The 55,306-nt window shown below is 68.4% G+C and carries 52 protein-coding genes (1 of these 52 running past the window's edge); 34 read left to right on the top strand and 18 right to left on the bottom strand.

Translation table 11 applies throughout. From position 1 onward, the window contains the following. On the top strand, window positions 1-512 hold the 3' portion of the coding sequence (locus P9849_RS16015) for an FMN reductase (RefSeq protein WP_278267690.1). Its footprint begins 130 nt before the window's first position; the window shows 512 of its 642 coding nt (coding positions 131-642); the start codon falls outside the window, past its left edge; it ends in the stop codon at window positions 510-512. A gap of 9 nt (window positions 513-521) precedes the next feature. Here P9849_RS16015 and P9849_RS16010 read toward each other — a convergent pair whose 3' ends face one another. After that, complete coding sequence (locus P9849_RS16010) at window positions 522-1,070, bottom strand: hypothetical protein (protein ID WP_278267689.1); 549 nt, start codon at window positions 1,068-1,070, stop codon at window positions 522-524. 568 nt (window positions 1,071-1,638) lie between these two features. Between P9849_RS16010 and dnaB the strand changes: the two genes are divergently transcribed. The 5 genes from dnaB (at window position 1,639) to P9849_RS15985 (ending at window position 6,538) form a co-directional block, all read left to right on the top strand. Beyond that, window positions 1,639-3,015 (top strand): replicative DNA helicase, encoded by a 1,377-nt coding sequence (gene dnaB / locus P9849_RS16005; protein ID WP_066213631.1) that lies wholly within the window; start codon window positions 1,639-1,641, stop codon window positions 3,013-3,015. Continuing rightward, the gene (locus P9849_RS16000; RefSeq protein WP_278267688.1) at window positions 3,015-4,343 is read left to right on the top strand and encodes an MATE family efflux transporter; all 1,329 of its coding nucleotides are present in this window, start codon (window positions 3,015-3,017) and stop codon (window positions 4,341-4,343) included. The genes dnaB and P9849_RS16000 overlap by 1 nt, the downstream gene beginning before the upstream one ends. A 69-nt stretch (window positions 4,344-4,412) precedes the next feature. After that, on the top strand, window positions 4,413-5,021 hold the full coding sequence (locus P9849_RS15995; protein ID WP_347567926.1) for a hypothetical protein: 609 nt from the start codon (window positions 4,413-4,415) through the stop codon (window positions 5,019-5,021). Window positions 5,022-5,188: 167 nt separating this feature from the next. Then, entirely contained in the window at window positions 5,189-5,464 is a 276-nt protein-coding gene (locus P9849_RS15990) for a hypothetical protein (protein WP_278269178.1), read from the top strand. A gap of 180 nt (window positions 5,465-5,644) precedes the next feature. After that, entirely contained in the window at window positions 5,645-6,538 is an 894-nt protein-coding gene (locus tag P9849_RS15985) for a cytochrome b/b6 domain-containing protein (RefSeq protein ID WP_278269177.1), read from the top strand. A gap of 109 nt (window positions 6,539-6,647) precedes the next feature. On the opposite strand, the gene P9849_RS15980 is transcribed toward P9849_RS15985, so the two are convergent. Beyond that, window positions 6,648-7,187 (bottom strand): CGNR zinc finger domain-containing protein, encoded by a 540-nt coding sequence (locus P9849_RS15980; RefSeq protein WP_278267686.1) that lies wholly within the window; start codon window positions 7,185-7,187, stop codon window positions 6,648-6,650. Window positions 7,188-7,257: 70 nt separating this feature from the next. Between P9849_RS15980 and P9849_RS15975 the strand changes: the two genes are divergently transcribed. Continuing rightward, window positions 7,258-8,265: a DMT family transporter gene (locus P9849_RS15975; protein ID WP_278267685.1), complete on the top strand. Its 1,008-nt coding sequence runs from the start codon at window positions 7,258-7,260 to the stop codon at window positions 8,263-8,265. 120 nt (window positions 8,266-8,385) lie between these two features. Here the strand turns inward: P9849_RS15975 and P9849_RS15970 are convergent, their stop codons facing one another. Further along, window positions 8,386-8,628 carry a heavy-metal-associated domain-containing protein gene (locus P9849_RS15970; RefSeq protein ID WP_278267684.1) on the bottom strand — a complete coding sequence of 81 codons (243 nt, stop codon included), beginning with the start codon at window positions 8,626-8,628 and terminating at the stop codon, window positions 8,386-8,388. 43 nt (window positions 8,629-8,671) lie between these two features. After that, window positions 8,672-8,998: a metal-sensitive transcriptional regulator gene (locus P9849_RS15965; RefSeq protein ID WP_278267683.1), complete on the bottom strand. Its 327-nt coding sequence runs from the start codon at window positions 8,996-8,998 to the stop codon at window positions 8,672-8,674. Between the two features lie 312 nt (window positions 8,999-9,310). Here P9849_RS15965 and P9849_RS15960 point away from each other — a divergent pair, with 312 nt between their 5' ends. Next, window positions 9,311-10,447, top strand: coding sequence for an exo-alpha-sialidase (locus P9849_RS15960; RefSeq protein WP_278267682.1), 1,137 nt, complete (start codon window positions 9,311-9,313; stop codon window positions 10,445-10,447). Further along, entirely contained in the window at window positions 10,448-10,744 is a 297-nt protein-coding gene (locus tag P9849_RS15955; protein WP_278267681.1) for a MoaD/ThiS family protein, read from the top strand. A gap of 12 nt (window positions 10,745-10,756) precedes the next feature. Here the strand turns inward: P9849_RS15955 and P9849_RS15950 are convergent, their stop codons facing one another. From P9849_RS15950 to purB, 3 genes are all read right to left on the bottom strand, one after another. After that, the gene (locus P9849_RS15950) at window positions 10,757-10,975 is read right to left on the bottom strand and encodes a hypothetical protein (protein WP_066213663.1); all 219 of its coding nucleotides are present in this window, start codon (window positions 10,973-10,975) and stop codon (window positions 10,757-10,759) included. Window positions 10,976-11,112: 137 nt separating this feature from the next. Beyond that, window positions 11,113-11,703, bottom strand: coding sequence for a histidine phosphatase family protein (locus P9849_RS15945; protein WP_278267680.1), 591 nt, complete (start codon window positions 11,701-11,703; stop codon window positions 11,113-11,115). Window positions 11,704-11,711: 8 nt separating this feature from the next. Further along, the gene (gene purB, locus P9849_RS15940) at window positions 11,712-13,142 is read right to left on the bottom strand and encodes an adenylosuccinate lyase (protein ID WP_278267679.1); all 1,431 of its coding nucleotides are present in this window, start codon (window positions 13,140-13,142) and stop codon (window positions 11,712-11,714) included. A 162-nt stretch (window positions 13,143-13,304) separates the two neighbouring features. Between purB and P9849_RS15935 the strand changes: the two genes are divergently transcribed. Further along, complete coding sequence (locus tag P9849_RS15935; RefSeq protein WP_278267678.1) at window positions 13,305-13,679, top strand: hypothetical protein; 375 nt, start codon at window positions 13,305-13,307, stop codon at window positions 13,677-13,679. Continuing rightward, window positions 13,676-15,136: a hypothetical protein gene (locus P9849_RS15930; protein ID WP_278267677.1), complete on the top strand. Its 1,461-nt coding sequence runs from the start codon at window positions 13,676-13,678 to the stop codon at window positions 15,134-15,136. The genes P9849_RS15935 and P9849_RS15930 overlap by 4 nt, the downstream gene beginning before the upstream one ends. 111 nt (window positions 15,137-15,247) lie before the next feature. On the opposite strand, the gene P9849_RS15925 is transcribed toward P9849_RS15930, so the two are convergent. Then, entirely contained in the window at window positions 15,248-15,679 is a 432-nt protein-coding gene (locus tag P9849_RS15925) for a phage holin family protein (RefSeq protein WP_278267676.1), read from the bottom strand. A 54-nt stretch (window positions 15,680-15,733) separates the two neighbouring features. Between P9849_RS15925 and P9849_RS15920 the strand changes: the two genes are divergently transcribed. The 5 genes from P9849_RS15920 (at window position 15,734) to P9849_RS15900 (ending at window position 21,351) form a co-directional block, all read left to right on the top strand. Continuing rightward, on the top strand, window positions 15,734-16,864 hold the full coding sequence (locus P9849_RS15920; protein WP_278267675.1) for a histidinol-phosphate transaminase: 1,131 nt from the start codon (window positions 15,734-15,736) through the stop codon (window positions 16,862-16,864). A gap of 165 nt (window positions 16,865-17,029) precedes the next feature. Then, complete coding sequence (gene pdhA / locus P9849_RS15915) at window positions 17,030-18,241, top strand: pyruvate dehydrogenase (acetyl-transferring) E1 component subunit alpha (protein WP_278267674.1); 1,212 nt, start codon at window positions 17,030-17,032, stop codon at window positions 18,239-18,241. A gap of 3 nt (window positions 18,242-18,244) precedes the next feature. Further along, window positions 18,245-19,225, top strand: a complete 981-nt coding sequence (locus tag P9849_RS15910) for an alpha-ketoacid dehydrogenase subunit beta (RefSeq protein WP_278267673.1) — start codon at window positions 18,245-18,247, stop codon at window positions 19,223-19,225. A gap of 22 nt (window positions 19,226-19,247) precedes the next feature. Continuing rightward, window positions 19,248-20,774, top strand: a complete 1,527-nt coding sequence (locus P9849_RS15905) for a dihydrolipoamide acetyltransferase family protein (RefSeq protein ID WP_278267672.1) — start codon at window positions 19,248-19,250, stop codon at window positions 20,772-20,774. A 121-nt stretch (window positions 20,775-20,895) separates the two neighbouring features. Beyond that, window positions 20,896-21,351, top strand: coding sequence for a GNAT family N-acetyltransferase (locus P9849_RS15900; RefSeq protein WP_278267671.1), 456 nt, complete (start codon window positions 20,896-20,898; stop codon window positions 21,349-21,351). 126 nt (window positions 21,352-21,477) lie between these two features. On the opposite strand, the gene P9849_RS15895 is transcribed toward P9849_RS15900, so the two are convergent. Continuing rightward, the gene (locus tag P9849_RS15895) at window positions 21,478-21,897 is read right to left on the bottom strand and encodes a universal stress protein (RefSeq protein ID WP_278267670.1); all 420 of its coding nucleotides are present in this window, start codon (window positions 21,895-21,897) and stop codon (window positions 21,478-21,480) included. A 393-nt stretch (window positions 21,898-22,290) separates the two neighbouring features. On the opposite strand from P9849_RS15895, the gene P9849_RS15890 reads away from it, so the two are divergent. The 5 genes from P9849_RS15890 (at window position 22,291) to P9849_RS15870 (ending at window position 29,525) form a co-directional block, all read left to right on the top strand. Beyond that, the gene (locus P9849_RS15890; RefSeq protein ID WP_278267669.1) at window positions 22,291-23,274 is read left to right on the top strand and encodes an ABC transporter permease; all 984 of its coding nucleotides are present in this window, start codon (window positions 22,291-22,293) and stop codon (window positions 23,272-23,274) included. Further along, window positions 23,274-24,260: an ABC transporter permease gene (locus P9849_RS15885; RefSeq protein WP_278267668.1), complete on the top strand. Its 987-nt coding sequence runs from the start codon at window positions 23,274-23,276 to the stop codon at window positions 24,258-24,260. Before P9849_RS15890 ends, P9849_RS15885 begins: the two co-directional genes overlap by 1 nt. Then, window positions 24,257-26,467: an ABC transporter ATP-binding protein gene (locus tag P9849_RS15880; RefSeq protein WP_278267667.1), complete on the top strand. Its 2,211-nt coding sequence runs from the start codon at window positions 24,257-24,259 to the stop codon at window positions 26,465-26,467. The genes P9849_RS15885 and P9849_RS15880 overlap by 4 nt, the downstream gene beginning before the upstream one ends. Window positions 26,468-26,520: 53 nt before the next feature. Further along, a complete protein-coding gene (locus P9849_RS15875; protein ID WP_278267666.1) occupies window positions 26,521-28,248 on the top strand; it encodes an ABC transporter substrate-binding protein in 1,728 nt (575 codons plus the stop codon). Between the two features lie 215 nt (window positions 28,249-28,463). Next, entirely contained in the window at window positions 28,464-29,525 is a 1,062-nt protein-coding gene (locus tag P9849_RS15870; protein ID WP_278267665.1) for a Gfo/Idh/MocA family oxidoreductase, read from the top strand. Window positions 29,526-29,601: 76 nt separating this feature from the next. Here the strand turns inward: P9849_RS15870 and P9849_RS15865 are convergent, their stop codons facing one another. Next, a complete protein-coding gene (locus P9849_RS15865) occupies window positions 29,602-31,284 on the bottom strand; it encodes an ATP-binding cassette domain-containing protein (protein ID WP_107003255.1) in 1,683 nt (560 codons plus the stop codon). A 493-nt stretch (window positions 31,285-31,777) separates the two neighbouring features. Next, window positions 31,778-32,887, bottom strand: coding sequence for an alanine dehydrogenase (gene ald / locus P9849_RS15860; RefSeq protein ID WP_278267664.1), 1,110 nt, complete (start codon window positions 32,885-32,887; stop codon window positions 31,778-31,780). 237 nt (window positions 32,888-33,124) lie between these two features. Here ald and P9849_RS15855 point away from each other — a divergent pair, with 237 nt between their 5' ends. Then, complete coding sequence (locus P9849_RS15855) at window positions 33,125-34,345, top strand: helix-turn-helix domain-containing protein (RefSeq protein WP_278267663.1); 1,221 nt, start codon at window positions 33,125-33,127, stop codon at window positions 34,343-34,345. A gap of 20 nt (window positions 34,346-34,365) precedes the next feature. Here P9849_RS15855 and P9849_RS15850 read toward each other — a convergent pair whose 3' ends face one another. From P9849_RS15850 to cycA, 5 genes are all read right to left on the bottom strand, one after another. Further along, on the bottom strand, window positions 34,366-34,872 hold the full coding sequence (locus tag P9849_RS15850) for a hypothetical protein (RefSeq protein WP_278267662.1): 507 nt from the start codon (window positions 34,870-34,872) through the stop codon (window positions 34,366-34,368). 4 nt (window positions 34,873-34,876) lie between these two features. Next, window positions 34,877-35,311, bottom strand: a complete 435-nt coding sequence (locus tag P9849_RS15845) for a helix-turn-helix domain-containing protein (RefSeq protein WP_278267661.1) — start codon at window positions 35,309-35,311, stop codon at window positions 34,877-34,879. Window positions 35,312-35,376: 65 nt separating this feature from the next. Further along, window positions 35,377-35,655: an HPr family phosphocarrier protein gene (locus tag P9849_RS15840; protein ID WP_066213729.1), complete on the bottom strand. Its 279-nt coding sequence runs from the start codon at window positions 35,653-35,655 to the stop codon at window positions 35,377-35,379. A gap of 52 nt (window positions 35,656-35,707) precedes the next feature. Then, on the bottom strand, window positions 35,708-37,330 hold the full coding sequence (ptsP, locus tag P9849_RS15835) for a phosphoenolpyruvate--protein phosphotransferase (protein WP_278267660.1): 1,623 nt from the start codon (window positions 37,328-37,330) through the stop codon (window positions 35,708-35,710). Window positions 37,331-37,479: 149 nt separating this feature from the next. Next, entirely contained in the window at window positions 37,480-38,934 is a 1,455-nt protein-coding gene (gene cycA, locus P9849_RS15830; protein ID WP_278267659.1) for a D-serine/D-alanine/glycine transporter, read from the bottom strand. Window positions 38,935-39,149: 215 nt separating this feature from the next. Here cycA and P9849_RS15825 point away from each other — a divergent pair, with 215 nt between their 5' ends. The 12 genes from P9849_RS15825 (at window position 39,150) to P9849_RS15770 (ending at window position 51,999) form a co-directional block, all read left to right on the top strand. Then, window positions 39,150-39,596 (top strand): MarR family transcriptional regulator, encoded by a 447-nt coding sequence (locus P9849_RS15825; protein ID WP_107003262.1) that lies wholly within the window; start codon window positions 39,150-39,152, stop codon window positions 39,594-39,596. A gap of 40 nt (window positions 39,597-39,636) precedes the next feature. After that, entirely contained in the window at window positions 39,637-40,863 is a 1,227-nt protein-coding gene (locus P9849_RS15820; RefSeq protein WP_278267658.1) for an MFS transporter, read from the top strand. A gap of 199 nt (window positions 40,864-41,062) precedes the next feature. After that, on the top strand, window positions 41,063-42,523 hold the full coding sequence (locus tag P9849_RS15815; protein ID WP_278267657.1) for a cytosine permease: 1,461 nt from the start codon (window positions 41,063-41,065) through the stop codon (window positions 42,521-42,523). A gap of 104 nt (window positions 42,524-42,627) precedes the next feature. Beyond that, window positions 42,628-43,362, top strand: coding sequence for a siderophore-interacting protein (locus P9849_RS15810; protein WP_278267656.1), 735 nt, complete (start codon window positions 42,628-42,630; stop codon window positions 43,360-43,362). Between the two features lie 139 nt (window positions 43,363-43,501). Continuing rightward, entirely contained in the window at window positions 43,502-44,767 is a 1,266-nt protein-coding gene (locus tag P9849_RS15805; RefSeq protein WP_278267655.1) for an MFS transporter, read from the top strand. Window positions 44,768-44,769: 2 nt separating this feature from the next. Then, the gene (locus P9849_RS15800) at window positions 44,770-45,765 is read left to right on the top strand and encodes a hypothetical protein (RefSeq protein ID WP_278267654.1); all 996 of its coding nucleotides are present in this window, start codon (window positions 44,770-44,772) and stop codon (window positions 45,763-45,765) included. A 128-nt stretch (window positions 45,766-45,893) separates the two neighbouring features. Beyond that, on the top strand, window positions 45,894-47,312 hold the full coding sequence (locus P9849_RS15795; RefSeq protein WP_278267653.1) for an NAD(P)/FAD-dependent oxidoreductase: 1,419 nt from the start codon (window positions 45,894-45,896) through the stop codon (window positions 47,310-47,312). 239 nt (window positions 47,313-47,551) lie between these two features. Continuing rightward, window positions 47,552-48,433: an ATP-binding cassette domain-containing protein gene (locus P9849_RS15790; RefSeq protein ID WP_278267652.1), complete on the top strand. Its 882-nt coding sequence runs from the start codon at window positions 47,552-47,554 to the stop codon at window positions 48,431-48,433. Window position 48,434: 1 nt separating this feature from the next. Continuing rightward, the gene (locus P9849_RS15785) at window positions 48,435-49,121 is read left to right on the top strand and encodes an ABC transporter permease subunit (RefSeq protein ID WP_278267651.1); all 687 of its coding nucleotides are present in this window, start codon (window positions 48,435-48,437) and stop codon (window positions 49,119-49,121) included. Next, window positions 49,118-49,885, top strand: coding sequence for an ABC transporter permease (locus P9849_RS15780; protein ID WP_278267650.1), 768 nt, complete (start codon window positions 49,118-49,120; stop codon window positions 49,883-49,885). Before P9849_RS15785 ends, P9849_RS15780 begins: the two co-directional genes overlap by 4 nt. Before the next feature lie 34 nt (window positions 49,886-49,919). After that, the gene (locus P9849_RS15775; protein ID WP_278267649.1) at window positions 49,920-50,831 is read left to right on the top strand and encodes an ABC transporter substrate-binding protein; all 912 of its coding nucleotides are present in this window, start codon (window positions 49,920-49,922) and stop codon (window positions 50,829-50,831) included. 136 nt (window positions 50,832-50,967) lie between these two features. Continuing rightward, window positions 50,968-51,999 carry a hypothetical protein gene (locus P9849_RS15770; protein WP_278267648.1) on the top strand — a complete coding sequence of 344 codons (1,032 nt, stop codon included), beginning with the start codon at window positions 50,968-50,970 and terminating at the stop codon, window positions 51,997-51,999. Between the two features lie 623 nt (window positions 52,000-52,622). On the opposite strand, the gene P9849_RS15765 is transcribed toward P9849_RS15770, so the two are convergent. Continuing rightward, a complete protein-coding gene (locus P9849_RS15765; RefSeq protein ID WP_278267647.1) occupies window positions 52,623-53,711 on the bottom strand; it encodes an alcohol dehydrogenase catalytic domain-containing protein in 1,089 nt (362 codons plus the stop codon). Between the two features lie 68 nt (window positions 53,712-53,779). After that, window positions 53,780-55,237: a cytosine permease gene (locus P9849_RS15760; protein WP_278267646.1), complete on the bottom strand. Its 1,458-nt coding sequence runs from the start codon at window positions 55,235-55,237 to the stop codon at window positions 53,780-53,782. Between the last annotated feature and the right edge of the window lie 69 nt (window positions 55,238-55,306).

The raw sequence follows: 55,306 nt of genomic DNA, 5'->3' as shown, positions 1-55,306 counted from the left end.
AGTCGGAGGTGGAGGTGGTGGAACTGCGGGATTACGCCGTCGACATCGCCAACAACTTCGTCACCGGATTCGCGGCACCGCGCCTCGCGGACCTCATCTCGTCCGTGGAGAACGCGGACGGACTGGTGGCGGTCAGCCCGGTGTTCAGCGCGAGTTTCAGCGGCCTCTTCAAGTCGTTCTTCGACGTCGTCGACCCGAAGGCGCTAGAGGGGACCCCCGTGCTCCTGGGCGCCACCGCGGGGACCGACCGGCACCAGATGGTGCTGGACTACGCGATGCGGCCCCTGTTCGGCTACCTCCGCTCGCGCGTGGTGCCCACCGCGGTGTTCGCGGGTCCGCAGGACTGGGGGAACACGGACGACGGCGCGCAGAGGGGTTCGCTGGCCGACCGGGTCGAGCGCGCGGGTGGTGAGCTCGCCGGCATCATCGCGGAGGCTCCCGCGCGCCAGCGCGAGGACGACATGGTGTCCCTCCCCTTCGAGCAGCTCCTGGCGGGCATCTCGGCCCACTAGGGCAGGTCGCTAGAGCAGGGAGACGAACTCCCGGGCCTCGTCGAGGGAGATGGTCGAGTGGCGGGCGAGGAGGGCTGCGGCCTGCTCCCGCTCGCCCTGGACGGCGAGCTCCCGGATCCGTCCGTAAATCTGGTCGTTGAGCATGTTGCTGCTCACCTCGAGCGTGGTGTCTCCGCTGCTCGCGATCGCGCGGTAGCGGTAGCCGAACACCTCGGGGGCGTCCTCTTCTCCGGTCTCGCCCGCGTTCGCCGGCTGAGGCGCGGCGAGGTACGGCTGAGGGTAGCGGGCCATGGCGAGCACGGTGTCCCGTGCCTGGCGGAGGCCGACGCCGGTGGCTTCGCGGTACACCTTGATGGCACCGATCAGCTGCTCCTGCGCGATCAGGGAGTACAGCGCGCGGTGCTGCTCCGAGCTCAGCCCCCGGGTGGCCTCCCGGGCCAGTTCCCGAGGATCCACGTCTTCCCGGGGCTCCGCGGGGCGGTTCCAGCGGCGGGCCAGCAGCAGAACCACGGCCACGACGGCGATCAGGATGAGAAGCGGGATCAGGAGAGGTTCCACGCCACCAGCCTATTCCAGACGGGCGCGCCGCGCATGAGCCCAGCTCACAGGCTCACCCGGGAGGGCGCAGCAGGTTGTCCACATCCCGGGCTGCGGCCTGTGGATGAAAAAATATCCGGAAATTCTTCCCCTCCACACGATGTAGACACTATTTCCGCAGGTCAGAGTGCGTTTTAGGTTCCGGCCCCTCCCACTTACCCACAAGTGGACCCAGGGAAGCGCACAAGCTCGGCTCGGTCATCCACAAGTTATCCACAGCTGTGAGGACATGTGGGCTTTGAGGCTGTGGGAAACCCGACTACCGTGAGTGGGTACTCCACCCGGGACGGCGCGCGCCGCGCGATGCGGCCGCCGTCGCGACCGATTCCCCGAGTCGGTTCTCCAGGGTGTCCCTCCTCCCGTGATCCGGGGAGGGACCGCCGTCCTGGACCGATCCGGAACGGTCGGAGGGGGGAGCCGCACTCCGGCCGGACCCACCTGTCAGATCGAGCGCCTGTCGGCTCGGAATTTCTGTCAGTCCTGCCGGGGAAGATCTTCTTGACAGACAGCAGGAAAAAGGAAGGCAACCGTGTCCGTAGCGCCCATCGAGGCCGTGGATGGCCCGCGTCAAGACGACAACCTGAGGACTCCCCCGCAGGACATCGCCGCTGAACAATCCGTCCTGGGAGCCATGCTCCTCTCCAAGGACGCGATCTCCAGCGTCAGCGAGGTCATGCGCGGCAATGACTTCTACCGTCCCGCCCACGAGGCGATCTTCGACGCCATCCTCGATCTGGACTCGCGGGGCGAGCCGGTGGACGCCGTCACGGTCTCGGACGAGCTGACCAAGCGCGGCGAGATCAACCGCATCGGCGGCCCGGCCTACCTCCACGAGCTCCTGCAGACCGTCCCCACGGCCGCGAACGCCAACTACTACGCGGACATCGTCGCCGAGCGCGCCGTGCTGCGCCGGCTCATCACCGCCGGCACCAAGATCGTCCAGCTGGGCTACGGCCAGGACGGCGAGGTCGAAGAACTGGTCAACCAGGCGCAGGCCGAGGTCTACGCCGTGGCCGAGCGCACCACCACCGAGGACTATGTCGCCCTGAAGGACGTCATGGAGCCGACCCTCGATGAGATCGAGGCAGCCGGCACCCAGACGGGCGGCATCTCCGGCATCCCCACGGGCTTCCGGGAGTTCGACGAGCTGACGCACGGTCTGCACCCCGGCCAGATGATCGTCATCGCGGCCCGTCCCGCCGTGGGCAAGTCGACCTTCGCCCTCGACTTCGCACGGTCCGCCGCCATCGCCAACAACCTGCCCACCGTCTTCTTCTCGCTCGAAATGGGCCGGAATGAGATCGCCATGCGTCTGCTCTCCGCCGAGGCGGAGATCAACCTTCAGGATCTGCGCCGCGGCACGGTCAAGCAGGACCAGTGGGACAAGATCGCCGGCAGCATGGCCAGCATGAACGACGCCCCGCTCTTCATCGATGACAGCCCGAACATGACACTCATGGAGATCCGCGCGAAGTGCCGCCGCCTCAAGCAGCAGCACGGTCTCAAGCTCGTCATCCTCGACTACCTCCAGCTCATGACGAGCGGCAAGAAGGTCGAGTCCCGTCAGCAAGAGGTCTCCGAGTTCTCCCGTGCCCTCAAGCTGCTGGCCAAGGAGATCCAGGTGCCGGTCATCGCGCTCTCGCAGCTGAACCGTGGTTCGGAGCAGCGTACGGACAAACGGCCCATGGTCTCCGATCTGCGTGAATCCGGCTCGATCGAGCAGGACGCCGACATGGTCATCCTCCTCCACCGTGAAGAGGTGTACGACAAGGAGACGGCCCGTGCCGGCGAGGCGGACATCCTGATCGCCAAGCACCGTAACGGCCCCACCAAGGACCTCGTGGTCGCCTTCCAGGGCCGGTACTCGCGCTTCAAGGACATGGCCGCAGAACAAGAAGGATTCTGATGGCCCGTGAGGCGCGGCTGGGCCGGGAGATCCTCCGGCTCGCCGTCCCGGCCTTCGGCGCGCTCATCGCCGAGCCGCTCTTCCTGCTGGCGGACTCCGCCATCATCGGCCATCTCGGCGTCGCGGAACTGGCCGGCGCCGGCCTGGCCACCACGGTGCTGCACACCGCGGTGGGCCTCATGGTCTTCCTGGCGTACTCCACCACGCCGGCCGTCGCGCGGCTCGTGGGCGCGGGGCATCCGGAGAAGGCTCTGGCCGCAGGACGGGACGGCTTGTGGCTGGCGGGCGTCCTCGGAGTCGTCCTCGCCCTGCTGGGCCTGTGGACCGCGCGTCCGCTGCTGGCCACCCTCGGAGCCAGCGACGAGGCGGTGCTCGGTTTCGCGGCGGAGTACCTGCTGTGGTCCCTGCCGGGCCTGGTGGCCATGCTGCTCGTCTTCGCCGGGACAGGCGTCCTGCGCGGCTTCCAGGACACCCGCACGCCCCTCGTGGTGGCCGGAGCGGGCTTCGGCATCAACATCGTGCTGAACTGGATCCTGGTGTACGGGATGGGCCTCTCCGTGGCGGGCTCCGCCCTCGGGACCAGCATCGCCCAGTGGCTCATGGCGCTCGTCTACATCGTCATGGTCGCCCGGAGGGCCTCCCGGCTGGGGGTCAGGATGGCTCCGGACCTCCGAGGAGTGCTCTCGCTGGCTCAGGTGGGCTCGTGGCTCATGCTGCGCACGGCGTCCATGCGCCTGGCCATCCTGGCGACGGTCTTCGTGGCGAGTGCGCAGGGCGCCGTGAATCTGGCGGCTCATCAGCTCACCATGACCATCTTCAGCTTCCTCGCCTTCGCGCTGGACGCCCTCGCCATCGCGGCCCAGGCGATGATCGGCAAGGAACTGGGCGCTCACCAACTGGAGAAGGTCCGAGAGCTGACCCGCACCATGATGCGCTGGGGCCTCGGGTTCGGGGTCATCACCGGGGTGTTCCTGGCCGCCGTCTCCCCCTGGGCCGGCTGGCTGTTCACCCCGGATGAGCGGGTTCATCAGTCCTTGATCGCCGCACTCCTGGTCCTTGCCGTGGGGCAGCCCATCGCGGGACTGGTGTTCGTGCTGGACGGTGTCCTGATCGGCGCCGGGGATGCGCGGTATCTCGCCCTGGCGGGCGTGGTCAACGTCCTCGTGTACGCGCCGCTCCTGCTCGGGGTGTATTTCCTGGCGCCGCAGGAGGGCCCGTGGGGACTGTTCTGGCTCTGGCTCGCATTCGGCATCGGTTATATGTCCGCCAGGGCATTGACGCTGGGCTGGCGGGTCAGGAAGGACGACTGGATGGTGGCCGGGGCATGAGACTCAGCGTCGTGACGGTCGCCCGATTCGCCGCCTGATCGCCGCGGCTTTAAGCTTGAAGGCGTGACTATGGACCAGGAACTCCCCCAGAATGAGCCTGTCGAGGGCCCGAGTGCCTCGCGGGATGCCGGAAAACTCTGGGCGCCCTTGCTGGTCCGGTCGCTCGTGGCCCTGGTGTTCGGCGCCGTCACGGTCTTCTGGGTCGGGCCCAGCCTGGCCGTCTACGCCTACGCAGCCGCCGGGTACCTGGTGGCGAGTGGAGCCTCGCTCTTGTGGCTCGGACGCCTCTCCTCCGACTCACTGCGCACCCCGCTCACGGTGGCCGCGATCGCCGAGGCGGCCGCCGCCGTCGTGATCCTGGTGCTCAACCCGCACACCGACTCGGGTGTCACGCTGGCGCTCTCCGCGGCCCTGGCGGTGGCCGGCGCGGTGGAGGTCGGGCTGTTCCTCAAGCGCCGCACGTCCAGCGAAGCGCGGGCCCTCGGGCGGGATCTGCTGATCTCCGGCGTCGTCGGGCTCGGCACCGCGTTGCTGTTGCCCTTCTTCATCTCACTGGGCGCCCACGCGCTCCTCGGAGTGGCCGGCGGCGGCGCCGTGCTGACCGGCGTCCTGTGGATCCTCTCGGCGCTCACCCTCCGTCACGATGCGCGGCGCAGCCCCGGATCGCTGAACGCGTAAACTGGTAGAGGTTCTACGCGAGGTAGAAACCAGTGCCACGAGGGCACGCACGATGGCAGCCGCGGAAGCTGCACGATTCAGACGCACGACAAGCCAGGAGTTGGACAGTGGACGGGCAGCAGCCGGAAGAACAGCGTTCAGTGCGGTCGTCCATCAAGGGTCCCTTGATGTTCTCCGCTTTCTGGGCCGTGGTGGCCTTCTTCGGCGTGCTGATCTTCGCCTCCGGCGGCAGTGCCAAGATGCAGCGCTTCGACCTCGCTTTCACGGGCGCCGGCATCGCGTTCATCGTCACCCTGGTCATCGCGGCCATGCTCTCCCTGACGCACAAGAACAACGCCCCGTACCTCGGTGAGGGCTCCGGCGTGCACCTCTCCTCCGCGGACGAAGCCGGCGAGTCCGGCGACTCTGAGAAGCCCGACGACGAACAGGGTTCACACCACTAGGGAGAATTCCTGACCACTCGTTAGACTGGCTGCACTTCGCATACCGCCACGGCGCCGACACCCTGAGCGCCGCCAACAGATGAGGTGTCCCGGTCCATGTCCCGCGTTCCCCAAGCCCCCAAAGCAGCCCGCAAACCGGGCAGCGGTGCCTCCAAGAACGCGCGGGGCGGAGTGCTGGCGATGCCGTCACGGAAGACCCTGATCACCACGGGCGCCGTGGTGCTGGGAGCGATCGTGGTGGTGCTCCTCGCGATCTGGATCCGGTCCACCACTGCGGGCCAGGATTTCATCCGCACCTACCCCGGGCATTCCGAGCTTCCGGCGGGGACGCAGGAAGGCCTTCCGCTCTGGCTGAGCTGGCAGCATTTCCTGAACGCCTTCTTCCTGCTGCTGATCGTGCGCACCGGTCTCCAGGTGCGGACCGTGCAGCGCCCCGCGGCGTACTTCACGCGCAACAACAAAGGCTTCATCAAGACCAAGAACCCGCCGGCCAAGATCTCGCTGGACCTGTGGTTCCACCTCTGCCTCGATGCGCTCTGGGTCCTCAACGGCGTGGTGTTCATCGTGCTGCTCTTCGCCACCGGCCACTGGGTGCGGATCGTCCCGACGAGCTGGGACGTCTTCCCGAACGCCGTCTCCGCCGGCCTGCAGTACGCCTCCCTGAACTGGCCCACTGAGAACGGCTGGGTCAACTACAACGCGCTGCAGCTGCTGACGTACTTCCTCACGGTGTTCGTCGCGGCGCCGCTCGCGCTCCTGACGGGCATCCGGATGTCCGGCGCGTGGCCCAAGAAGGCGGCCGTCAACAAGTTCTACCCGCTGGAGCTCGCCCGCAAGGTCCACTTCCCGGTCATGATCTACTTCGTGGCCTTCGTCGTGGTGCACGTCTTCCTCGTGCTCAGCACGGGCATGCTGCGGAACCTGAACCACATGTACGGCAACCACGACGGCGAGGACTGGCTGGGCTTCTGGCTCTTCGTGGCCTCGCTGGTGGTCATGGCGGCGGCCTGGCTGCTCGCCCGCCCGGTCTTCCTGCGGCCGATCGCATCCCTCATGGGCAAGGTCGGCCGCTGAGCGCCACGACCCGGGCCATAACACGGGCCTGACGGCCCTGACGGGCGCGTCGCCGGCCAAGGCGCTGTCGGCGTCGTCCTGGCCCGGCTTCTGAGGGGCGCGTCGGCCGTCAGCTCCGCTGGCGGGCCCGGTATGCGGCGACGTGCGTGCGATTGGCGCAGTTGCCCGTGTCGCAGAACCGTTTGGAGCGGTTGCGGCTCAGGTCCAGCACCGCGGCGTCGCAGTCCTCGGCCGCGCACAGCGCCAGCCGGGAGAGCTCCTTGGAGCGGATGACGTCCAGGATCCCCATGGCGGTCTCGGTCGCGATGCGGTCCGCCAGCGGCGCCTCGTGGGTCGTCGCGTGGAGATGCCAGTCCAGGCCGTCGTGTTTCATCAGCTGGGGCAGCGCCCGGGCGTCCCGGAGGATCCTGTTGACCTCTTCCGCCGCCTCGTCCTCCGGGGACGTCCACAGGGCGCGCAGGACGTCCCGCAGCCGTCGCACGGAGGCGAGCTCGGCGTCGTCGTGCGTGCGAGAGCCGTAGAACTCCTCGCGCGTCAGGAAGGCGGTCAGGTGTTCGTCATCCGGGAGGAGTTCCGCCCCGTTCGCGCTCGTGTTGATGAGATTCATGGCGGAACGCAGGGCCACCTCGGTGTCATGAGCAAAAACCATATTGACTCCTTACTTCTCCTGCCACTACTGTCACGAGTAAAGCACGTTTCACTCCTGACAGGAACTCGCCATGCCTCGCACCGCAGCGACCGCGCGCCGCGCCCCTTCGGCCTTCGTCGGCGTCCCCGTGGCGCTGCTCTCCTCGGCGGTGTTCGCCACCTCGGGGTCCTTCGGCAAATCCCTGCTGGAGATGGGCTGGTCGCCCGGAGCCGCGGTCGCGATGCGCCTGAGCGGCGCCGTCGTCATTCTGACGCTTCCGGCCCTCTGGTCGCTGCGTGGCAAATGGCACCAGGTGCGGGACAACTGGCTCACGATCGTCCTCTTCGGCCTGTTCGGCGTGGCGGCGTGCCAGCTCTTCTACTTCAACGCCGTCCAGACCCTGTCGGTGGGGGTCGCGCTGCTCCTGGAATACCTGGCGCCCGTCATGATCGTGCTGTGGCTGTGGGTGATCAAGCGGCACGCGCCGCGATGGCTCACCATCACGGGGACGGTGGTGTCGATCGCAGGCCTGCTCCTGGTGCTCGACCTCGGCGGCGCGCGCGTCGACCCGGTGGGTGTCCTCTGGGGCGTCGCGGCCGCGGTCTGCCTGGTGGTCTACTTCTTCATCACCGCCCGTCAGAATGAGGGCCTGCCGCCGCTGGTGCTCGCCTCGGGCGGGATGCTCGTGGGGGCCGTGGTGCTGTGGATCGTGACCCTCAGCGGGATCATGCCGCTGCGCTTCACCTTCGGCGATGCCCACCTCGGCGGCGCGTCGGTGCCGTGGTGGATCTCCCTGGCCGGGATGGTCATCCTGTCCACCGTGATCGCTTATGTGACCGGCATCTACGCGTCGCGGGCCCTGGGTTCCAAGGTGGCGTCGTTCGTGTCCCTCACGGAGGTCCTGTTCGCGGTCGTATGGGCGTGGCTGCTGCTCGGCGAACTCCCGGCGCCCATCCAGATCGGCGGCGGCATGCTGATCGTCCTGGGCGTCCTCCTGGTGCGGGTGGACGAGCTCCGGGACCCCGACTTCACGGACGAATCGGCCATGGTGGCCGAGGCGGTGCCGGCCGGGCGGCCCGAGGCCCGGGTCGACGCCTGAGCCGAGCGCCCGGGAGCGGCGCTTCGACGACGACGGCGCCCCCTCCCGGCCGCCACCCGCCTTTCCGGGTGGGCGGGGCCGGGGGTGGGGCGCCGTCGTCGTGATCGCAGAGTGTCCGCGTCAGGCGCGGTCCGCGACGACCACGTAACCGGCCTCCGCCACCGCTTCGCCGATCTCCTCGGGGGAGAGTTCCCCGCGCGAGGAGATCGTCACGGTGGAGACGCCTCCGGCGTTCAGGTCCACGTCGACGCGTTCCACGCCGTCGACCGCTTCCAGTTCCTCCGTCACGGAGGAGACGCAGTGGCCGCAGGTCATGCCGGAGACGGAGACCTGGGTGGTGATCAGGGATTCGGGGGTGCTCATGATGTTCTCCTCGGGTGACGTGATTCGGGGGACGGGTGCTTGATCAGCGCAGCAGGCGCCCGATGGCGTCCGTGGCCTCTTTGACCTTGGCGTCGACCTTCTCCTGGCGCAGCGCGCCGTCGGACTCCTCCGCGGCGCCCACGACGCAGTGGCCGATGTGCTCCTCCACCAGTCCCAGACTGACGGCATGGAGAGCCTTGTTGACGGCGGCGATCTGCGTGAGGATGTCGATGCAGTACTTGTCCTCATCGACCATGCGCGCGATGCCCCGGACCTGGCCTTCGATCCGCTTCAGACGCCGCTGGTAGGCCTCTTTGTTGGCGGAGTAGCCGTGCTGGTGGGGGTGTTCCTGAATGCCGGACTCGCTCATGTTTTGAGGGTATACCCCCTAGGGGTATCAATCAAGGGCCGCGGCGGGGCCGGAGGCGCGATTCCGGGAAATGGAAAGCCCCGGAACACGTCATTGGGGGATACGTGCTCCGGGGCAGCTCATGGGGCAACTTCTTCGTCGCTGGATCGAGCTTAGCGGCAAGTCCGGGCGCTTCGCCACTTCTGCCGATAACTAATCGCGGCGGACTTTCGTGACAGAAAATCAACAACCGTATGAATCGCAGATGCGGAGAAAACCGGCGCAGAATTCCGCACTATTGCGGGTGATCTGAAGCAGTGCTTGCATGGAGGCATGTCAACGGCGACGCAGTATCTGGTGGCGATCGGTACGAAAAAGGGCCTCTGGCTGGCCCGCAGCAAGGACCGCAAGGACTGGGTCCTGGACGGACCTCATTTCCTCATGACGGAGGTCCCGAGCATCGGCATCGACACCCGGGACGGAACGCGGCTCCTCGTGGGCATCCGTTCCGAGCACTGGGGTCCCACGGTGGCGCACTCGGACGATCTCGGCGCCACCTGGACTGAACCGGACGGGGGCGGGATCGCCTTCGGCGAAGGCGACGGTGCCGCCGTCGAACGCATCTGGCAGCTGCAGCCCGATCGGGAGGACCGTCCGGGCGTCGTCTGGGCTGGCGTCGAGCCGATCTCGCTCTGGCGATCCGACGACGGCGGCGAGCACTTCGAACTGAACCGCGGACTGTGGGAGCACCCGCACCGTCCGGAATGGGGCGAGGGGGCCGGCGGCGGTGCGGTGCACTCGATCATCCCCGCGCCCGACGGATCCACCGTGCACGTCGCCATGAGCACCGGCGGCGTCTACCGCACGCGGGACGGCGGGGAGAGCTGGCAGGCGACCAACCGGGGCATCGGGGCGTCGTTCCTGCCGGGCGAGTTTCCCGAGTTCGGGCAATGCGTCCACAAGATCGCCGCCGACGCGGGGGATCCGGATCAGATCTATGCGCAGAATCACGGCGGGGTGTACCGGACGCGGGACGCCGGCGACAGCTGGCAGGCGATCGAGCACGGGCTGCCGGCGAACTTCGGTTTCGTCATGCTGAGCCATCCGCGCAATGCCGGGACGGCGTGGGTGATCCCGCTGGCCGCGGACGTGGAGCGTATCCCTGTGGACGGGCATCCTGCTGTCGGGCGCACGCGGGACGCGGGGGAGAACTGGGAGATGCTCGACGCCGGCCTGCCCGCCAAGGATTACAACTCGATCCTCCGGGACGCCGCTGCCGTCGACACCGGGGAACCCGTGGGGGTCTACTTCGGGACCCGTGGCGGCAGCGTCTACGCGAGCTCCGACGAGGGCGCCACCTTCCAGGAGATCGCGTCGCATCTGCCGGACGTGCTGTGTGTCCGGGCGGCGGTCATCGAGGTGCCGGATCAGGGATCGGCGGCCGATGACGGAGTCCTGGCGGCGAGCTGAATGGGTGCCTTCACGGTTCTGCTCCCCAGTGTCCTGCGCCCCCTGGCGCAGGACGCGGACCTGCTGGATGTCGAGCTTCCCGACGACGGCGGGCCGGCCACCGTGGCCCGCATCCTGGGCTCTGTGGCGGCCGACCATCCCGTGCTGGGCCGGCGGCTCCGCGATGAGACGGGAGCCCTCCGGCGTCATGTGAACGTGTACCTGGGACCAGATGAGGTCCGCAGGCTTCAGGGGCTCGAGACCGAAGTCCCTGAAGGGGCGGAGCTGATGATCATTCAGTCCGTCGCGGGTGGCTAGGACTCCGGTCCGTCAGGCGACCCGCCACAGCTGGTAGTCCTGGGAGTCGAGAACGCGGCGTTGGCCCGTCTCCTCGTCCCGGATCCAGACCACGCCCAGGCCGGGAGCGATGTCCTGGACCTGGCCGCGCCGGACGAACGTGGTCCGGGGCATCAGGTGGAAGCGTTCGGCCTCCACGTGATCACCACGGCGCAGTTGGTGGAGCGAACTGATGAGGGTTCGTGCGGTCATGTCCCTTCACCTCCACGGAGAGAAATTTTCGGTACTCCCAGTCAACCTGCCCGGCATTTCAGGCGGGTTTCGGTGCCGTAAGAAGTGGGTGAGGGCGCGGTTACGGATGGGTCGGGTGTGCGGATGCGGGTCGCGCGTCAGAGGAGGCCGGTGAGGCGCCAGGATCCCGGCGCCCCCTCAAGGGCGACGATCCCGGTGTTGGCGAGTGGCAGACGGACGTCGAACGCGCCGTCGTGCGTCACCCGGGCCGCGGTCCAGCAGCGGATCGCCGCACCGTGGCTGACAGCCAGGACGCTGGCGTCGGAACCGTGAGTATGGGCCATTCGGTCCACGGCGGCATCGAAACGGCGGAAGAAGGCGGTGTGATCCTCCGCGCCGTCGATCCGCGACAGGGTGTCACCCAGGCCCCAGGCGATGACGTGAGCGCCGTAGCTGGCGCACGAGTCGTCGTCGTTCAGCATTTCGAGCACGCCGGCACCGATCTCTTCCAGTCCCTCGAGCACGGTGGCCGGGAGGTTCCTGGCCTGGGACAGAGGGCCGGCGGTGAGCTGGGCCCGCAGCAGAGGCGAGGCGTAGACGGCGTCCAGGTGTTCCGCGGACAGCCGTTCCACGAGAGCGTGCGCCTGTTCCAGGCCCAGATCCGTCAGCCCTGGACCCGGGCGCCCCGTGTCCAGGGCGCGGCGCAGGTTACTGGGCGTCTGGCCATGCCGGACCAGGAACAGGCGCACGGCCGGGGCTACTTCAGGTAGTCGACCAGTGCCGCCGCCACGCCCGTGTAGGACGCGGGGGTCAGCTGGAGGAGGCGGTCCCGTGCCTCGTCCGAGAGTCCCAGGCCGGAGACGAACTCCTGCATGCGCGCCGCATCGACGCGGTGGCCGCGGGTGAGGTCCTTGAGGCGCTCGTACGGGTTCTCCATCCCGGGAACACCCGCGATGGCCTCGGCGCGCATCACGGTCTGGATGGCCTCGCCGAGAACCTCCCAGTTGCCGTCCAGATCGGCGGCGAGGACGTCCACGGACACCTTGAGCTGCTTGAGCCCCTTGACCACGTTGCTGATGGCCAGCAGCGAGTGCCCGAACGCGACACCGATGTTGCGCTGCGAGGACGAGTCCGTGAGGTCACGCTGCCAGCGGGAGGTGACCAGGGTCGAGGCCAGGACGTCGAGCAGTCCGCTGGAGATCTCGAGGTTGGCTTCGGCGTTCTCGAAGCGGATCGGGTTGACCTTGTGCGGCATCGTGGAGGAGCCGGTGGCGCCGGCCACGGGGATCTGCGCGAAGTACCCGATGGAGATGTAGCTCCACACGTCGGTGCAGAAGTTGTGCAGGATGCGGTTGAAGCGGGCGACGTCGGCGTACAGCTCCGCCTGCCAGTCATGGCTTTCGATCTGGGTGGTCAGCGGGTTCCAGTCCAGGCCCAGGCCCTCGACGAAGGTCCGGGAGACTTCGGTCCAGTCGGCGGCCGGCACGGCGGACACGTGGGCGGCGAAGGTGCCGGTGGCGCCATTGATCTTGCCGAGGTACTCCGTGCGGGAGATCCGGTCCAGCTGGCGGCCGAGGCGGTGGGCCACGACGGCGAGTTCCTTGCCCAGTGTGGTGGGGGTGGCCGGCTGACCGTGGGTGCGGGACAGCATCGGGACGTCACGGTTCTCCGTGGCCATGGCGCTGATCTGGTCCACCAGGGCGCGTGCGGCCGGAAGCCAGACGTCCTCCACGGCGCCCTTGACGCCGAGCGCGTACGACAGGTTGTTGATGTCCTCAGACGTGCAGGCGAAGTGCACCATGGGGGTCAGGGATTCGATCCCGATGGCCGGCAGGCGGCGGCCGATGTAGTACTCCACGGCCTTCACATCGTGGACCGTCACGGCCTCGATCTCCGCGAGCTCGGCCACGGAATCCGCGTTGAACTCCGTGACGATGGCGCGCAGCTGTTCCTGCTGCTCCTGGCTCAGCGGTGCCGAGCCGGGAAGGACGGAATTCGAGGTGAGGTGGATCAGCCACTCCACCTCGACGGCGACGCGGTCACGGTTCAGAGCGGCCTCGGACAGGTAGTCCACCAGGGGTGCCACGGCTGCACGGTACCGGCCGTCCAGGGGCCCTAGGGCGATCTGGCCCTCGCCTGCAGCCAGGGAGAGACGTCCGGACGGGATGCGCGCAGTGGTTTCAGCCATGTGCTCATTCTTTCACGGGCAGGGCGGCTGTCTCATCCCGGTGCGGCCATGTGGACAATGCGTGACGTGCTCCGTCCACATGGTCACGTCCACTCCTCCTGCGCAGGGCCCGTGCCCCTAGCGTGAAGTCAGGCCGGCATCCATCGAGCGAGGAGGAATGACATGGACGCGGTGCATCAGAGGTTCGTGAATCCCCGGGGCGGGCAAGGCGACGCCGGAGCAGGGCTCGTGGAGCTCGCGCTCTGGATCGGGCGGCAACGGGACGAACTCTCCACGGCCCTCGTCGCCTTGCGTCAGGCAGGCGGTCTGAGCTGGGCCTCTGCGGCGGGAAACGCGTACCGGACAGCCCTGGAGGAACGACGCCGGAGCCTCCTTCGTGCCGGCGAGGCGATGGAGGCGGCGCGGACGGCGCTGATGCTGCAGTACTCCTCCTCCAGTGCGGTGTCCTCAGGTGGCAGCGGGCCGGCGGTTGCCCGGCGGCCCGGAGGCGGGGCCGATGGTGACACGGGTCCGGCGGTCCACTACGAGGGGCGATGATGACCGACGCATCCGGTGAGAGCGGCTTCTGGATCAACGGACGGTACAGCCTGGTGACGGTCGATCCCCAGGAGCTCTGGACGGCGTCCGGGCGGATCGATCTCGTCGCTGACGGACTGCTGAGATGCCTGCAGGGGATCCAGGGCCGGTGGGAGGAGATTCTGGATCTGGGTCTGGGACCGGCGGGCGGGGCAGGGGTCAGTCAGTGCGGAGCCGCGGTGAATCAGGCCACCGCACTCCTCGACGGTGTCGTCTCGGCGTTACGGTCGATGTCCGCTTCACTCCGAGGGGCGGCCACCTCCTATCAGGAGGCCGAACGCGGCACCGAGTCGACGGTGGCCGGTGCGGGGGACCTGATTCAGTCCGGCCTGTGGCTTGTGCCGGGGCTGCTCGCATATGTCCTGGGGGTGATCGATCCGAGGGCCCGTGACGGTTATCTCAAGGCGCTCGGCGCAACCGGGGCCAAGGACCCCGTGGATGCCCTCACTCATGCTCTGTCGTCCTGGGCCGGGGGCGTGGAGGAGGCGCGGCTCCGGCAGGGTGCGGTGACTGTGACGGCGGAGCGATGGGGCGAACCTCCTACGGTGCCGTCGCCCGGCGGCTTCGTCGGTTCGGCGATCCGGGGTGCGGGGCTTGCCGGAGGTGACGGCTCCGGGGGACCCGCCGGGAAGCCGATACCGCTCTCTTCGGTGGTGGTGGACAAATACCCGCGGACCGACGGCAGCTACGCCGTGGTGGTGAGCATTCCCGGCACAGAGAAGTGGGCACCCTATGATTCGCCGGAGACCACCGACGATCTCAAGGGCAACATCGCGGCGATGGCGCAGGGAACGGAGCGGCGAGCGTATCTGACCCAGACTCAGGCCGCCGTGGTCAGAGCACTGGAGGCGGAGAAGGTCACCCGGAGGGATGACGTCGTGCTGAACGGTTACAGTCAGGGCGGGATCAATGCGGTGGCGCTCGCGGCTGACAAGGGATTCACCGCGCGATACCCGGTCCGTGCGGTCACGACCGCGGGCTCGCCGGTCGCCCGGTTCCTGGATCGGGTGGACGCGAGCGTGCTGGCGCTCGAGAACCAGCAGGACGTGGTTCCTGCGCTCGACGGCGCGCCCAACCCCCGGCGGCCGAACATCGTGACGGCGCGGTTCTCGGCCGAACCGGCCACCCTTGACCCGGTCCTGGCCGGGATGGCCGGCGGCAGGCCCTCCGATGCGCTCAAAGGATCTCTGGACGTGCCTACGAGAATCCGGAACGCTCATGACATCAGGAACTACATCGCCGCGGCGGACCGGCTGGACTCCAGCCACGATCCCGCAGTCCGCCGGCATCAGAAGGTCCTCACGGACATCATGGGTCCGGATCGGCTCGACACGTCACCCGGTTCAGCGCGGAGGGCCACTCGCACTGTCTACACGGCCCACGAGGCGCCCCTGGGGGAGGACCAATGCCGACCCTGACCACTCGCGCGTCAGCGCCTGCGACACCAGCCCCCGGTGCCGACGGGAAGCCGGCGTGGAAGAGAGGAAGGCGGCAGCGGTCGCTTGGAGTTCAGAGGAACTCGGGCCGGCTCAGCGGTCCCTGTCTCGGTCGAAGAGCCGGTCCGTGATCAGGGAGATCAGGCTGATGATCAGCGCGCCCAGGACTGCGGTCCAGAAGAAGGTGTCGATCCCGAGGTGGACGGGCGTGAAACCACTGAGCCAGGAGGTGAGGTAGAGCATGGCGGCATTGATCACCAGGGTGAACAGACCGAGCGTCAGGACCGTCACGGGCAGAGCCAGGAAGCGGACCACGGGCCGGATCCACGCGTTTACCACCGCGAAGATCAAGCCGATGAAGAGGTACGCCAGAATGCTTCCGAGGGTGTCCGCGGGAGCGGAGGGAGCCGCGCCGGCCACCAGGTTCTGGGCTGCTCCCGTGGACAAAGTGAGTCCGGGCAGGAGCCAGGTTGCCACCCAGAGGGAGAACGCATTGATCGCCAGACGCAGGAGGAACTTCGCCATGCAACCATGCTGTCATACCTGTCTGGGCGTAGGCCCGGCAATTAGGGTGGAGATATGAGCTCCCATGTGTCGCCCTCCGAGGGTGTGTCCGCAGACCACGGTCAGGAAATCCTTCCCCGTCCCGCAGTGGGACTCCTTCCCAAGTACACGGCAGGCAAGCCCCCGCGCGTCCTGGAGGGCCTGACCAGCTACAAGCTCTCCTCCAACGAGGTGGCGCTCGACCCTCTGCCGCAGGTCAAGGAGGCCGTGGCGGACTTCGACGGTTTCAATCGCTATCCTGATCCCCTGGTCACTCAGCTGCGTGAGCGGATCGCTCAGGAATTCGGCGTGCCCGCCGAGGACGTGGTCACCGGCGCCGGAAGTCTCGGCGCCCTGGTGCAGATCATCGGAGCTTTCGCAGGGCAGAACCCGGACGGCAGCCAGGACGAGGTCCTCTACGCGTGGCGTTCTTTTGAGGCCTACCCCATCTGTGTCGGCCTGGCCGGAGCCCGCAGCGTTCAGGTCCCCTTGCTGTCCGACGGACGCCATGACCTCGACGCCATGGCCTCGGCGATCACCGAGAACACCAAGGTGATCCTCCTCTGCACTCCGAACAACCCCACGGGCCCCGTCCTGCGGACCCAGGAGACCCATGACTTCCTGGCGAAGGTTCCGGCCAACGTCCTGGTGGTGATCGATGAGGCGTATGTCGAATTCGTCCGTGACCCCGATGCCGTCAAGGGTCTTGAGTTCCTGGAACGCTACCCCAACGTCGTGGTGCTGCGGACCTTCTCCAAGGCCCATGGCCTGGCGGGTCTCCGCGTCGGTTACTCGGTCTCCCATCCCGAGGTGACCCAGTACCTCCGGCTGTCCGCGACTCCTTTCGCGGTGTCCCAGGTGGCCGAGCGCGCCGCCGTCGCATCGCTGGACCATCTTCCGGAAGTGCTGGAGCGGGTGGACGGTGTGGTGGCGGAACGTGAGCGAGTGGTCACCGCCCTGGCATCCCAGGGCTGGGAGATCCCCCAGGCTCAGGGCAATTTCGTGTGGTTGCCGCTGGGCGAGGACACGGCCCGCTTCGCCGAACTGGCCGGAACGCACGGTCTGTCCGTCCGGGCGTTCGCTCCGGAGGGCGTGCGGGTCAGTATCGGCGAGCCTGAGGCGAACACGCGATTCATCGAACTGTGTGAGGAATTCCGGCGGTCCTGAAGGGCAGCGTGTATTCCGTTGCGTTCACGACTTAATGATCACTTCTCCCGGAAATCCGGCTAAAGTGATCCCCGGACCAGATATATTCCACCCCGGGAATACATGCCTGGGGTGGAATATATCGATTGATTCCCACGAGGTGTGGGACGGATGCAAGGAGACGGCATGGGCGTAGGGCAGCTGCCGACCACTGAATTCAATGACGAGGAACTCGACGACCACCCGGAGACTCACCAGGACCCGGCGTCCCAGCCGGCCGGCGGGGACATGATCCAGCTTCTGGATGCTCAGGGGAACCGTCGGGAGGACCCGGTGTTCGGGCCGTATGTCGAGTCCTTGGATCCCGAGGCGCTGCGTGCGTTCTACCGTGACATGGCCGTGGTGCGCCGCTTCGATCAGGAGGCCACCGCGCTCCAGCGCCAGGGCCAGCTGGCCCTGTGGGTCCCTCTGACCGGCCAGGAGGCGGCCCAGATCGGGTCCGGGCATGCGCTCCGCCCCGAGGACTTCGTCTTCCCCAGCTATCGCGAACACGGGGTGGCGCTGTCCCGCGGCCTCGACATGTCGGACCTGCTCAGGCTCTTCCGCGGTGTCACTCATGGCGGTTGGGATCCCCGGGAGAAGAACTTCAACATCTACACCTTGGTGCTCGCCGCCCAGGTGCTCCACGCGGTCGGCTACGCCATGGGGATCCAGCGCGACCAGGCCTCCGCTCAGGCGAAGGGCCAGGCGGCGGAGGATGCCGCCGTCGTCGCCTATTACGGTGACGGCGCGAGCAGCGAAGGCGACGTCCACGAGGCGATGGTCTTCGCCTCCAGTTACAAGGCTCCCGTGGTGTTCTTCTGCCAGAACAACCACTGGGCGATCTCGGTGCCGTCCAAAGTCCAGACGAAGGTCCCCCTGGCGCACCGCGCCCAGGGATACGGCTTCCCCGGAGTCCGCGTGGACGGCAACGACATCCTCGCGGTGCACGCGGTGACCCAGTGGGCGCTCGACCGTGCCCGCAAGGGCGAGGGCCCGGTGCTGATCGAAGCCTTCACCTACCGCCTGGGTGCTCACACCACGGCCGACGATCCCACCAAGTACCGCACCAGTTCCGAAGAGGACCAGTGGCGGGCGAAGGATCCCCTCACGCGACTGGAGACCTACCTCCGGGCCGAGGGCCTTGCGGATGACGCCTTCTTCGAGGACGTCCGTCGCCAGGGTCAGGAACTGGCGGACTCCGTCCGTCAGGCCGTCCTGTCGATGGAGGGCCCCAGCATGGAGGAAGCGTTCGCTCACGTGTACTCGCAGGCTCATCCTCTGGTCCAGGAGGAACTGCAGTGGTACCGGGAGTACGAGGCAGGATTCGAGAACGCGGAAGGCGCGGGTGAGGGCTGAGCCATGACCACCATGACCATTGCCAAGGCCATCAACGAGGGCCTTCGCGAGGCCCTGGGCCAGGATGAGAAGACCCTGCTGATGGGCGAGGACATCGGGGCCCTCGGCGGCGTCTACCGGGTCACCGACGGCCTGCAGCAGGAGTTCGGCGAAGACCGCGTGGTCGATTCGCCGCTCGCGGAAGCCGGCATCATCGGCACGTCGATCGGTCTCGCCATGCGTGGCTACCGGCCGGTCTGCGAGATTCAGTTCGACGGTTTCGTCTTCCCCGGTTTCAACCAGATCACCACCCAGCTGTCCAAGTACCACGCGAGGACGAGCGGAGCGGTGACGCTGCCCGTGACCATCCGCATCCCGTACGGCGGGGGCATCGGTTCGATCGAGCACCATTCGGAGTCCCCCGAGGCCCTGTTCGCCCACACGGCTGGCCTGCGGATCATCACCCCCTCCAACCCGCATGACGCCTACTGGATGACCCGGCAGGCCATCGAATGCGAGGACCCGGTGATCGTCTTCGAGCCCAAGAAGCGGTACTGGCTCAAGGGTGAGGTGAACACCGAGGATCCCGGCACGTCGGCGGATCCGTTCAGCGCTCATGTGGTGCGGCAAGGATCCGACGCCACGCTGGTCGCCTATGGTCCGCTCGTCCCGGTGGCCCTCGCCGCGGCCGCTGCCGCAGAGGAGGACGGCCGCAGCATCGAGGTCATCGATCTGCGGAGCATCTCCCCGATCGATTTCGACACCGTGGAGGCCTCGGTCCGCAAGACCGGCCGGCTTCTGGTCACGCACGAGGCCCCGACGTTCGGCGGGATCGGCGGCGAGATCGCGAGCCGGATCAGCGAACGCGCCTTCCTCAGCCTGGAGGCGCCGGTCATCCGGGTGGGCGGTTTCCACATGCCGTATCCGGTGGCGAAGGTCGAGGAGCACTACTTGCCGGACATCGACCGCATCCTCGAAGCACTCGACCGCGCTTTCTCCTACTGAGGCCACGGAGTTTAGGGAAATCATGAGCACGCAGAAATTCAATCTCCCCGATGTGGGCGAAGGCCTGACCGAGGCCGAGATCGTGTCCTGGAAGGTCAAGGTGGGGGATACGGTCGCGATCAACGACGTCCTCTGCGAGATCGAGACCGCGAAGTCCCTCGTGGAGCTTCCGTCCCCGTTCGCCGGCACGGTGACCGCGCTCCTGGTTCCTGAAGGCAAGACGGTCGACGTGGGCACCCCGATCATCGCGGTGGGCGCCGCAGGAGACAGCGCCGCGGACGACGACGGCGCCTCGCCGGCAGCGCCCGCGGCCCAGCCGTCCGCTGCGGCCGAGTCCCCCCGGGTCGCCTACGGCACGCTGCCCGTCGACGACTCCGAGGCCCCGGGTCCCCTGGTGGGCTCCGGGCCGAAGGCCGACGCGGTCAAGCGCCGTCCGCGCCGCAATGGCAGCGCAGCCGCGTCGCCGGCTCCGGCGGCGTCCCCGGCCGCCCCTCAGGTCCCGGCTGCTCCCGCGCAGCCCGCCGCCGTCGTGCGTCCGGCTCAGCAAGCGTCAACGCCTCCCGTCCCGTCCGCTCCTCCCACGTCGGCCACGTCGTCGACTGCCGGGGCCGCCGGCGAGGAGCGCCCCGGTCTCGGCGGCGCCCTGACCGGCCTCGTCAGCCGGGTGCTGGCGAAGCCGCCGGTGCGGAAGATCGCCCGTGATCTCGGCATCGATCTCGCGCTGGTCACCCCCACCGGCGCCCGCGGCGAGGTGACCCGTGAGGACCTGGTGAGCTACCAGTCCCAGCGGGAGGCCGAGCAGGACCAGGCCGGCAAGTTCTGGACCGCTCCTGCGAGGAACCCGGAGCGCCGGATCGAGCGCATCCCGGTGAAAGGCGTGCGCAAGGCGACGGCCAAGGCCATGGTGGATTCCGCCTTCCAGGCCCCGCACGTCTCGATCTTCGTGGACATCGACGCCAGCCGCACCATGGAGTTCGTGCAGCGCCTCAAGAAGTCCCGCGACTTCGAAGGCATCAAGGTCTCCCCGCTCCTCATCCTCGCCAAGGCCGTCATCTGGGCCGCCGCGCGCAATCCCAGCGTGAATTCGGAATGGGTGTCCGGTCCGGAGGGCGACGAGATCCACGTCAAGCACTTCATGAACCTCGGCATCGCCGCCGCCACGCCGCGCGGTCTGCTCGTCCCCAACATCAAGGACGCGCAGGACCTCTCCCTCAAGGAGCTCGCGGTGGCGCTGAACGAGCTCGCGACCACGGCCCGGGCGGGCAAGACCAGCCCGGCTGACATGCGGGACGGGACCCTCACGGTCACCAACATCGGCGCCCTCGGCATCGACACCGGCACCCCGATCATCAACCCGGGTGAGGTGGCGATCGTCGCGTTCGGCACCATCAAGCAGAAGCCGTGGGTGGTCTCCGGCGAGGTCATCCCGCGGTGGATCACCACGCTCGGCGGCTCGTTCGACCACCGCGTGGTCGACGGGGACCTCTCGGCCCGTTTCATGGCCGACGTCGCGGCGATCATGGAAGAGCCTGCGCTGCTGCTCGACTGAGTGTCGGCTCCGTGACCGAATGCCGGCGCTCCGCTGAGCCTCCTCACCGCAGGTATCAGGGCGAGCCGGGCTTCCGAAGGCCGGAGGCGCCGGTCGCGGGACGATTCGAGAGAGGAACAGGATGACCGAGTGGATCACCCGTACGCTGGCCGACGGCGACCGGGAGGAGTGGGCCCGGCTGTTCGAGGGGTACTGCTCCTTCTACGGCCGTGAGCTGACCCCGGAGCACCGGGACGTCGTCTGGTCGTGGCTTCAGGACGGCCGCCTGACCGGCCTGGTGGCCGAGGATCCCGCGGCCCCGGGACGTCTGCTGGGCCTGGCACATGTCCGGCCCGTGGTGCGTCCTACGCTCGGCGTGGTCGCCGGCTACCTGGACGACTTGTTCGTGGACCCCGCTGGGCGTGGCGGAGGCGTCGTGGACGCCTTGTTCGACGCGATCCGCGCCCAGGCCCGGGCGGAGGGGTGGAGCCACGTCCGGTGGATCACCTCGGAGGACAACTACCGGGCCCGTGCCGTCTACGACCGCCTCTCGACCCGCACTCCGTTCCTGACGTACCAGCTCGACCTCGAGGCCTGATCGGAGGCTTGCACGACGGCGGCGCCGCCCCCGGACGTTCCGCAGGGAACCTCGGGGGGACGGCGCCGTCGTCGTGCGGGCTGCGCGTGAACGCGCGGCCGGTGCGTGCGCTGGTCGGGAGACCGGTCAGGACACCGTGGTGTTGACGATGTAGACGTCGCAGGGGGCGTTGTGCGCGACGGTGTTAGCGACGGAACCCAGGACGCGGCCGATGCCGCTCATGCGGCGGTTGCCGACCACGATCACATCGGCGCCGAGGCGCTCGGCCTCGGACAGGAGGGCGTCGGCCGGCTTGCCGCGGGCGGACAGGTACTCGACGTCCGTGCCCAGGCCCTCGGCGACCTGCTTGGCCACGCGCTGCGCGTCATCGGCGTCGGACATGATGAAGGTGTCGCTGCCGCTGCCGAAGACCTCGACGTTGTCCTTGTCGAAGGCGGTGATCACGTGCAGCCGGGCTTCGAGGCCCTGGGCCAGCTTGTAGGCCGCTGCGGCAGCCCGGGCCGCGGTCTCGCTACCGTCGACGCCAACAATCACAATTCCGGACATATCCGCTCCTCGTTGATGCTTATGTTGCAAGTAACTGTAGACGGCGGCGGCACGGCGGAAAAGTGCATCGGAGCTGGTGGATCGTTCGGCGCGGCCGGAGGAGATGTGAAACGGTCACTTTATAGTGAGGGCCGTCGGGTGTCCACTCCTTGCGCAACCCTGCGTTACCGACCGGTAGCTAGATAACGATCTGATTGCCAAGGAGTGAAATAGGCCTTTCAGACCGCGTGGTTCGTGGTACTTTTCCGATGGAATGTGACGCGCCGCACACAGGCCACGAGCCCGCGGCAGTCTGGAAGGAAACCCCGTGCACCAAAAATCCACGGCCCCTGCCTTGCGCGGTAGCCGTACGCCCTCACGCCTGCGCGCCATGCGTGAGAAGGGCGGACGTCAGTGATCAAGTATCTCCTCAAGCGCATGGCGACCTATGTGGTCATGATCTTCCTGACCACCTCGGCCGGGTACTTCCTGGCGGTCTCCACTATGAAGCCAGCCCTGATCGAGCAGGAGAGGATCCCGCGGCCCACCCCCGAACAGGTCGCACACTCCCTGGCGCTCAAGGGACTCGACCCCGCCATGAGCCCCTGGGACCGCTACGTCCAGTGGCTCACGGGCATCGTGACCCGCTGGGACTGGGGCATGAGCCCGGCCGGCGGCTCGGTCAACGCGGCCTTCGGCGACCGCGTGTGGGTCTCCACCCGCCTGTTCATCGCCGCGATTTTCCTGACGCTCGTGATCGGCGTCGCGCTCGGTGTGTTCACGGCTGCACGGCAGTACAAGGCCTCCGACCGCGTGATCACCAGCTATTCCTACCTGACGTACATCGTCCCGGCCCCGATCGCCTACTTCCTGGTGCAGCTGGCGGCGATCTGGATCAACGACGCCACCGGTCAGCAGATCTTCTTCGTCACCGGCATCTCGACACCCGGCGTGGAGCCGGGATGGCCCGCCTTCGTGGACCTCGTGGCCCACTACGTGGTGCCGACCTTCGCCATCACCCTGGTGGGCTGGGGCGGTTATCAGATCGCCCAGCGCCAGTACCTGCTGGACAACGTCAACGCCGACTTCGTCCGCACCGCCAGGGCCAAGGGCCTCACCCGGAACCAGGCCATCCGGCGCCACGCGCTGCGGGTCTCCTTCATCCCCGTCGCTCAGACCATCGCCTTCACCGTGCCGGCCATCTTCGCGGGCGGCTTCTTCGCCGAGGCCATCTTCGCGTGGCCCGGCGTCGGCTTCTGGAGCATCGACGCGATCGGCAAGCAGGACGTCAACGCGGCCACCGCGACACTGGCCTACGGCTCCGTGATCTTCGCCGTCGGCGCCATCCTCGCGGACCTTGCCACCACCCTGGTCGACCCGAGAGTGAGGGTTTCCTGATGTCCACTGTTGACGCGGTCCAGCCTGAGACAGAGGCGGACGTTCTCACGACGGACGACGGCGTGGTGATCGCCAAGGGCGTCATCATCTTCCGCCGCTTCCTCCGGAACAAGACCGCCGTGGCGGGCCTGATCCTCTTCCTGGCCCTGACGGTCTTCTCCCTGGTGGGCCAGTTCCTCACCCCCTGGACCAAGAACGACATCGACCCCGCCTTCATCGGCGAGGGCCCTTCCGCGGACCACTTCTTCGGCACCACCCAGGCCGGTGTGGACCTCTACGTCCTCATGGTCGAAGGGGTGCGGACCTCGATCCTGATCGGCTTGATCGTGGGCGTCGGCTCCATGCTCGTGGCCGCCGTGTACGGCTGTGTCATGGCCTTCTACGGCGGCAAGGTCGACAAGGTGATGCTCTTCATCCTCGAAGCGCTCATCATGATGCCCTCGCTGCTCGTGGTGGCCGTGGTCACCAGTGGCAACGGCGGCGATCTGAAGGACGCGCTCCCGAGCTGGTTCCTGCTGACCGTGGTCCTGCTGGTGTTCGGCTGGATGGGCGCCGCGCGACTCATCCGCTCCATCTCCATGTCCCTCATCGAACGGGACTACGTCAAGGCCGCTCGTTACATGGGCGTCTCCACCTGGCGCATCGTCTGGAAGCACCTGATCCCCAACATCGGCTCGCTGCTGGTCCTGGAGATCACCCGCGGCGTGACCCTGGCGATCCTCTCCGAGGTGGCGTATTCCTTCATCGGCATCGGCATCAAGCCGCCGGACATGAGCCTCGGCATCCTGATCGGCCAGGCCAGCCAGCAGGTCAGCAGCTTCCCCTGGATGTTCTGGTTCCCGCTCCTGGCCATGTTCGCCCTGACCGGCTCCATGGCCATGATGAATGACGGCCTCCGCGACGCCTTCGACCCGAGCTCCAGCTCCGTGGGCAAGGCCAAGAAGTCGCGCAAGGCCCGCAAGAACACCGTGGAGGCGGCGGCATGAGCGCTTCCCAGCACGACAGCACGCAGGAAGGCACCGTGACACAAGGCACCGGAGCACTGGACACCACCGAACGCCTCCACGTCGCAGGACTGCACGCCCCCGGCGAACCGGTGCTCTCCGTCCGTGACCTGAACGTCCGCTTCAACTCGGAGAACGGCGTGGTGCACGCCGTCCGGGGCGTCGATTTCGACCTCCTGCCCGGCAAGACCCTCGGCATCGTGGGCGAATCCGGTTCCGGCAAGTCCGTCACGTCCATGGCGATCATGGGTCTGCTGCCGGAGACGGCCGAGATCACCGGCTCGGTCCGGCTGCACGGCCAGGAACTCCTGGGCCTCACGGACTCGCAGATGTGCAAGTACCGCGGCAACGACCTGGCCATGGTGTTCCAGGATCCGCTCTCCTCCTTGACGCCCGTGTTCACCATCGGCACCCAGATCATCGAGGCGCTGACGGTCCACAACCCGAGGATGAGCGCCAAGGCGAAGGAGGCCCGCGCCGTCGAGCTCCTGACCCTGGTGGGCATCCCCAGCCCGCAGGCCCGCCTGAAGTCCTTCCCGCACGAATTCTCCGGCGGCATGCGCCAGCGCGTGATGATCGCGATCGCGATCGCGAACGACCCGCGCGTCCTGATCGCCGACGAGCCCACCACCGCCCTGGACGTCACCATCCAGGCGCAGGTGCTCGAGGTCATGCACAAGGCGCAGGAGGAGACCGGCGCCGCGCTCGTCATGATCACCCACGACCTCGGCGTCGTGGCCGGCATGGCCGACGACATCATGGTCATGTATGCGGGCAAGCCGGTGGAGACCGGCTCGGTGGACCAGCTCTACTACGCCCCGCGCATGCCGTACACGATGGGTCTGCTGGGCGCCGTGCCGCGCGTCGACGTCTCCTCCGAGACGTCCCTGGTCCCGATCGAGGGCATGCCCCCGAACCTCATCACCCCGCCCACCGGCTGCTCCTTCGCCCCGCGCTGCCCCCTGGCCGGCCCGGAGTGCCTGACCAGTGAGCCGCCGCTGCGCCTCGTGCCCGGCGACGACGGCCACCGCGCCGCCTGCGTCAAGATGGAGGAGTTCGGCGCCGGCGTCGACGTCCACGAGATCTTCAAGGCGCCCCCGGTGCCGGTGTCCAAGTTCGAGGGGACCCCGCGGACCGAGCGCACCACCGTGCTGGAGCTCAAGGACGTCAAGAAGCACTTCAGCCTGATGAAGGGATCGCTCTTCAAGAAGCGGATCGGCACGGTCAAGGCCGTGGACGGCCTCAGCTTCGACATCCGTGAAGGCGAGTGCTTCTCGATCGTGGGCGAGTCCGGCTGTGGCAAGACCACCACGCTCCTGGAGATCATGGAGTTCAGCAAGGATCAGCCGGGTGAGATCACCATCGGCGGCGTGAATTCGAAGGCCGCCACCTCCGCCAGCGAGAAGACCGCCATGCGGAAGTCGCTGCAGATCGTCTTCCAGGACCCCACGGGCGCCCTGGATCCCCGTTTCACCGTGTACGAGGCGCTCGCGGAGCCCCTCGAGAACCTGGGCACCCCCAAGGCCGAGATCCGCAAGCGCATCATGGAGCTCATGAAGCTGGTGGGTCTCCAGCCGGACCACGTGAACCGTTTCCCCAACCAGTTCTCCGGCGGTCAGCGCCAGCGCATCGGCATCGCCCGTGCCCTGGCCGTGAACCCGAAGCTCGTGGTGCTGGACGAACCCGTCTCCGCGCTGGACGTCTCCGTTCAGGCCGGGGTCATCAACCTCCTGGACAAGCTCCGGGCGGAACTCGGTCTGAGCTACCTCATGGTGGCTCACGACCTCTCAGTTGTACGTCACATCTCGAACCGGGTGGCTGTGATGTATCTGGGGAAGATCGTGGAGGTCGGCGACGTGGACAGCGTCTTCGACAATCCCCGGCACCCCTACACCCGTGCACTGCTCTCGGCGATTCCGGTTCCGGATCCCGAGGCGGAGCGCTCACGGGAGAGGATCATCCTCAAGGGAGACCTTCCAACGCCATTGGATGCCCCCCGAGGATGCAACTTCGCTTCCCGGTGCCCCATTTTCGCTGCCTTGCCTGAGGACAAGAGGACCAAGTGCCTGGAACTTGAACCTCCCCTCGAGAATGGTGGAGGGGACCACCAGTTCGCCTGCTTCTACCCGAACGGGGAGATGGATGCGGACATGCTGGTGCTGCACGACTCATCGGACAGCGCTGCGTGAATATCGTTGATGACAGTGGGAAACCCAACCCTCGCTCCTTTGAAGGGAACAGTATGAAAAAGAAAGTCACGCTCGGCGTCGCCACTCTGGCGGCCGTCACGCTGGCGCTGACCGCTTGCGGCGGCGGCACGGCCAAGGGCCCCGAGAGCGCCAAGGCCGAGGGGTCCGGCTCGGACGTCTCCAAGCTGATCCAGACCAACCCGAAAGACGTCAAGGACCTGGACCAGGGCGGCACCCTGACTCTGGAACTGGGCAACATCGGTCCTGATTTCAACGGCTTCGCCAACAGCGGCAACTCGTCTGACAACACCGCGCTCATGGGTCCGATCAACCAGGCTTTCTACTACGGCTGCTGGAAGACCACCGCGGTGGGCGACTATGAGCTGGACAAGGACTTCTGCGAGGACTTCAAGTCCGAGGTCAAGGACGGCAAGCAGATCCTGAACATCAAGATCAACGACAAGGCCACCTGGAACGATGGCACCCCCATCGACTGGAAGACCTTCGAGAACACCTGGAAGGTGCTCAACGGCACCAACAAGGACTACGACATCGTCGATTCCGGCTCCTACAAGTACATCGAGTCCGTGACCCGTGGTGCGACCGACAAGGACGTCGTCGTAACGGTCAAGCAGCCCGTGTACCCGCTGGCCTCCTTCTTCTCCGGCATCGTCCACCCGAAGGTGAACACCCCGGAGATCTTCAACAAGGGCTTCAGCAACAACATGCACCCCGAGTGGATGGCCGGCCCGTTCAAGGTCGAGAAGTTCGACTCCGCCGCTCTGACCGTCAGCATGGTCAAGAACGAAAAGTGGTGGGGCAACAAGCCGGTGCTCGACAAGGTCGTCTTCCGCCAGATGGAGGACTCCGCCACCATCGCCGCGTTCAAGAACGGTGAGATCGACGCGACCGGTGGCCGCACCGTGGGCCGCTACAAGCAGCTCGAGGGCACCAAGGACACCGACATCCGCCGCGGCCAGCGCCTCTTCGCCGGTGGCCTGAACGTCAACGCCAAGCGCCCGGGCGTCCAGGACGTCGCCGTCCGCAAGGCCATCTTCACCGCCGTCGACCGCGAAGCCATCCGCAAGGTCCGCTTCAACGGTCTGAACTGGGAAGAGCCCAACTCCGGCACCATGATGCTGATGCCGTTCTCCAAGTACTACCAGGACAACTGGCCGGTGCAGGAGCAGGGTGCGGACGCCGCCAAGAAGGTGCTGACCGACGCCGGCTACAAGCCGAACGCCAAGGGCATCATGGAGAAGAACGGCAAGCCCGTCACCTTCAAGATCACCAACTTCGGTGACGATCCCACCGTCCTCGCCTCCGTGCAGACCCTGCAGAAGCAGCTCCAGGCCGCCGGCATGGATGTCGGGATCGACCAGCGCGGCAACGCCGAGTTCGGCAAGATCGTGGGCGACCGCGAGTTCGACGTGACCATGTCCGGTTACACCGTGGGCCCCGACGCCACGCAGGCCGTGGGCCAGTACTACTCCACCGAGAGCGACCGCAACGGTCTCGGCAACGCCGACCTGGACAAGCGCATCGCCGCTCTGCAGTCCGAGGCCGACGACGCCAAGCGCAACAAGGAAGCCCTGGATGTGGAGAAGGACTACGCCAAGCAGTACTTCACTCTCGGCCCGGTCCTGAACGGCCCGCAGATCGAGTTCGTCAAGAAGGGCCTGGCCAACTACGGCCCGACCCTCTTCGCGAACCAGGCCACGGACACCCACGTCCCGGACTGGACCACGGTCGGCTGGGAAAAGGGTTCCACCCACAAGTAAGAACATCCGGCGGTGACTCACCGCCTGCCGAAGCCCCGTTCACCGTGAGGTGAGCGGCCGGTGTACCGGAGCCGAGAGCCCCGGGGAACGCGCAGCGTTCCCCGGGGCTCTCGGCGTTCCGGGCTGTTGACTCTCGCGGCCTGTTCGCTCCCACGGCCTGTTCGTTTCCGGGCGGGCACGGGACAGGGGCGCCGTTTGCTGGGACACTGAGGACCATGCAGCGACCCGCACCCCTGAGAACCGCCGTGGTGGGCTACGGACTGGCCGGCCGGGCCTTCCACTCACCGCTGATCGAGCACAGCCCCGACTTCAGCCTGGACGTGATCGTCACGGGCAATCCTGAGCGCGCCGGCTCGGCGCGGGAGACGTACCCGGGCGTGACGGTGGTGCCCGGCTTCGAGGACGTCCTCGCCCGCGCAGCGGATCTGGACCTCGTGGTCATCGCCACCCCGCCCGAACTGCACCACCCGCAGGCGAAAGCCGCGCTGGAAGCGGGGCTCGACGTCGTGGTGGACAAGCCGTTCACCGTCACCAGTGCGCAGGGGGAGGAGCTCGTGGCGCTCGCTGAGCGGCTGGGGCGCACGCTGGCGGTCTATCAGAACCGCCGCTGGGACAACGCGTTCCTCACCCTTCTGAGGCTCCTGGCCGAGGGGGCGCTGGGGGAGGTGCACCGGTTCAACGCCGGCATGGAGCGGTGGTCGCCGGGGTTCTCCAAGGCGTGGAAGCAGGCTTCGGGTGTGGAGCGCGGCGGCGGCCTGCTCTTCGACCTGGGCACGCACCTGGTGGACTGCGCCCTGCAGCTCTTCGGCCCGGCGCGCGTGGTCCATGCGGAGATCGCGGCGCGCCGCCCCGGTGAGCCGGCCGACGACGACGCGTTCCTCGTCCTCGAGCACGCTCCGGCGGGCGGTGGGGCGCCGGTGCTCAGCCACCTGTCGATGACCCTCTCCGCCGCCCAGCCGGGCCCGGTGTTCGATGTCCGCGGAAGCGCCGGGAGCTACCTGAAATACGGCTTCGACCCGCAGGAGCGGCAGCTCTCGGCGGGGCTGCGTCCGTCGGACCCGGGCTACGGCGTGGAGCCCGAGGAGGCGTCCGGGACGTTCAGCGACGGCACCGTGGTGCGGCCCGTGACGAGTGAGCCCGGCGGGTATCAGGAGTTCTACCGGCTCCTGGCGCGGCATGTGCGCGGCGAAGGACCCGCGCCCGTCGAGGTGGCCGGTGAGACCGGACCGCTCGCCGGGCTGCGGCTGATCGAAGAAGCGCGGCGGATCGCACGCTGAGCTCCGCCTGAGACGTGAAGGGGCGCGGGACCGCAGTCCCGCGCCCCCACGCGTTCACTCAGCCGCGAGGGTGCTCCTAGCGGGCGCGCTCCACCCGCTTCTCGTCCCAGACGGGCTCCTCGGACTCGTAGACCTTGCCGTCCGAGCCGAAGACCAGGAAGCGGTCGAACGACTTGGCGAACCAGCGGTCGTGCGTCACGGCCAGGACGGTCCCCTCGAAGGCGTCGATCGCGCGTTCCAGCGCCTCGCCCGAGTGGAGGTCCAGGTTGTCCGTCGGCTCGTCCAGGAGCAGCAGCGTGGCCCCGGAGAGCTGCAGCAGCAGGATCTGGAAACGCGCCTGCTGACCGCCCGAGAGCGACTCGTACTTGTTCTCCGCCTGTGCCACGAGCCCGTAGGAGTCGAGCGCGCCGGAGGCGGCTTCCCGGCCCAGGCCGGAACGGTGCTCATCGCCCCGGTGCAGGATGTCGAGGAGGGTGCGTCCGGCCAGGTCGGGCCGGGAATGGGTCTGGGCGAAGTAGCCGGGCCGGATACGGGCTCCGAGCTTCACCGTGCCCTCGTGGGGCACCTCGCGGATCTGGATGTCCGAGACCGGCAGGTGCTCCCGCTCGGGATCCGTGCCGCCCGCGGCGAGCAGCCGCAGGAAGTGGCTCTTGCCGGACCCGTTCGACCCCAGCACGCCCACGCGGTCACCGAACCAGATCTCCGTGGAGAACGGTTTCATGAGGCCCGTGAGCTCGAGCTTCTCCGCCACGACGGCGCGCTTGCCCGTGCGGCCGCCGCGCAGCCGCATCTGGACGTTCTGCTCGAGAGGCAGGGCCTCCGGCGGGCCGGCCTCCAGGAACTTCGCCAGACGGGTCTGCGCGGCCTGGTACTTGTTGGCCATGTCGGAGCGGAACGCGGCCTTGGTCTTGTACATGGTGACCAGTTCCTTGAGCTTCACGTGCTCCTCGTCCCAGCGCTTGCGCAGCTCCTCGAAGCGCGCGTTCCGGTCCTCGCGGGCCTGCACATAGGAGCCGAAACCGCCACCGTGGATCCAGGCGCCGGCGCCGTTGATGCCGGGCTCCAGGGTCACGATGCGGTCCGCGGCGTTGTTCAGCAGCTCGCGGTCGTGGCTGATGAAGAACACGGTCTTCTTGGACTCCCGGAGCTTGTCTTCCAGCCAGCGCTTGCCAGGCACGTCGAGGTAGTTGTCCGGCTCGTCGAGGAGCAGCAGCTCGTCCGGACCGGCGAACAGGGCCTCCAGCACGAGTCGCTTCTGCTCGCCGCCGGACAGCGACGACGCCGCGCGGTGCGCCGCCTTGTCGAACGAGACGCCGAGCGCGGCCATGCAGACCTCGTCCCAGACGGTCTCCAGCTCGTAGCCGCCTGCGTCCCCCCAGTCGACGATCGCCTGGGCGTACCGCATCTGGGTGGGCTCGTCGTCGTGCTCCAGCATGGCGTTCTCCGCCTCCTCGACCGCCTTCCCGGCCGCCGCGAGGGCAGGGGTGGCGGTGGTGAGCAGGAGGTCGCGGACGGTGGATTCGTCACGGACCTGGCCCACGAACTGGCGCATGATGCCCATGCCGCCGGAACGGCCCACCACGCCCTCGTCCGGCTTGAGGTCGCCGGAGATGATGCGGAAGAGCGTGGTCTTGCCGGTGCCGTTCGGCCCTATCAGAGCGGTCTTGGTGCCGTCGGGGACCTTGAAGGTCACGCCGTTGAGGAGTTGGGTGCCGTCCGAAAGAAAGTAGTCGATGCCGGCAACGTCGATATGGCCCATTGCTTCAGTTTATGGGCACGACGGCGGGGCGGGGGTTTGTGGGGGTTGGCGGCGGGGGTGCCGGGTTGCTCTGGCCGCTTTCCCCACGGCGCGATGGTCGGGTCCCGTCGTGGAACCGGCCGTGGGGCCCCTTGACGCGGCCGGCCGCAACCCGCCACCCCCGCCGCACCTCGAGGCCGCCGCCGTCGTGGGCCGGGGTGGGAGCCTGGGCCGTCTCGACGGTGCCGGCAGGGTCGAGGGGGAGAAGGAGCCCGGGGTGTTTCATCCCTCGGGAGCGAGATCTCCGGCCGGCGTCCGGTGGCCAGGGGTGTCCGCGTGGTGCAGGTCGGTCTGACGAGGCCAAAACGACGAACGGGTGGGGAGGGGAAACATGGCAGCTTGCGTCAAGGGGCCCCAATGCCCTGTGCGCAGCGTGAGCTGCACACAGGGCATTGGGGATAGCAAGCAGAATGTTTCCCCTCCCCACCCGTCCTGAGCGAGGAGAGCCCGCGGACTAGACCAGGTCGCGCCAGTCGGAGAGCTCCAGGCCGGAGGCGTCGGAGACCGAGTGGTGCGCCACCTTGCCCGCCGCCACGTTCAGGCCGGCGGCCAGGGCGGCGTCGCGCTCGAAAGCGGCCCGGACGCCCAGGTTGGCCAGCGCCACGGCATAGCGGAGGGTGACGTTGGTCAGCGCGTAGGTGGAGGTGTTCGGGACGGCGCCCGGCATGTTCGCCACGCAGTAGAAGATCGAGTTGTGGACCTTGAAGGTGGGGTCCTCGTGCGTGGTGGGGTGGGTGTCCTCGAAGCAGCCGCCCTGGTCCACCGCGATGTCCACCAGGACCGAGCCCGGCTTCATCTTGGCGACCAGCTCATTGGTGACGAGCTTGGGGGCCTTGGCGCCCGGGATCAGCACGGAGCCGATGACCAGGTCGGCCTCGACCAGGGCGCGCTCGATCTCGTAGGAGTTGGAGGCCACGGTCTTCAGGCGGCCGCCGTACAGGGCGTCGAGCTCGCGGAGGCGGTTGATGTTGATGTCGAGGATGGTGACATCCGCACCGGCGCCCATGGCCATGACGGCGGCGTTGGTGCCCGCCACGCCGGCGCCGAGGACGACGACGTTCGCCGGGCGCACGCCGGGGACGCCGCCCAGGAGGATGCCCTTGCCGCCGTTCGGGGCCAGGAGCGAGGAGGCGCCCACCTGCACGGAGAGGCGGCCGGCCACCTCGGACATGGGGGCGAGCAGCGGGAGGGCGCGGCCTTCCTGCACGGTCTCGTACGCGATGGCCGTGACCCCGGACTCCACGAGTCGTGCGGTCAGCTCGGGCTCAGCGGCCAGGTGCAGGTAGGTGAAGAGGATGAGGCCCTCGCGGAAACGGTGGTACTCCGCGGCGATGGGCTCCTTGACCTTCATGACCATGTCGGCACGGGCCCAGACCTCATCGGCGTCGGCGAGCAGGGTCGCGCCGGCGGCTTCGTACTCGGCGTCGGTGATGCCGGAACCGAGGCCGGCCCCTGCCTCGATGAGGACGTCGTGGCCGTGGTGACGCAGTTCGTGGACACCGGAGGCCGTGATGGCCACGCGGAATTCGTTGTTCTTGATTTCCTTGGGGACACCGATGATCATGTGGGGGCTCCATGACGTTCATGTCCGTCGGGCCGGTCTCTGGCCCGGTGCGGACCGGGGAAGTTTCTGTGGGATCAGCTTAGGTCCGGTGTGAGCCACCCGACAGGGCGAATGCCCTGGCAGCGGAGCGGGATCCGCGGATTTCCGGGGATTCTTCCTGTTCGCTATCTACATTTGTTCAGGGCCGTGGCGGCAACTGTCGCCTGGTGTAGCTTGCCGTCCAGTAGGCTGGACGGCATGCAGCAACCCGATGTGGAACAGCTCGTCGAGCAGCTCGCCGCCCGCCTGGGGCGAGGCCTGTCCTTGGAGGACCTGGACGGCCTCCTCGTGGCGTACAGCTCCAATCAGGAGCAGGCGGACCGCGTCCGGGTCAACTTCCTGCTCACCAAGAGGGTCCCGCCGGATGTCAGCGCCTGGCAGCTCTCGCATGGCATCTCGGCCGCCGTGCGACCTGTGGTGGTCCCGGCCAACGAGGAACTCGGCATGCTTGGCCGTGTCTGCGTCCCGCTGCTGGTGCGCGGCTTCCGGGTGGGATACCTCTGGGTGCAGCAGAGCAGCGGGGAGAGCAGCGCCGCTCCGATCCTGGGTCAGCTCGCCGAGGTCCGCCACGAGATTGAGCTCCTGGCCACGTTGCTCCTCGAATCCAACACGGCCGAGTCGGAGCAGCGGAAGCGCCGCGAGGTCGAGTTCCTGTCCGCCTGCTCGGGGGAGCGCGGTGCGATCGCCGCCGTCGGGAACTGGGCCGAGGTGCACGGGAAAGGCCCCTGGCAGCTGATCACGGTGCTCGACGCCGGCGCGCGCCATGAGCCCGAGGACCCCCTGGCGGCTTCCCTCACGCACCGCAGCGCGGCGCTGCAGTCCACGGTCGGCGTGCAGGAGGCCCTCTTCAGCGCGGGCCGCCCCAGCCACTCCGTCATGCTGTTCCGGGCCTCTCAGGGCCGGGCGGTGCATGCGCAGGTCCTGGTGCATTACCAGCTGGAACTGGCCAAGCGGTCGGGGCAGGGCAGGCCGAGGATCGTGATCGGGCTCAGCGAGCCTTTCGGCGAGATCCGGAAGCTGCCGGACGCCTATGGTGAGTCGCGGACGGCGGCGCTCGCCGGGGTCGTCGAACCGTCCCTGGGTGAGCTGGTGGACTGCCGCGACACGGGTATCTATCAGTTCTTCGCGACGGCGGCGCAGGGCCCCATGGACTGGGGCGGGGCGAGCACGCTCAACTTCGCGGCGCTCGAGGCCGGGGACAAGAACCAGGAGCTGCGGCCGGTGCTGGAGATGATCTATGACACCGGCGGGACCGTGCAGGACGTGGCCGACGAGCTCCATCTGCACCGCAGCACCGTGTACAACCGGCTCGCGAAGGTCCGGCAGATCATCGGCGCGGATCCGCTCAAGGGTTCCGTCCGGCTGGAACTGCACGCGGCGCTGAAGGCCGCGCGCTGGCACGAGCGCCCCCGCATCTGAGGGGGCGTCGAGTCTTCCAGTCAGCCGTCCTGGCGGCCGGTGTCCCGGCGTTCGGTGTCGCGGCGTTCAGTGGCCTGGCGTTCGCGCTCGATGCGTTCCAGTGCGCGGGCGTCGAAGTGCTGGGGCGCGGATTCGTCCGGGGCTGAGGTGGCCGGAGCGGGCGCAGGGGGTTCGGCGACCGGCGGTTCGGCGACGGGCGTGACGGGCGCCGGGGGAGCGGGCTGCAGGTGCTGTGCGTCCGCTTCGCGGCGGTCCGAACGGGCCCGTTCCTCCTGGATCCGGTCCAGGGAGCGGGAGTCGAAGTGGTGGAAGCGCGTCCCCTGGTCCTCCTCGGGGCCGGGCGCCGGTTCGTGGGCTGCGCGGCGCTTCTTCAGCACGTCGTGCGCCACGATCGATCCGCCGATGTATGCCACCGCCACGAAGAGCAGCTGCATCAGTCCGTCGGCCTTCAGCAGGCTCAGGAGCGTCCCGACGAGGACCGCCGCAAGGGCGCCGTAGAGGTTGTGAAGACCGAAGAGTTTGGGCACGGGATCAGTCTACGGTTCCGGGGTGCGAGGCTTTCTGCGCGGCCAGCCAGGCCGTGATGTCGCCGCGGCGGATCCGGCGGTGCGTGCCGCGGTACTGGACCGGGATCTCACCCCGGTCCGTCATGTTGCGCAGGTACGTGTGGGAGATGCCGGCCAGCTCCGCCGCCTTGCTCGTGGTGAGCAGTTCGTCGTCGAGCGGGTTCCGGGACTCCCCGCGGGCGGCGTCGCCGCTGGTCACGGTGACGGTCTCCCCGCGGGACAGGCGGGTCAGGAGGTCCACCACGGCGTCTCGTGCGCCGTCGGGGAGCCGGAAGACCGTGCCGTCCACGAAGACGGTGACGTCCTGGCCGCCGTCGAGCGCTCGCCGCAGCCCGGAGGCGGCGTCGGCGGCGAGGGGGCCGGTGGTGTGCGGCTGGGCCTTAAACGTCGACTGCTCCATAAGATGCCATTTTCCACCCGATTCGGGGTGATTCCGGCATCCTATGGAGCAGTCGGCGGGGAGTGTTACTCGGCGTCCAGGTCGGTTTCGACAAGGGTGGCGAGCTTATCCAGGGCCTCTTCGGCGCCCGGGCCCTCGGCGCGGAGGACCACGGTGTCGCCGTTGCCGGCGCCCAGGGTCATGAGGGACAGGATGCTCGAGGCGTCCATGGCCTCATCCTCGGGGGTGCCGGCCAGGGCGATCGTCACCTCGACGTCCAGCTCGGCTGCGGCCTCGGCGAAGATCGCGGCGGGACGGGCGTGCAGGCCGGAGGCGCTGGCGACGACTGCTGTGCGTTCGGGCATGGGGTTCTCCTTCAGGTGGAAACGGTGAGGGTCGGGTGAAAATCCGAGGCCGTTACAGGCCGAGATCGTCCAGGATGGGCAGCCGGGCGCGGACGGCGGCGCGGCCCTCCACGGCGGTCGCGGCGTTCAGGGCCAGGGCGGCGATCTCCTGCGCCTCGGCCAGCGTGACGCTCTTCAGCACGGTGCCGACGGCGGCCAGCGACCGCGCGGTCATGGACAGCGTGTTCACGCCCAGGCCGGTGAGCACGACGGCGAGTGCCGGGTCCGCGGCGGACTCGCCGCAGACGCCCACGGCCTTGTCCCCGGCGGCCTTGGCGCCCTCGACGGTCAGCTGGACCAGGCGGAGAACGGCGGGCTGCCACGGGTCGTTCAGGCTCGCGAGCGGGCCGAGCATACGGTCCGCGGCCATGGTGTACTGCGTGAGGTCGTTGGTGCCGAGCGAGGCGAATGCGACGTCCTTCAGGACGCTGGAAGCGTTCAGTGCGGCTGAGGGGACCTCGACCATGACGCCCGGGGTCTTCAGGCCCACGCCGGCGCAGAGGGAGGCGAAGTGCGCGGCCTCGGGCTGCGTGGCGATCATCGGGGCCATGACCCAGACCTCGGCCTCGGTGTCCACGGCGGCCACGGCGATCGCGGAGAGCTGGCGTTCGAGCACGCCCGGGGTGGTCCAGTCGGTGCGGTAGCCGCGCACGCCCAGGGCCGGGTTCGGTTCGGTGGTGTCGGTGAGGAACGGCAGGGGCTTGTCCGCGCCCGCGTCCAGGGTCCGGACCACGACCTTCCTGCCCGGGAAGGCGGCGAAGACGGCACGGTAGGCGTCGGCCTGCTCGTTCACGGACGGCTCGGTGTCGCGTTCCAGGAAACAGAATTCGGTGCGGAACAGGCCCACGCCCTGCGCGCCGAGGGCCGCGGCGGCCTCCGCGTCCTTGGCGTTGCCCACATTGGCGAGCAGCGGCACCAGGTGGCCGTCCGCCGTCGAGCCCTCACCGTCGAAGGTGGCCAGGGTCGCGGCGCTGCTCGCCCACTTCGCGGCGGCTTCGCGCTCCTCATCACCGGGTTCGGGGACGACCAGGCCGGCCGCGCCGTCGACATACACTTCGGCGCCCTCGGGGATCTCCTCGATCCCCTCGGCCGCCACCACGGCCGGCAGGCCGAGCGAGCGGGCGATGATGGCCGTGTGGGACTGGGGGCCGCCGCCGGAGGTCGCGAGGGCCAGCACGACGGAGGTGTCCAGGGTGGCGGTGTCGGCCGGGGCCAGATCCTCCGCCATGAGGATGAAGGGGGTGGAGGACGCCGGGATGCCCGGAGCCGGGACGCCGCGCAGCTGCGCGACCAGGCGGGCCCGCACATCCAGCACGTCCGTGGCGCGCTCGGCCATGTAGCCGCCGAGAGCCTTGAACTGCGCGGCCACGCCTTCGGCAGCCTCCCAGACGGCGCGTTCGGCGCCGGTGCCGGCGTTGATCAGCTTTCCGGCGGCCTTGAGGAGCATGGTGTCCTTGGCCATGAGCGCGGTCGCCTCGAGCACGGCCTTGCCGTCCTCACTGGCGCGGGTGGCGCGTTCTTTGAGCTCGTCGTGCACCGCCAGGGCCGCGGCCTTCAGGCCCGCGATCACCTCCGCGGGGTCCGCTCCCGGCGGCAGAGTCTCCCCGGCCTGAGGCTCCGCCAACGGCTCCGGCATGTGCTTGACGGTAGCGATGACGCGGCCCGGATTGACTCCGACTCCCTGGAACCCCATGGTGAAAACTCCGATCGACTCACACGGATCTTGTGCTGGCAACACTGTCGAAATACTAGTGGGCGGGCCTGAGGCCCACCCACTAAAAGACGCTACTTCATACTTTGTTTCCACGCCTCATGACGTGCCAGGTGATGCGGCGATCGCCGGATCGCGAGCCAGGCGATCACGAGGATCACGAACCAGATCGGCGTCACGAGCAGGGCCGTCAGCGTGTCCGGCTGGGTGGTCAGCGCCCAGATCAGGAAGAGGAAGAACGCGAAGACCACGTAGACCATGGCGACGCCGCCGGGCATCTTGTACTTCGATGCCGCTGCCAGTTCGGGACGCTTCTTCCGGTACACCAGGTAGCTCAGCAGGATGATGCTCCACACGAACATGAAGCAGACGGCGGAGACGGTGGTCACCATGTCGAAGGCGGCGCCGATGTCCTTGCCCGCGTAGAGGAGCACGACGCCGGCGAGCAGCAGCACGCAGGACAGGAACAGCGCGTTCTGGGGCACCTTGCGGCGGGACAGCTTGCCGAAGACCGCCGGGGCGTCGCCGTCGCGGGCCAGGCCGAACACCATGCGGGACGTGGAGTAGATGCCGGAGTTGGCGCTCGACATGGCCGAGGTCAGGACCACGAGGTTCACCACGGTCGCCGCGATGCCGAGGCCGGCCAGCGAGAACATGCCGATGAAGGGGCTGTGACCGGCCTTGAACTCGGTCCACGGGGTGACGGACATCAGGATGATGAGGGCGCCCACGTAGAAGAGCATCACGCGCACGGGGATGGCGTTGATGGCCTTGGGCAGGTTGTGCTCCGGGTTCTTGGTCTCGGCGGCGGCGGTGCCCACCAGCTCGATGCCCACGAACGCGAAGACGGCGATCTGGAAGCCGGCCACGAAGCCCATGAACTCGCGCGGGAAGAAGCCGCCGTGGCTCCAGAGGTTGGTGAAGCTCGCCTGGCCGGCCGGGGACTGGAAGCCCGTGAGGATCATGACCAGACCGGTGACGATCAGGGCGACGATCGCGACGATCTTGATGAGCGCGAACCAGAACTCGGTCTCACCGAAGGCCTTCACCGTCGGCAGGTTGAGTGCCAGGAGGATCAGGATGGTGAGCACGCCGGGGATCCACAGAGGGATGCCCGGGATGAGGGTCTCCGCGTACCCGGCGATCGCGATGACGTCGGCGACGCCCGTGACCACCCAGCAGAACCAGTAGGTCCAGCCGGTGAAGAACCCGGCCCACGGACCGAGGAGGTCGCCGGCGAAGTCGCTGAACGACTTGTAGTTGAGGTTGGAGAGCAGCAGTTCGCCCATGGCGCGCATGACGAAGAACAGCATGAAGCCGATGATCATGTACACGAAGATGACGGACGGCCCGGCGACGGAGATGGTCTTGCCGCTGCCCATGAACAGGCCGGTGCCGATCGCTCCGCCGATGGCCAGGAGCTGGATGTGCCGGTTGCTCAGGGCCCGGGCGAGGTGCGGCTCGCCCTCGCCCGAGGGGGCGGCGCCGGGAGTCCGGGTGGCTGTGGTGGCCGATTGCGGATTGGTCATGCGGGGCCCTCTCGTTCGCAATGTCTGGTTGTGACCTGGCTGACATTTTGCCGCTCATAGCCTAGCGCGAAGGGGATTTCTCCGAAGGGGACAGTTGTCGAATGCTTGCGGGTGTTACGCGGCGAAGTGTCGAAGGGGGCCGGCGATCCCCGCCACCGTCATCGCCGCAAGCCGGCCCTTGAAGTTAGGTTCCCTAACTGTTAGGATACCTAAGTATGAACAGCGAATCAGATGCCGCTCTGGAGCTGGCCCGGACCTTCCGGGAGGCCCTCCGCCAGGCGGTCTACGTCACGCGCCGACTGGACGTCGGGGAGACCGAGCTGACCGGCTCGCAATTGAGCCTTCTCACGCAGCTCGCCGACGGCGGGGCGCGCGTCAGCGACATCGCCCGCAACCTGGGGGTGCGCGCGCCCACCGCGACGGAGCAGATCACCCGCCTCGAAGGCCGCGGCTACGTGCGGCGCGACAGTGATCCCGAGGACTCGCGCGCCGTCGTCGTGCGGCTGACCGATGACGGTTGGGACGCGGTGGCCCGCGTCAACCTGCGCCGCAACCGCGCCATCGCCGCCGTGATCGACGAGCTGCCGCCGCGCGACCGGGCGGCCCTGGAAGCCGCCATTCCTGTTCTGACCAGTATTTACGACCGTTTGCGTGGCGAGTGACCGGACCTTCCGGATCCCGCCCACAGGAGAGAAGCGAGTAATGAACCAGCTGGATGAGACCATCCACGAGAGTCACGAAGTCCTGGAAGAGGAGAAGGCGTCCTTCTTCCGACAGCCGAAAGCCGTCTGGGCCACCGCTCTGGCGGCCGTGTTCTCCTTCATGGGGATCGGTCTGGTGGACCCCATCCTCCCGGCCATCGCGGAGAATCTGCAGGCCAGCCCGAGTCAGGTGTCCCTGCTCTTCACCAGCTACTTCCTGGTGACCGCCGTGGCCATGCTCATCACCGGCTTCGTCTCCTCGCGGATCGGCGGGAAGAAGACCCTGCTGATCGGTCTGGGCCTGATCGCGGTCTTCGCCTCCCTGTCCGGGCTGTCCGGCTCGGTGGAGCAGCTCGTCGGCTTCCGCGCCGGCTGGGGCCTGGGCAACGCGCTGTTCGTGGCGACCGCGCTCGCGGTGATCGTGGGCGTCGCCAGCGGCGGCTCGGGCGTGGCGATCATCCTCTACGAGGCCGCGCTGGGTCTCGGCATCTCGCTCGGCCCGCTCCTGGGCGCCCTGTTGGGCGGCTGGCAGTGGCGTGCCCCGTTCTTCGGCACCGCATTCCTCATGGCCGCGGCGTTCATCGCCCTCTTCTTCATGCTGCTGACGCTGCCGAAGCCCGCGCAGAAGGTGCGGCTCCGTGATCCGATCCTGGCCCTCGGTCACGCGGGTCTGCGCACCACGGCCCTCGCCGGCCTGTTCTACAACTTCGGCTTCTTCACCATCCTCGCCTTCACGCCGTTCATCCTGCACATGAACGCCTACGGCATCGGGGCCGTGTTCTTCGGCTGGGGCGTCGCGCTCGCGGTGTTCTCCATCTTCGTGGCCCCCATTCTCCAGCGCCGCTTCGGCACGACGCGCAGCATGATGATGGCGCTGACCGGCCTGCTGGTGGTGCTCGTGGGGCTGGGGCTCGCCGCTCTGGCGCACTCCGTGCCCACCGTCGTGGTGCTCGTGATCATCTCGGGCGCACTGCTCGGCATCAACAACACCCTGTTCACCGAGCTGGCCATGGAAGTGTCCGACTCGCCGCGACCGGTGGCGTCCGCCGGATACAACTTCGTGCGCTGGATGGGCGGCGCGCTGGCTCCGTTCATCGCCGCGCAGCTCGGGGAGAACTTCGGGGCGCAGGTGCCGTTCTTCTTCGCCGCCGTGATCATGGTCCTCTCCCTCGTGGCGATCTTCACGGGCCGGAAGTACCTGAACGCCCACGAGCCGCACATCGTCTGAGGCTCGCCGCCTCCCGCATCACCTCGCGAACCGCCAGTAGGCGCCCGTATTCCTCGTGGATAACGGCGCCTACTGGCGGTTCGCGCGTCTCCGAGGGTGCGACGACGGCGGGCCGGTCCTCCCGCCGCACGGCCGCCGTCCGGGATGCCGGACAGCTTCCCCTGTGACCGGGTTCACAGTGCCCCTCCGCTGGAGTGCAATGGAGCGGAACACCAGCAGGAACCTCACCCCCGGGAGCGTGACCATGGCGGCAGCCACTCTAGAGATCCGATCCATCGACAGGGTCCCCAGCGGCGAACGCCACGGCAGCCCGTGGAGTCAGTTCACGCTCTGGTTCGGGGCGAACGCGCAGATCACGGCGATCGTGGACGGCGCCCTGGCCGTGGTGTTCGGGGCGGACGCGTTCTGGGCGATCATCGGCCTGCTGGTGGGCAACCTCCTGGGCGGGGCCGTCATGGCGCTGCACTCGGCGCAGGGTCCGAGCCTGGGCCTGCCCCAGATGATCTCGAGCCGCGCGCAGTTCGGGGTGTACGGGGCCATCATCCCGCTCGTGTTCGTGATTCTCATGTACATCGGCTTCGCGGCGACCGGCACGGTCCTCTCCGGACAGGCGATCAACCTCATCATCGGGTCTGACAACCGTTCCGTGGGCATCATCGTGTTCGGAGCGCTGACGGCCGTCCTCGCGATCATGGGCTACCGGTACATCCACGCCCTGGGCCGCGTGGCGACGGTGCTGGGCCTGACCGGTTTCGCTTACCTGACCTTCGTGATCCTGACCCGCTACGACATCTCTCAGGTCCTGTTCACCAAGCCCTTCGAGATCAGCACCTTCCTGATCTCGGTCTCCGTGGCGGCGGGCTGGCAGTTGACCTTCGGCCCGTATGTCGCGGACTACTCGCGGTACCTGCCCGAGGACACGAGTGCGAAGCGGACCTTTTGGTACACCTTCGCGGGGTCGACCCTCGGGGCGCAGTGGGCCATGACCCTGGGCGCCCTGGCCGGCGGGCTGTCCGCCGCGGGGCTCGGCGGCAGCTTCCTCAAGAACCAGGTGGGTTACATGGGCGATCTGGCGGGCGGCGGACTGCTGGCGCTCGGCATCTACATCATGATCGTCACCGGCAAGCTGACCGTGAACTGCCTCAATGCATACGGCTCCTTCATGTGCTCGGCCACGATCTCGACCGCCTTCACCCGCCGGAACACGGTCCGTCCCGCGGTCCGCGCGGTGTCCGTGCTCGTGGTGATCGCCTTGAGCGTGATCGTGGCGCTGGTGGCGTCCGCCGACTTCCTGAACCTCTTCAAGAACTTCATCCTGCTGCTGCTCATGGTGTTCACGCCGTGGTCGGTCATCAACCTCATCGACTACTACAAGGTGTCCGGTCATCGGATCGACGTGGCCGCGCTCTACAACCCGGACGGCCGGTACGGACGCTGGAACGCGGTCGCGCTGGTGTCCTATGCCATCGGCATCCTGGTGCAGATCCCGTTCCTGTCCCAGGCGCTCTACACCGGGCCGCTCACCGCCTACCTCGGCGGGACGGACATCTCCTGGATCGTCGGCATCGTGGTGACCGCTGCCGTGTACTGGCCGTGGGCGACGGCGGCGAAGCGCTCGCGCGAGCTTCGTGAACGGGAAGGCGCGACGTCGGCGGCCTGACCTCCTCCCGCCGCGCCGGCCCAGGAGGTGAGGTTAAGCTATCCTAAGTCTCGCGCGAACCGGCAGACCGGTCCGCGGCACACGAGCGAGACGGAGGACGACACATGGCGCTGACCAAACATGGCTGGGAGGGCGTGGTCCTCAAGGCCTTCGGCGCCAAGGATTTCCAGGTCAGGACGGTCGGCAGCCGCTGGATCACCGAGGACTACCTCCGGGTCGACTTCACCGGTCGTGAACTGCTGGAGGCCATCGGCGCCCACCCCACCGCCTGGATCCGGGTCTGGTTCCCGACCGGCGGCCGCGGCCACCAGCGGGCGTACACCCTGGTGGACCCCGACCCCGCATCGGGCGCGTTCAGCCTCGAATTCGCGATGCACCGAGGGCCCGCGGCCGATTGGGCGCGCGACGCCGCCGCGGGCGAGGTCCTCGACGTCACCATCCAGGGCAGCGCCTTCTGCCTCCCGGACCCCGCGCCACGGCGCGTCCACGCGGTGGGGGATGCGGCGGCGGTCCCCGGACTCAACACCCTGCTGGACGCGCTGGGGGAGACGCCCGCCGTCGTGTTCCTCGAGCAGCAGCACGAGAGCGACGGCGGCATCCCGCTGCGTCTGCGCCCTCAGGACAGCCTCATCTGGATTCCGCGGGAGGACGACGGGCGGCGTTTCGTCGCCGAGGTGAGCGCCGCCTGGTCCTCGGGCGACCATGCCCTGGACCCGGAGCAGGACTTCGTGTGGATCGCGAGTGAAAGCTCCGCCTTCCGCCTCCTGTCCAAGGAACTGCGGTCCACCCATCGCATGCCGCGGGACCGCGTGGACGCCCTGGGCTACTGGCGCGCCTGACGCCCTGTCTGGCCCGGCCGTGACGTGTCCACAGGGCACGGTTCGCCCGCCCACGGGCCCGCCGCTCGGCATAGGATGAGGCACGGCGGGCCCGCGTGCAGGACACGGGACCCGGCCTTCAGGGGATGAGGAGCACGGCATGTCGATCGCCCAGCACGGCCCGTCGGGTGTGGCGCAGGAGCCCACCCGCGAGGTGAGCCCGATCTGGATCACGGGTGTGGTCCTGGTGAATCTGGGCATCAACGCGGCCTTCTTCGCCCCGCTCCAGGTGCTGCTCGGATTGCAGGCCGCGCAGCTGGATCCTGGCCAGAAGGAAGGCATCCTCGCCCTGGTGACGGGCTGCGGCGCGGCCGTGTCCCTCGTGGCCAACCCGGTCTTCGGCGCGTTCAGTGACCGGACCACCGGGCGTTTCGGACGCCGCGTGCCCTGGGTGGTGGGCGGTGCGGTGGTCGGCGCTCTGGCCCTGGTGGCGCTCGCGGGCGTGCCCGACGTCGCGCTCATGACCCTGGCGTGGTGCCTGGTGCAGGCCGGCTGCAACGGCGCCTACGCGGCCATCACCGCCGCCATCCCGGACAAGGTCCCCACGGAGCAGCGCGCCACGGTGGGCGGACTCGCGGCGATGGGGCAGACGGCGGGCATCCTGCTGGGCGCGGTCATCGCGGCCGTGGTCAGCGGCAATCTGTGGCTCGGCTACGGGCTGGCCGCCCTGGCGCTGGTGCTCGGCGTGGTCCTCTTCGCGTTCCGGTCCGGTGACGTGCCGCTTCCGCGCGAAGCCGTCCCGCCCCTGAACTGGGGGAAGTTCCTGCTGAGCTTCATCACGCCGTTGGCGTCCGCAGATTTCCGCTGGGCCTGGATCACGCGCCTGCTGGTGAACATCGGCAACCACATGATCACGCTGTATCTGCTCTTCTTCCTCACGGACGCCGTGCATCTGCAGGAGACGCAGGGCATCCCCGCGGAGACCGGCGTGCTGATCCTGACGGGTCTCTACGCGATCTTCGTGATCATCACCAGCGTGATCGGCGGGCGGATCAGTGACCGGATGGGCCGGCGGAAACCACTGGTCATCATCTCGTCCGCGATCATCGCCACGTCCGCTCTCATCCTGGCGTTCTCCCCGACGTGGGCGGGCGGTCTGATCGGCGCCGCCGTGCTCGGGATCGGCTTCGGTGCGTACCTCGCCGTCGACTTCGCACTCATCACTCAGGTCCTGCCCCACGCCGAGGAGCGCGGCAAGGACCTGGGCGTCATCAACATCGCCAACTCGCTGCCGCAGGTCATCGCGCCGGCCATCGCCTGGCCGTTCGTGACCCTCTGGGGCGGATACCTCTCCCTCTATGTCGCCGCCGCGGTGATCGGATTGCTGGGGGCGGTGTTCGTGGTGCGGATCAAGGGAGTGGAGTAGCCGTGGCCGCCCCCCAGCCGCCTGGGAAGCCTCCCCGGAGCCTGCCGCCGCATCCGGTGGACGGCGGGATGCCCGTGCACCGGGAGACGCGGGACATCACGCCGTTCGTGGGCGTGGTCTTCCAGGTGTCGGTGCGGAAGATCGCGGGAGGGCTGGGCGAGAGGATCAGGGCCGGGCGAGGTCTGGACCCGGTGAACCGCTTCGCGTTCCGGGAAGGGCCGGGGCGGCTGCAGGGGTTCTCCGGCAAGTTCGCCAAGGCGCTCCATGCCGAAATCACGATGGGTGGCGGGCCGGAGCGGCTCATCCTCCTGGCCCGGAGTCACAGTGGTTTCGCCGGGCTCTGCTACGTCCTGGCCGGGCTGCGGGCGTACCAGGGACGGCAGTACCCGCAGGCCGTGGAACTGCTGCGCCGCGGGCAGGAGACGCTGGTGGACGACGCCGCCCACCGCTTCATGCAGCGCCATCTGCTGGGCCTCGTGGTGGAGGTCGAACTCAGCGACGGGGTCGCGGCCCGCATCCTCTACTCCGATGAGGCCCTGCACTATGCCGCCGCGCACGCCCTGCGCGAGGTCGGCGAGGTGGAGGCCGCCGTCGTCGAGCTGGAGCAGGTGCCGCATTCGCCCGCCAAGGCGCTCGCACTCGCCCAGCTGGCGAGTCTGCAGGAGGACTTCGAGTCCGTGATCCGGCTGAGTGAGGGCGCACGGAACGCGGACGAGCTGAGCGCCGCGCTGCTCCTCCTGCGGGCGCGTGCTCAGCGGCAGAGCGGCCGCCTCAAGGACGCCGACGAGACACTCACGGAAGTTCTGCGCCGGAAGGGCACCGCGTTGCAGCTGCGCAATGCGGCACTGACCGAGCGCGCGCTTCTGGTGCTCGACGCCGGCTGGAAGGCCCTGCCGCGCACGCGCCCCGGGCGGGTGGCGCCGAAGCCGAGGTCGGGTGAGCGGGGCGCTCACCAGGAGTGGAGCAAGGAGTTCCGGAGGCTCAAGCGCCGGAAGTGACCCGGGAAGGACCCTGAAGAGGCCTGAAAGGGCCTTCTGAACTGCGGTTTCATCATGGGTGGTTGACGCGCGGTGAGCGGATCGGCTTGAGTGGAGAGACCACGCGAACCGGGGAGGCGGCGCTGCGCATGAGTGACGAGTATGACCTGATCGTGTTGGGCGGTGGCCCGGTGGGCGAGAACGTGGCCGACCGTGCCGTCCAGGGTGGCCTGACGGCCGTGATCGTGGAGAGCGAACTGGTCGGGGGAGAGTGTTCCTACTGGGCCTGTATGCCATCGAAGGCATTGCTCCGGTCCCCGCAGGCGTTGCGGGCTGCCCGGAAGGTGCCCGGCAGCGCCGAAGCCGTCACGGGCGACCTTGACGTGCGTGCCGTTCTGAAGCGGCGCGACTCGTTCACGAGCCACTGGAAGGACGACGGGCAGGTGTCCTGGCTCGACTCGGCCGGGATCGATCTGGTCCGCGGGCACGGGCGGCTCAGCGGTGAGCGCCAGGTGACCGTCACGACGCCGGACGGGGAGGATCGCACGCTCACGGCCCGCCACGCCGTCGTGCTGAGCACCGGTTCCGACGCCGCGATTCCCGGGATCCCCGGTCTGCGCGAGGCCAGGCCCTGGACCAGCCGCGAGGCGACGAGCGCCCAGGAGGTGCCGGAATCCCTCGTGGTGGTGGGAGGCGGCGTCGTGGCGGTCGAGATGGCGACGGCCTACGCCGCGCTGGGCTCGCAGGTCACGCTGCTGGCGCGGAGCGGACTGCTCGGCTCGGTGGAGGATTTCGCCGGGGCCCTGGTGGCCGACGGCTTGCGGGACCTCGGCGTGGACGTGCGCCTGGGCGTGAAGACCCTGTCCGTGGAGCGCGACGACGGGGGCGTGACCGTCCGCACCGATGCCGGCGACGTGCGCGCCGTCGAGATCCTCGTGGCGACGGGCCGAAAGCCGCGCAGTGGCGACATCGGCCTGGAGACGGTCGGATTGGACCCGGGCGCTTCCGTCACCGTCGATGACACGCTGCGCGTGCCGGGCGTGGACTGGCTCTATGCGGTGGGCGACGTCAACGGCCGCGTGCTCCTCACCCATCAGGGCAAGTACCAGGCGCGGGCCGCCGGGGACGTGATCGCGGCGCGTGCGCAGGGTCAGACGGTCGACGACGGCGCGTGGGGCCGCCACGTCGCCACGGCCGATCACGCCGCGGTGCCACAGGTCATCTTCTCCGAGCCCGAGGTCGCCGCCGTGGGCCTCACCGAAGCGGAAGCCCGTGAGGCGGGGCACCGGGTGCGGGCCGTGGATGTCGAGTTCTCCTCCGTGGCGGGGGCCTCCCTGCACGAGGACGGGTACCAGGGCCGTGCCCGCATCGTGGTGGACGAGGACCGGGAGGTGCTCCTCGGGGTGACGTTCGTGGGGCCCGACGTGGCCGAGCTGATTCACGCCGCCGCCATCGCGGTGGTGGGTGAGGTGCCCGTGAAGCGCCTCTGGCACGCCGTACCGTCCTATCCGACGCTGAGCGAGGTCTGGCTGCGGCTCCTCGAATCGTACGGACGGCAATCCGCCTGAGGGGTCGGCTCCGAAGAGTGTCAGAGGCTCACCGTAGTGTCGTCAGGACACAGGAGAAGGAAGATCATGCATACCGAATTCGCAGGAAACGGCCGCCCTCACGGGTCCGCCGGCAGCGTGGCTGAGTCGAGGGCCGCCGTCGCGCGGGCTGAAACCCCGCTGCTGGAAACCACACGGGCAGCGGTCCTGGCGTGTCCGAACGGCCCGGCGCTCGCCGGAGACCGGGGGCGGGCCGGACGATGATCGAATTCCGCTCCGTCTCCAAGACGTTCCCCGACGGCACGCTCGCCGTGGACGGCTTCAACCTGGTCATCCCGCCCCGGCAGACCACCGTCCTGGTGGGCTCCTCCGGATCGGGCAAGACCACCCTGCTCCGCATGATCAACCGGATGGTGGAGCCGAGCTCCGGCACCGTGGAGATCGACGGCGAAAGCGTCCTGGACCGTGACCCGGTGGCCCTACGGCGTGGCATCGGCTACGTCATGCAGAACTCCGGCCTGATGCCGCACTTCACCGTGCTGGACAACGTCGCCACCGTGATGCGGCTCAACGGCGCCTCCCGGGCCGACGCCCACACGCGCGCCCGCGAGATGCTGGACACCGTGGGCCTCTCCCAGAAGCTCGCGGACCGGTACCCGAGCCAGCTGTCCGGGGGCCAGCAGCAGAGGGTCGGCGTGGCCCGTGGTCTCGCGGCAGACCCGAACATCCTGCTCATGGACGAGCCGTTCGGAGCGGTCGACCCGATCGTCCGCGCCGAGCTTCAGCAGGAACTCCTGCGTCTCCAGTCCGAACTCGGCAAGACCGTGGTGTTCGTGACCCACGACATCGACGAGGCGTTCCTGCTCGGCGACCGCATCGTCATCCTCGGCGCCGGCGCGCAGATCGTGCAGGAAGGCACTCCCGAGGAGATCATCGCGAATCCTGCCGACGACTTCGTGGCCGCCTTCATCGGGGCGGACCGGGGCAAGCGCGCCCTGCGCCTGGTGGAGACCCCCGAGGGCACCGTGGTGGTCGACGCGACCGGTCGGACCCAGGGAGCGCTCGTGGACGCGCCGGCAGCGTCCGGAGCCGTGGGCGGAACCGCCCCGGCCGTGGCGCCGGGCGGCGGGACCGGCGGCTGACGTGACCTGGATCCTCGACAACCTGGGGCTGATCCTCAATCTGACCGGAGTGCATCTGCGGCAGAGCGTCATCGCCCTGGCCCTCGGCATCGTGGTCGCGATTCCGCTGGGCCGTTTCGCCTGGCGGTACCGGCTCGTCCGCGGACCCGTCATCCTGCTGACCGGGCTGCTCTACACGATCCCGTCGCTCGCGCTGCTGATTCTGCTGCCGGCGCTCTTCGGCTACCCGGCCACCAACGAGGCGAATCTCGTCACGGCGCTGACCATCTATGCCGTCGCCATCCTGGTGCGCTCCGTGGCTGACGGTCTCGACGCCGTGGACCCCGACGTGCGCCGCGCCGCCACCGCTATGGGGTACGCACCTGCACGCCGGTTCTGGACGGTGGAACTGCCCCTCGCCGCCCCCGTGATCCTCGCCGGGGTGCGCGTGGCGGCCGTCAGCACGATCGCCCTGGCCACGGTGGGCACCCTGATCGGGGTCAACAACCTGGGGTATCTCTTCACCAACGGGCTGGACCGCCGGCTCATCGAAGAGGTGTTCGCCGGAGTCGCCGCCGTGGTGATCCTGGCGATTCTCGTGGACGTGGTCCTGGTGCTTCTGGGGCGCCTGCTCATGCCCTGGCAGCGTGCCACGAACGGCCGGGCGAAGCGCTCGCGGGCCGCCGAGCCGGCGGAGGTGTCCGCATGAACCTCTTCGCCGATGCGGTCCGTTGGCTGACCGATCCCGAGCAGTGGACCGGCACCTACGCGCTCCCCACTCTCCTCGGACAGCACCTGCTGTACACGGCGCTGTCCGTGCTGATCGCCGCCATCGTCGCGGTGCCTGCCGGCTGGCTCATCGGCCACACGGGACGCGGCCGCGAGGTGGCCGTCGCGATCTCCGGCGCCGCCCGGGCCATTCCGTCGTTCGGGCTGCTCATCCTGCTGGTGCTCCTGTTCGGCGTGCTGCAGGTCCCGGCGGCGGCCCTCGTGACGTTCGTGCTGCTCGGCATCCCGTCCCTCCTGGCCGGCGCCTACACCGGGATCGAGGCGATCGACCGCCGCGTGATCGACGCCGCCAAGGCCATGGGCATGACCCCGTGGCAGGTGTTCTGGAAGGTGGAGTTCCGCCTCGGCCTGCCGCTGCTCATCGGCGGTCTCCGTGCGGCCACGCTTCAGGTCATCGCCACCGTCACCATCGCCGCCTACGTCAATCTGGGCGGTCTCGGCTGGCCCATCATCCAGGGCATCCCGCTGCGCCGCTTCGATCAGGTGCTGGCCGGCGCCCTGCTGGTGGCGGTCCTCGCCCTGATCGTCGATCTCCTGTTCGCCCTGGCCCAGCGCGCCGCCGTCCCCGCCGGGGTGCGGGTGTCCGGCGGCGGGCGCCAGGAGACCGAACCCCGTGCGCGCCGTCGCACGTCATCCCGCGTCCGGCTGAACACCCCAGCCGCGTCCAGACAGCACGCCGAGTGAAACTCCGCGTGAGGAAGTGAAGAGAGGAACCACCATGTTCACTGCTCGCATCGCCAGGATCGCCGCGGCCGGCGCCGCGCTCGCCGTCACTCTCGCCCTCAGCGCGTGCGGTTCCGGCAACCCGCTGGACCAGCCCAGCACCGCGGGAGGCGGCTCCGGGGACAAGATCGTCGTCGGGTCGCAGGCGTACTATTCGAACGAGATCATCGCCGAGATCTACGCCCAGGGCCTCGAGAAGGACGGCCAGAAGGTGGAGCGTAAATTCAACATCGGCCAGCGCGACGCCTACATGGGCGACGTGAAGTCCGGGGCGATCAGTCTGTTCCCCGAGTACACCGGCAACCTCCTGGAGTTCCTGCAGGGCAAGGCGTCCTCGACGAGCCCCGCCGATGTGTACGCCGAGCTGAAGAAGGCCCTGCCCAAGGGTCTTGTGGCGCTCGACTACGCTCAGGCCGCGGACCAGGACACCTACACGGTGACCAAGGCGACCGCCGACAAGTACGGCCTCCAGACGATCGCGGACCTGAGCAAGGTCCAGGGCAAGGTCACGATCGGCGGCGCCCCGGAGTTCGAGAAGCGCCCGTACGGACCGGCTGCCGCGAAGACCCAGTACGGCGTGGATCTCGCCTTCTCCGCGACCGGCCCCACCACCCTGGACGCGCTGCGTGCTGGGACGGTGCAGGTGGCGGACATCTACTCTGCGGATCCGGCGTTCGAAAAGGGTGACCTGGTCACGCTGAAGGATCCGAAGAACATGATCCTGTCCTCCAACGTGGTGCCGATCGCGAGCGAGGCCGTCTCCGGGAAGATCTCCAAGGTGATCAACGCGATCAGCGCGAAGCTGACCACCGAGGAACTGGTGAAGCTGAACGTCCAGAGCACGGTGGGCAAGCGCCAGCCGGCCGAGATCGCCACGGCCTGGCTCAAGGACAAGGGCCTGAGCTGACCGGCCTCGGCTGATCGGTCTCAGCTGACCGGCATCAGCTGACCGGCAGGGGACGCTCCGGGCAGGGGGTGGAGCGTCCCCGCCGTCGCGGGTCGTGGGATCCGTGACGGATGATGCGTGATGGAACGGAGGAGCGATGACGGAGGAGCATCCTGTGGACGGCGAGCCCCAGGGCACGGCTCCGGTCGGAACGGCGCCTGACGGCGCCGTCGTCGACTGGCTCCTGAGCGGTGACCCCGCACTGCGCTGGCAGGTCCAGCGCGATCTCCTGGACGCGCCCGAGTCGGTGTGGGAGGCCGACCGGGCGCGGATCGCGACCGAGGGCGCCGGAGCCAGGCTCCTCGCTCTGGCCGGGGAGGACGGCCAATGGGCCGGCGGGTCCTTCGTGCCCGAGGGCTTCACCCGGGCGGACTGGAAGGCGGAGGGGCAGCCCTGGACCGCCACCACGTACAGCCTCACGCAGCTGCGCGAGTTCGGTCTGGACCCCTCCACCCCGAGGATCCGGGAGATCGTGGAACTCGTGGGCCGGAACTCCCGCTGGGACCATGACGGCCAGCGGTTCTGGGACGGCGAAGTGGACACCTGCATCAACGCCAGGACGCTTGCGGACGGCGTCTGTTTCGGACTCGCACTTCCCGCCCTCGTCGAGTGGATGCTCGCCGAACAGCAGCCCGACGGCGGCTGGAACTGTGAGCGCGAGAACGGCTCCGTGCGCGCCTCCTTCGACACCACGATCAACGTCCTCGAAGCGCTCCTGGAACTGGAGCGCAACGGGCAGGGCACTCCGGAGACCCGACGGGCGCGTCGGGCGGGCGAGGAGTACCTCCTGGAGCGCGGCCTCTTCCTGCGGAAGAGCACCGGCGAGCCCGTCGACCCCGGATACTTGGATCTCCGCTATCCCTGGCGGTGGCGCTACGACGTCCTCCGCGCCGCCGACCACCTCCGGTCCGCTTCGCTCGTGGACGGCACCGCGCCCGACCCCCGGCTGGCCCCGGTGATCGACCATCTGCGCTCCCGTCGTCAGGCCGACGGCCGCTGGCTCCTGGACGACGAGCTGCGCGGCCGGGTCTGGTTCACCCTCGACGACGGCGTCGGCCTGCCGTCGCGCTGGATCACCTTCCGGGCGCTCCGGGTCCTCCGCTGGTGGGAGGCGGGGCGGGGCGCCTGAGGCGCCGGGCTGGTCTGCTGCCCACAACCACCATCGCGGTCACCGTTTCGAGCGCTGACCGGCAAGACTGGACCCAGGGAGGGTGCCCCCTTGCCTGCCATGCCTGCTCTAGGACTGCTTTCGCGGTCTCCTGATCAGGATGTAAAGGAGAGTCAGTAAGCCGAGGACCGCGCCCCCTTGCAGAACCCAGCGAGATGCTGCCATTCCAGCATCGAATGATGCCGAACCGTGTTCGGTGGAGAACAGGGTTGTCATCAAGATCGTGACCCCTGCGAGCAGCAAACACAGGGCGATGACGATGCACATTCGAATCGGAATGCCGAACCTTTTCCATGCATCAAGCATTTGGTTCCTCCATTCGACGACTTATCGACACCGGCAAGACTGCCGATCTACTTCCGGTATAAGACCGCGCTGTGGGCATTTTGAAGCATGTGACCTTGTCACGCCTGATATGAAATTGCGACTTGAGAAATGTTGAGCAACGGGTTTCTTTCGAGCTTCACGTTCGGCCGCCGATCGAGTGGCCCTGCTTGGGTGGCCGAGACATCTGACCGCCATCGCCTCCGCTGGTGGGAGGCGGGGCAGGGCGCCTGAGGCGCCGGGCTGGTCAGTGGACCCCGTCAGGGGGTCAGGACCGACCGCAGCCCGGTTCCGGCCGCCAGGTCCTCGAGGGCGTCGGCGGCCTCGGAGAGGGGCCGGACGCGGTCGATGAGCCGTTCGAGCGGCAGCAGCCCCGCGAGGTGGAGCCGCGCGAGCCGGGGGATGTCCACCTGCGCCACGCTCGACCCGTAATTGCACCCCAGGATGCTCTTGCCCTGGTCCGCCAGGTCGAACGGGTCGATGCTGGCCCGGGCGCCGATGCGGGTCATGCCGACCAGCACGGCGGCGCCGCCCGGAGCGAGCAGCCCGGGGAGGGTCTCGATGACCTTCTCGTTCCCGATCGCCTCGAACGCGAAATCCACGCCTCCGAACTGTTCCGTGACGAATTCGGTCAGGTCCGTCTCGCGAGGGTCCAGGGTGACCGTGGCCCCCAGTTCGCGTGCCATGGCCCGCTTCTCCTCGGACAGGTCCACCGCGATGATCGGGTCGGCGCCCGCGAGGCGGAGCCCCATCACCACGGAGAGGCCCACGCCGCCACAGCCGATGACCACGGCGGAGGCTCCCGCCGGGACCTTCGCGGTGTTCAGGACCGCGCCCACGCCGGTGGTCACCGAGCAGCCGAGGAGGGCGCCCACGGTGAAGGGCAGCCGCTCGTCGACCTTGACCGCCGCCGACTCCGGCACGACCACCTCCGGCGTGAAGGTGCCCAGCCCGAGGTAGGGCCAGAGGGGCTCGCCGTCGCCGTCGCGGAATGCGGTGGTGCCGTCCGGCAAGGTGTTGGACAGCGCGGTGGTGCCGGTGCACAGCCAGCCGCGGCCGGCGGCGCAGTTGACGCACCGTCCGCACGGGGCGAACCAGGACAGCACCACATGGTCGCCGGGCTGAACGGTGGTGACGCCCGGTCCGGTCTCCTCGACGATGCCCGCGGCCTCGTGACCGAGGACCAGGGGCTGCGCCGCGGGCCAGTCGCCGTTGACGATGTGCAGATCCGAGTGGCAGACGCCCGTGGCTCGGATGCCGACCCGGACCTGGCCGGGCCCGGGGGACGCCACGGTGAGCGGCTCCCGGGACACGCCGCGTCCGGCGCGGAAGGTGGTGGCTTCGGTCATGGTGGTCTCCTGATCGGAAGGCGGCAGCCGGAAGGCTGCCATCGGAACGGTGTGGAGGCGGACCCCGCCTACGCGGGACCCTGCCCGGAGAGCTGTTCGTCGCTCCGGCGTCGTTCGCTCTCCTCCGCCGCGAGGTCGAGCGAACGGCCCAGCAGCCAGTACGCCACCGAGGTGACGGCGAGGCCGACGAGCCAGGCGATGTCGACGTCGCCCAGGGCGGAGGCCACCGGGCCCACGAAGCTCCAGCCGCCGATGGTCGGCAGGACCATGAAGGGGATCTCGCTCAGGAGGCCGATGGCGAACGCGGTGAGTCCGCGCCAGCCCCAGGCGCCATAGATGCCGTTGGGCGTGAAGAGGTCCGCGATGGCGTAATGACCGCGCCGCACCACGAAGAAATCGACCAGATTGGTGGCCGTCCAGGGGACCAGGATGTAGAGCATCAGGGTCAGGGCGGAGAAGACCGTGGCGACGGATCCGGAGCTGATCGAGGAGGCCACCAGGTACCAGAGCACCGCGAGTCCGAGGACCGTGACCACGCGGGCGGTGGTCTTGGGCTTGATCGGGCGGATCGAGTCGACCGTGGTCAGGACGGTGAGCATGCCGCCGTAGGCGTTCATGCCCATGGTCGCGGTCAGGGCGAGCGCCGAGAGCAGGGCGGCCACGTTCCCGAGGGACGGGAAGATCGTGTTGCCCGCGGTCTGGAGGCCGGCGAGACCGTCGGTCGCGCCGAGGGCGATCGACAGCCACGCGCCCAGCGAGATCAGCCAGATGGCCGAGGAGGAGGCGCCTAAGAAGACGGCGGCGATCACGGACCGTGCCGGGGTGTTCGTGGGGAGGTACCGGGAGTTGTCGGAGACGTAGGGGGCGTAGGTGATGTTGTACGCCGCGCAGGCCGCGAACTGCGCCATGAAGGCGACCCAGGTGAAGCCGTAGTGCGAGGAATCCCAGGATCCGCCGGCGCCGCCGCTGATGACCCCGATGGTCAGGATCGTCATGATGGGCAGCGAGACGTACAGCAGGATGCGGAACGCCTTGTGCAGCCAGTCGTGGCCGAAGATCGCGAGGCCCGCGCCGGCCACCGTCGCGAGAACGGCGATCAGCGTCGGGTTCCAGCCGAAGGAGCTGTTCAGGCCTTCGCTCAACAGGACCGTGTCCGCCACGTTGAACGCGATGTACGTGAAGAGAGTGGCGAGGAGCGGGACCACGACGCCGCGGTAGCCGAACTGCGCCCGCGACTGGATCAGCTGGGGCAGGCCCATGGTGGGGCCCTGGGAGGCGTGGAAGGCCATGAAGACCGTGCCGACGGCGATGCCCAGGACGCTCGCCACGACGGTCCAGCCGAGGGAGAGCCCCATGGACGGGCCGATGAACCCGATGGGGATCGAGAAGTACTGGAAGTTGCCGAGGAACCACAACGGGCCCTGGTGCCAGAGTTTGCCGTGGCGTTCGCTCTCCGGGACCCAGTCGATGGACCGGGCTTCGATGAGCCGGGCGGGGCTGCCGGTGTCTGAAGGGGTGGTGGTCATGGCATTCCTTCGAGGGGAGGGATCCCGGGGAGGTGAGGTCCGGGAGAAGGGGGATGACGGCGTATCGGA

The sequence above is a fragment of the Arthrobacter sp. Y-9 genome, from assembly GCF_029690065.1.
Lineage (GTDB): Bacteria > Actinomycetota > Actinomycetes > Actinomycetales > Micrococcaceae > Arthrobacter_E.
Note: the sequence above shows the minus strand (reverse complement) of the source record. Positions and strands in the feature narration are given on the sequence as shown.

What these genes read in the sequence shown, in the direction of transcription:
- P9849_RS16000 (WP_278267688.1), top strand. Translation starts at nt 3,015, where the DNA reads ATGGCCCGTGAGGCGCGGCTGGGCCGGGAGATCCTCCGGCTCGCCGTC.
- P9849_RS15995 (WP_347567926.1), top strand. Translation starts at nt 4,413, where the DNA reads ATGGACCAGGAACTCCCCCAGAATGAGCCTGTCGAGGGCCCGAGTGCC.
- P9849_RS15990 (WP_278269178.1), top strand. Translation starts at nt 5,189, where the DNA reads ATGTTCTCCGCTTTCTGGGCCGTGGTGGCCTTCTTCGGCGTGCTGATC.
- P9849_RS15985 (WP_278269177.1), top strand. Translation starts at nt 5,645, where the DNA reads ATGCCGTCACGGAAGACCCTGATCACCACGGGCGCCGTGGTGCTGGGA.
- P9849_RS15980 (WP_278267686.1), bottom strand. Translation starts at nt 7,187, where the DNA reads ATGGTTTTTGCTCATGACACCGAGGTGGCCCTGCGTTCCGCCATGAAT.
- P9849_RS15975 (WP_278267685.1), top strand. Translation starts at nt 7,258, where the DNA reads ATGCCTCGCACCGCAGCGACCGCGCGCCGCGCCCCTTCGGCCTTCGTC.
- P9849_RS15970 (WP_278267684.1), bottom strand. Translation starts at nt 8,628, where the DNA reads ATGAGCACCCCCGAATCCCTGATCACCACCCAGGTCTCCGTCTCCGGC.
- P9849_RS15965 (WP_278267683.1), bottom strand. Translation starts at nt 8,998, where the DNA reads ATGAGCGAGTCCGGCATTCAGGAACACCCCCACCAGCACGGCTACTCC.
- P9849_RS15960 (WP_278267682.1), top strand. Translation starts at nt 9,311, where the DNA reads ATGTCAACGGCGACGCAGTATCTGGTGGCGATCGGTACGAAAAAGGGC.
- P9849_RS15955 (WP_278267681.1), top strand. Translation starts at nt 10,448, where the DNA reads ATGGGTGCCTTCACGGTTCTGCTCCCCAGTGTCCTGCGCCCCCTGGCG.
- P9849_RS15950 (WP_066213663.1), bottom strand. Translation starts at nt 10,975, where the DNA reads ATGACCGCACGAACCCTCATCAGTTCGCTCCACCAACTGCGCCGTGGT.
- purB (WP_278267679.1), bottom strand. Translation starts at nt 13,142, where the DNA reads ATGGCTGAAACCACTGCGCGCATCCCGTCCGGACGTCTCTCCCTGGCT.
- P9849_RS15935 (WP_278267678.1), top strand. Translation starts at nt 13,305, where the DNA reads ATGGACGCGGTGCATCAGAGGTTCGTGAATCCCCGGGGCGGGCAAGGC.
- P9849_RS15930 (WP_278267677.1), top strand. Translation starts at nt 13,676, where the DNA reads ATGATGACCGACGCATCCGGTGAGAGCGGCTTCTGGATCAACGGACGG.
- P9849_RS15925 (WP_278267676.1), bottom strand. Translation starts at nt 15,679, where the DNA reads ATGGCGAAGTTCCTCCTGCGTCTGGCGATCAATGCGTTCTCCCTCTGG.
- P9849_RS15920 (WP_278267675.1), top strand. Translation starts at nt 15,734, where the DNA reads ATGAGCTCCCATGTGTCGCCCTCCGAGGGTGTGTCCGCAGACCACGGT.
- pdhA (WP_278267674.1), top strand. Translation starts at nt 17,030, where the DNA reads ATGGGCGTAGGGCAGCTGCCGACCACTGAATTCAATGACGAGGAACTC.
- P9849_RS15910 (WP_278267673.1), top strand. Translation starts at nt 18,245, where the DNA reads ATGACCACCATGACCATTGCCAAGGCCATCAACGAGGGCCTTCGCGAG.
- P9849_RS15905 (WP_278267672.1), top strand. Translation starts at nt 19,248, where the DNA reads ATGAGCACGCAGAAATTCAATCTCCCCGATGTGGGCGAAGGCCTGACC.
- P9849_RS15900 (WP_278267671.1), top strand. Translation starts at nt 20,896, where the DNA reads ATGACCGAGTGGATCACCCGTACGCTGGCCGACGGCGACCGGGAGGAG.
- P9849_RS15895 (WP_278267670.1), bottom strand. Translation starts at nt 21,897, where the DNA reads ATGTCCGGAATTGTGATTGTTGGCGTCGACGGTAGCGAGACCGCGGCC.
- P9849_RS15885 (WP_278267668.1), top strand. Translation starts at nt 23,274, where the DNA reads ATGTCCACTGTTGACGCGGTCCAGCCTGAGACAGAGGCGGACGTTCTC.
- P9849_RS15880 (WP_278267667.1), top strand. Translation starts at nt 24,257, where the DNA reads ATGAGCGCTTCCCAGCACGACAGCACGCAGGAAGGCACCGTGACACAA.
- P9849_RS15875 (WP_278267666.1), top strand. Translation starts at nt 26,521, where the DNA reads ATGAAAAAGAAAGTCACGCTCGGCGTCGCCACTCTGGCGGCCGTCACG.
- P9849_RS15870 (WP_278267665.1), top strand. Translation starts at nt 28,464, where the DNA reads ATGCAGCGACCCGCACCCCTGAGAACCGCCGTGGTGGGCTACGGACTG.
- P9849_RS15865 (WP_107003255.1), bottom strand. Translation starts at nt 31,284, where the DNA reads ATGGGCCATATCGACGTTGCCGGCATCGACTACTTTCTTTCGGACGGC.
- ald (WP_278267664.1), bottom strand. Translation starts at nt 32,887, where the DNA reads ATGATCATCGGTGTCCCCAAGGAAATCAAGAACAACGAATTCCGCGTG.
- P9849_RS15855 (WP_278267663.1), top strand. Translation starts at nt 33,125, where the DNA reads ATGCAGCAACCCGATGTGGAACAGCTCGTCGAGCAGCTCGCCGCCCGC.
- P9849_RS15845 (WP_278267661.1), bottom strand. Translation starts at nt 35,311, where the DNA reads ATGGAGCAGTCGACGTTTAAGGCCCAGCCGCACACCACCGGCCCCCTC.
- P9849_RS15840 (WP_066213729.1), bottom strand. Translation starts at nt 35,655, where the DNA reads ATGCCCGAACGCACAGCAGTCGTCGCCAGCGCCTCCGGCCTGCACGCC.
- ptsP (WP_278267660.1), bottom strand. Translation starts at nt 37,330, where the DNA reads ATGCCGGAGCCGTTGGCGGAGCCTCAGGCCGGGGAGACTCTGCCGCCG.
- cycA (WP_278267659.1), bottom strand. Translation starts at nt 38,934, where the DNA reads ATGACCAATCCGCAATCGGCCACCACAGCCACCCGGACTCCCGGCGCC.
- P9849_RS15825 (WP_107003262.1), top strand. Translation starts at nt 39,150, where the DNA reads ATGAACAGCGAATCAGATGCCGCTCTGGAGCTGGCCCGGACCTTCCGG.
- P9849_RS15820 (WP_278267658.1), top strand. Translation starts at nt 39,637, where the DNA reads ATGAACCAGCTGGATGAGACCATCCACGAGAGTCACGAAGTCCTGGAA.
- P9849_RS15815 (WP_278267657.1), top strand. Translation starts at nt 41,063, where the DNA reads ATGGAGCGGAACACCAGCAGGAACCTCACCCCCGGGAGCGTGACCATG.
- P9849_RS15810 (WP_278267656.1), top strand. Translation starts at nt 42,628, where the DNA reads ATGGCGCTGACCAAACATGGCTGGGAGGGCGTGGTCCTCAAGGCCTTC.
- P9849_RS15805 (WP_278267655.1), top strand. Translation starts at nt 43,502, where the DNA reads ATGTCGATCGCCCAGCACGGCCCGTCGGGTGTGGCGCAGGAGCCCACC.
- P9849_RS15795 (WP_278267653.1), top strand. Translation starts at nt 45,894, where the DNA reads ATGAGTGACGAGTATGACCTGATCGTGTTGGGCGGTGGCCCGGTGGGC.
- P9849_RS15790 (WP_278267652.1), top strand. Translation starts at nt 47,552, where the DNA reads ATGATCGAATTCCGCTCCGTCTCCAAGACGTTCCCCGACGGCACGCTC.
- P9849_RS15780 (WP_278267650.1), top strand. Translation starts at nt 49,118, where the DNA reads ATGAACCTCTTCGCCGATGCGGTCCGTTGGCTGACCGATCCCGAGCAG.
- P9849_RS15775 (WP_278267649.1), top strand. Translation starts at nt 49,920, where the DNA reads ATGTTCACTGCTCGCATCGCCAGGATCGCCGCGGCCGGCGCCGCGCTC.
- P9849_RS15770 (WP_278267648.1), top strand. Translation starts at nt 50,968, where the DNA reads ATGACGGAGGAGCATCCTGTGGACGGCGAGCCCCAGGGCACGGCTCCG.
- P9849_RS15765 (WP_278267647.1), bottom strand. Translation starts at nt 53,711, where the DNA reads ATGACCGAAGCCACCACCTTCCGCGCCGGACGCGGCGTGTCCCGGGAG.
- P9849_RS15760 (WP_278267646.1), bottom strand. Translation starts at nt 55,237, where the DNA reads ATGACCACCACCCCTTCAGACACCGGCAGCCCCGCCCGGCTCATCGAA.